Here is a 55,352-nt window from a genome sequence, read left to right as displayed (position 1 = left end):
AGGAAACCCGCCTGCGCTACCGCTTCCTCGACCTGCGCCGCGAGCGGCTGCACAGGAACATCATGACGCGCGTGAAGGTCATCGAATCGATGCGGGCGCGCATGCGGGATGCGGGGTTCAACGAATTCTCGACCCCGATCCTCACCGCCTCGTCGCCGGAAGGCGCGCGCGATTTCCTGGTGCCGAGCCGCATCCATGCGGGCAAGTTCTACGCGCTGCCGCAGGCGCCGCAGCAATACAAGCAGCTCCTGATGATGGCCGGCTTCGACCGCTATTTTCAGATCGCGCCGTGCTTCCGGGATGAAGATCCGCGCGCAGACCGGCTGCCCGGCGAATTCTACCAGCTCGACGTGGAAATGAGCTTCGTCGAGCAGGAAGATGTTTTCGCCGTGATGGAGCCGGTGATCCGCGGCGTGTTCGAGGAATTCAGCGCGGGCAAGCCGGTGACGCCCTCGCCCTGGCCGCGCATTCCTTATGCCGAGGCGATGGCGAAATACGGCTCGGACAAGCCGGATTTGCGCAACCCGATCGTGATGCAGGATGTTTCCGAGCATTTCCGGGGCTCGGGCTTCAAGGTGTTCGCGCGCATTCTCGAGGAGGCGCGGAACCGCGTCTGGGCGATTCCGGCCGCCGGCGGCGGTTCCCGCGCGTTCTGCGACCGGATGAATTCCTGGGCGCAGGGCGAAGGCCAGCCGGGTTTGGGCTATCTGATGTTCAAGGCCGATGGCGAGGCGGTGGTCGGGCAGGGCCCCATCGCCAACAATATCGGCCCGGAGCGCGTGGAGGCAATCCGCGCGCAACTCGGCCTCAGGGATGGCGATGCCGCTTTCTTCGTCGCGGGCGATCCGGAGAAATTCGTGAAATTCGCCGGCCTCGCCCGGCTCAAGATCGGCGAGGAGCTGAACCTCACCGACAAGGAGCGGTTCGAATTCGCCTGGATCGTCGATTTCCCGATGTTCGAATGGAACGAGGACGAGAAGAAGATCGATTTCTCGCACAACCCGTTCTCGATGCCGCAGGGCGGGCTCGAAGCGCTTGCCTCGCAGGATCCGCTGACCATCAAGGCGTTCCAGTACGATATCGCCTGCAACGGCTATGAACTGGCGTCGGGCGGCATCCGCAACCACAGGCCCGAAGCCATGGTCAAGGCGTTCGAGATCGCCGGTTATGGCGAGGAGAGCGTGGTGGAGCGCTTCGGCGGCATGTATCGCGCCTTCCAGTATGGCGCCCCGCCGCATGGCGGCATGGCGGCGGGCGTCGATCGCATCGTGATGCTGCTCTGCGGCGAGGCGAATCTGCGCGAGGTGGCGTTGTTCCCGATGAGCCAGCGCGCGGAGGACATTCTCATGGGCGCCCCGTCCGAGGCCACGCCGAAGCAGCTCCGGGAGCTGCATCTGCGCGTGAACCTGCCGGAGAAATGAGCCCTTGAGCGCCCCCGCGTCCGCCGCGCCGGATCAGGGCCGGCGCGATCTCGTCCGGCTTCTTGTCGAGACCGGCAGGCCGCATCTCTGGCGCTACGCGGCGGCCTTCGCGCTGCTGGCCGTGGTTTCGGCGACGACCGCCGCCACCGCCTGGCTGATGAAGGACATCATCAACGAGGTGTTCATCGCCAAGAGCCGCTCGGCGCTGGTCTTCGTCGCGGTTGCGGTGCTGGTGATCTATGTCGCGCGCGGGCTCGCCTCCTACGGCCAGGGGGTGATCCTCAACCGCATCGGCGCCGCCATCGTCTCGGATGGGCAGGAACGGCTCGTGCGCAGGCTGCTCGCCGAGGATGTCGGGGTGGTTCTCGCCGGCACCTCGAGCGAGACGGTGCAGAAGATCGCGATGTCGGCGGATGCCCAGCGGCAGGTGCTCCAGGTGATCGTGACGGGGCTCGGCCGCGATATCCTGTCGCTTGTCGGGCTTGTCGGGGTGATGCTGGTGCAGGACCCTTGGCTGTCGATCGGGGTTCTGGTGGTGCTGCCGGTGGCGGCGGTGCTGCTCGGCGGGCTGGGCAAGCGCATCCGGCTCGCGATGAAGCGGCATTACGGGCTGACGATCGGCATCGCCGACCAGCTTCGCCAGGTGGTGCAGGGATTCCGGGTCGTCAAGGCGTTCGGGCTCGAGGCGGCGATGGAGCGCCGGCTCGTCGGCATCATCGACGATCAGCGCCGCAACATGAACAAGGTCGCGATCCTCGCTGCGCGGGCGCAGCCGATCGTCGAGACGCTGGCCGGCATCGCAATGGCGCTCGTCATCCTCTATGGCGGCTGGCGGGTGATCGGCCATGGCGCGACGCCGGGCGAGTTCTTCTCCTTCATCACCGCGATGCTGCTTGCCTATGATCCGGCCCGCCGCATCGCCGGCGCCAAGCTCCAGATCGAGCAGGGGCTTGTCGGCGTGCGGCTCTTCTACGAGATGATGGATCGCGGCGGGGCTGGCGGCGCATCCGGCGGCGGCGATCTCGCCGATCCGCGCGGCGCCATCCGGTTCGAGGGGGTGGACTTCGCCTATCCCGATGGCACGCGCGTGCTGAGGGGGCTGACGCTCGATTTTATCCCCGGCGAGACGACGGCGCTGGTCGGCGGTTCCGGCTCCGGCAAATCGACGATCCTGGCGCTGATCCTGCGCTTCTTCACCCCGCAGGCCGGGCGCATCACCATCGGCGGGCAGGATATCGCCAGCCTCGATGCCGGGCGGCTGCGCGCTGCGATCGCCTATGTCGGCCAGGATGCCTTCCTGTTCGACGGCACCATCCGCGAGAACATCGCCGCCGGGCGCGAGGGCGCCGATGACGCGGCGATCGAGGCGGCGGCGCGGGCCGCGCAGGCGCATGATTTCATCCTCGCACTGCCGCAGGGCTACGAGACGCCGGTGGGGGAACTCGCGAGCCGGCTCTCCGGCGGCCAGCGCAGCCGCATCGCCATCGCCCGCGCCTTCCTCCGCGATGCGCCGATCCTGCTGCTCGACGAGCCGACCGCGGCGCTCGACGCCGAGACCGAGGAGGCGATCCGCGCGACGCTTGCCGATCTCGCGCGCGGGCGGACGACGATCCTCGTCGCGCATCGCCTCGCGAGCGTGCGCAAGGCGGAGCGGATCATCGTCATCGAGAACGGGCAGGTGGCCGAGCAGGGCGAGCATGATGCGCTCGTCGCAGCCGGCGGCGCCTATGCGCGGCTCGTCGCGATGCAGCACGGCGCCGGCTGAGACTCAGCGTCGCTGCCACAATTCCCAGACGAAGGGATAGCGCCAGACGGGCGCGTGCGTCGCGCCGAGCCCGGCAGCGATCGCCGCATAGGCAGCCTCGGAGCCGGAATCGATCCGGTGGAACTGGATCAGCAGCGCGGCGAACCGCGTGATCAGCCTGGTCTCGATCAGGCGCGGCAGGATCGCGTATTCCCCGCCCTCGATATTGATCTTGGCGAGCGCGATCTCCGGCAGGTCAAGCGCGGCGAGGATGCCGGCAATGTCGCGGAACTCCGCCTCGATCGTCGCGCCATGGTTGCGATAGCTGCTGGAGGCGAGGCCGTCGCGCGTCATCCGCGTCCGGAAATCGCGGTCCGCGAGGCCGTACTCGTGGACGCGGATCGCGGGGTGCCGCGCCGCGCGCGCCCGGCAGGCGGCAGCGTAATCCGGCACCGGCTCGAAGGCTTCGATGCGCCCGACGCCGCGCGCTGCCAGCGCCTCGGCGTATTCGCCGGTATAGGCGCCGATATCGAGCACCGCGCCGCCCGGCGGGATCGCGACCGAGAAGCGCAGCGTCTCGTCGCCCTTTGCCCATTTCCAGCGCTTGACGGCGCGGTATTGCGGATCGGTCGCGAAGCGGATCAGGTTGAGGCCCATCGGCACCCTCAGGCGCTGGCGCGCCGCGCGAGGCGGCGCATGCGGGAAAGCAAGCCGAAGGCCGCGTTCGGCCGCAGCGTGAACAGAGCGGCCGCTTCCGGCGCCCCGGCGAGATCGCGCGCGATCCGCGGCAGCAATGCGAACAGATTGTGCTCGGCGATCAGGCGCCGGCGCGCCTCGGCGATGGCATCGCGGCGCAGGGCCTGCTGCCCGGTTTCCAGCGCCGCTGCCATCGCGTCGATCGCCGCTTCGGGGCGCGCGATGTCGATCCGGACGAAGCTTCCGGCCGGGAAATAGGCGTCGAGATTGGCGCAGCCGGAAAAAAGCGGCAGCGCCCAGCCGAGATAGGCATCGGCGGTCTTCTCGGTCCAGAAATGGTCGAGATCGTTGTTTTCGAGGACGAGATGGCAGGCGAAGGGCGCGATCGCCTCGGCCTTGTCGGCGATCTCGCGAAAGCCGCGCCCGAAGATGCGCAGCCGCGCCCCGAGCCGCTTCTCCGCCATCTCGACGAAGGCGAGCCGGGCGCGGTGCTTGGGCAGGCGCGACTTGCGCGACAGGACCACCGAGATCGCGGCTTCCTTCTTCGGCGGCGGCAGGGCGGCGAGCGAATCGGCATCGTGATGCGCGACATTGCCGCCTGCGCCGAGCGCGACGCCGTAGAACCAGGGCAGGCCCGGCTGGCCGATGATGGATCGGCCGCGATGGCCGGGCGTCGGCACCGGGCCCATCACGATGCCGAACTGGTCGAGATAGCCGGGGGCATAGGTCTTGATGCCGGGCGGCTCGGTCAGGATCACCAGGCGCCGCTCCCGCGGCAGGGGAACCGCGATCTCGCGACCGGGATCGTCGGAGACCGCGGCCAGCACGCAATCGGGCGCGATTGTTCCGAAGGTGAAACGGAATCCGTCGCATGCCGCGCCGCCGCCGGGGATCTGGCGTGACCAGGGAAAGCGGTCATGGGCGGTAAGAAGCGCGATCGAGGCCATTGCGGAAGGGGGATGGAGGAGGTTGGCTGAGAGGTTCGGGGAGCGGCCGGGCAGACGCGCCGCCGGCCGGGGCGCGAACCGGCTTGTCGGCGCCCGGAGGGCTGGCTATTTAGCGCCATGGTTTCCGCGCGTCCAACCTTTGTTGTCCAGCTCCATGGCGGGCTGGGGAACCAGATGTTCCAGGCCGCGGCCGGCCTGGCCCTGCATCTGCGGCAAGGGGGGCGTCTCGTCTTCGATCTCTCGCGGTTCCGGGCCGGTGCCGCGCGCGGCTATGCGCTCGCGCCGTTCGCGCTGCCGGCCGAGATCCGCCCTGCCGAACGCGGCCTTGTTGCTGCCCTGCGCCGGCAGGTGGCGAAGCGCCGGGCGCCGGGCCGGCCGCCGGTTCCGCGCTGGTGGCGCGGCCCGGTCCATGTCGAACGCGGCTTCGGGCATGATCCCGCCATCGCGGCGCTGGCGGGGGATGCGCTGATCGCCGGCTATTTCCAGTCGCCGCGCTATTTCGAGGACCGGGCGGAGGCGATCGCCGCGCTGCTCGATCCCGCGCGGCTTGCCGGGCCGGGCGCGGCGGGGCGCGCGGTGCGGCTCGAAGGCGAGACGAGCGTGGCGGTCCATGTCCGGCGCGGCGATTACGCGAGCGGGACGGCCGGGGCGGTGCATCCGGTGCTGCCGGAGGCGTATTACATCGCCGCGGCGCAGGCGGTCCGGGCGCGGGTGGCGGGGGCGCGGTTCTTCGTCTTCTCCGACGATGCCGCCGCCGCCGCCGTGCTCGCGGCGCGGCTCGGGGATGCCGAGCCGATGGCCGGCGCCGATGCGGGCGAGGATCTCTACCTGATGAGCCGCGCCCGCCACCATGTGATCGCGAATTCCTCCTTCTCATGGTGGAGCGCCTGGCTCGACCGCCGGCCGGGCGGGATGCGGATCGCGCCGCGGCTCTGGTTCACGCCGGCCGCCGCCGCGACCCGCCCGACGGACGACCTCTTCCCGGCGGATTGGATGCGTCTGTGACGAGCCTGCCGGATCTTCCCGTCCTGCTGATCAATCTCGACCGGGATCCCGGGCGGCTCGCGCATATGCGCGCCGAACTCGGCCGGATCGGGCTCGGCTTCACCCGCGTGCCGGCGGTGCTCGGTCTCGCGATGCCGGACTGGGCCAGGCCCTATTTCCTCGACGAGGCCGGCCGGATCGCCTCGACACTCCGGCCCGGCGAGGTCGGATGCTATGCGAGCCATCTCGTCGCGGCGCAGCGGATCGTCGCGGCGGGGCTGCCGCATGCGCTGGTGCTGGAGGATGATCTCGACCTGCCGGCCGATCTCGGCCCGCTCCTCGGCGCGGCGCTCGCGGCGCTGCCGGCGGGCTGGGACATTCTCCGCCTCTCCAACCCGCCCAAGGCGCCGTATCGCGGGCTCGCGGCGCTGCCGGGTGGGCGCGAACTCGTGCTCTATTCGCGCGTGCCGAACAATACCGGCGCCCAGCTCCTGAGCCTTTCCGGGGCGCGGAAGCTGCTGCGCCCCGGCCTTCGCACCCTGCCGATCGACGAGCATCTGCGCCGGCCCTGGGATCTCGGGCTCGAAACCTACGGCATCGCGCCGGCGCCGATCCGCTCCAACATCTTCGACGCCTCGACGATCGACGCGATCGGCGATCGCGGGCTGGGCCGCGAGAGCCCGCTCGCCAAGCTCGCGCGGCGGCGCATCGGCGGCCCGGCGGACTGGCTGCGGCAATGGCGCTGGCAGCGGGCGCGGCTCGGCCTCGCCGGGCTCCTCCTGGCCCGGCTCCGCGCGGCCTTGCGCTCCGCCGGCTGGCGCGGCCTGGCGCTGCGGCTGCCCGGCGGAGGCGCCGGGCGATGAGGATCACGATCGGCATTCCCACCCGCGAGCGGGCCGGGACGCTCGGCGCGACGCTGGCGACGCTGTGCGCGATCGACGATCCCGGGCTCGAGATCCTCGTTTCGGACAATGCCAGCACCGACGGGACGCCCGGCCTCGTCGCCGCGCTCGACGATTCCCGCATCCGCTATCTCCGCACCCCGGTGCGGGTGAGCCAGCGCCAGAATTTCGAGCATGCGCTTGCCGCCGCGACCGGCGATTACGTGATGCTGATCGGCGATGACGATGCGGTCCTGCCGGCGCAATGGCCGCGCCTGCGCGCGCTTCTCGCCGGCCGGCGGCCGGCGGCGCTCGCCTGGTCGCCGCTCTTCTATCAATGGCCGGCGGCGCACAAGCGTGGCGGCGGCGGGCTTCTTCGGCTCAGGCGCGGCCTTGTCCACGGCGTGCCGGAGCGCCGGACCGCCGCCCGGCACCGGCAGGCGATCGTCGAGCTGGAACGCACGCGCGAGGATTTCGCCCCGAAGCTCTATCACGGCCTCGTCGCCCGTCCGGTGCTCGAGCGGCTCCGGGCGCGGACCGGCGAGGCGGTGATGAGCGGGCAGGTCGATGCCTATTTCTCGGCGGCCTTGCCCGCCATGCTCGACGATTATCTCTATATCCGCCATCCGTTCACGATCCTGGCGATGGGGCCGCAGAGCGGCGGATCGAGCGTGCTCGAGCAATTCGTCGGCACAGCGAACCGTGCGCTCGACGCGGTGGCGCGCGAGGCGGCGGCCGACCCCGTACGCGAGGCGCTGGCCGGGCCGTTTCCCTGCCTCGGCTTCTATCTCCTTGCGGGGATCGAGCAGGCGCGCCGGCATGTCTATGCCGGGGATCCCTGCCTGGGCGGCGATCGGCCGCTGCAATACGGGCGCTATTACGCGATGATCCTCGACCAGCTCGCCCATGTGCCCGGCGCGGCGCGGGATCGCGGCATCGCCATTCTCGAAACGCTTGCGGCGGAAACCGGATCGGCCGATGCGCTGGCGGCGGCGATCGCCGCCTGCCCGACGCGCCCGGCGCATCCTGCTATCGCGAGGAGATCGGTCGGCGGGCCGTTCGCGGCCCTGATCCGGCGGTTCGAGAGCCTGTCGCATGTGGCGCCGGGCCGGGTTGTGCTCGATCTCAAGCGGCGACGAGATGCGCCCGCGCGTCCCGGCGCGGTCGATCATGCCGCCGCGCTGGCGGATCGGCTGCTCGGACCGGCTGCAGATGCGCAGGAGGGCGCGGAGGAGGGTGCGGCGGACCCGGCGCGAGCCTGGCGCGGCGTGCATGCCCGCGCCCTCGCCGTGATCCTCAGGGGTTAGCGGGGAAGGCCGGCCAGGCGAGATCCGCCGGGCCGATCAGGGCCGGCGGCGCCGGCCAGGCGATCGCGAAGGCCGGATCGTCGTAGCGATAGCCCCGCGCCTGGCCGGGAACATGGGCGCGGCCCATCTGGTAGAGCACGTCGGTCTCCGGCTCCAGGGTCAGGAAGCCATGTGCGAAGCCCTCGGGGACGAACAGCGCCTCGGCACCCTCGGCATCGAGCCGGAAGGCGGCGTGGCGCAGCCGGGTGGGCGAACCGGGCCGCAGATCGACGATCACGTCGTGGATCGCGCCGCGGGTGACGCGCACGATCTTGGCTTCCGCATGCGGCGCCGCCTGGAAATGCAGGCCCCGCAGCGTGTGGCGGACCGGGTTGCGCGAGAGATTGATCTGGACATTGGTGAAATCGAGCCCGGCGGCGGCGCATTCCTCCGGGCAGAACAGGCGCGCGAAGAAGCCGCGCGCGTCGCGGTGCGGCTCGGGGCGGATCAGAAACGCGCCGGGCAGGGCGGTCGGTTCGAAGATCATGCCGGTTCCATAGCCGATTCCCGCTCATTCCCGCCGGAGAATCACCCGGTCGAGAAGGTCGGCAAGCCGGCCGGCGCGATGGGCGCGCGCGATGGCGGCGGGATCGTAATCCGCGCGCACCCAATCGAGAAACGGCGTCGCCTCGTCCGGATGCGCGGCGAGATAGGCATCGAACACCGCGTCGAGCACGCCGGTGCGGGACTGGCGGATATGGAGGAAGCGCAGGCCGAGCTGACGACGCGCCAGGCGGACGGGCACGCCTTCCGCCACGATCAGGTAGAGCGCCGCCAGCAGCCCGGCGCGGTCGGCGCCGGACTTGCAATGGAACAGCGCCGGATACGCAAGCCCGGCGAAGAAATCCGGCGCCGCGAGCAGGCTCTCCCGGCTCGGCGCGGCGCGCGAGAACAGCGGGAAGGTGACATAGGCGAGGTCGTGGCGCCGGCAGGCCTCGGCGACGAGCGCGTTGCCGCCATGGTGCGGGTCGTGCCGCGCGGTGACGATCGTGCGGATGCCCCGCCGCCGGGCCCAGGCGATATCCGAGGGAAAGGGCTGGTTCATCCGCCAGGCGCGCGGGGAAAGCCGGGCGCGGTTCTTCCAGAACAGCCTGAGCAGCGCGAAATCGACGAACAGGAAATCGATCCAGGCGGCGCGGCGCGCCCGCGCATCCGCCGGCGGCCGGGCGAACTGCGCGCGGTCGGGCAGGAAGCGGTTGCGCAATGCGCGCCGCAGGCGCCGGAACATATCTCCTCACGCCTTCTTGAGGAATTCCGTGCGCAGGACGAGGCCCTTGATCTTCTCGACCCGGCACTCGATCAGGTCCGGATCGTCGGTGAGGTGGATGCCCTTGATCAGGGTGCCGCGCTTGAGCACCGAGGACGTGCCCTTGACCTTGAGATCCTTGATCACCTGCACATTGTCGCCCTCGGCGAGCAGGGTTCCGTTGCAATCCCGCACATCCATATCGGTCTCCTTGCACCTGTCCGGCCGTCCGTCCGGGCTTCGTCGCGCTTACGACGAAAGCGCGCGGAACGCAAAGCGGCCGGCCGGGCGCGAACGGCCTTTCCGAGGGCAGGCGGATTTTCCTATAAGGTGCCGGGGTCGCGCGAATCCGAGGGGGAAATCATGGCGGTCGAGATGTCGAAGGATCTGCGCTCGGGGGCGCTCGTCTATCACCGCCAGCCGAAGCCGGGCAAGCTCGAGGTCGTGGCGACCAAGCCGCTCGGCAACCAGCGCGATCTTGCGCTCGCCTATTCGCCCGGCGTCGCGGCCGCCTGCGAGGCGATCGTCGACAATCCGGCCGAGGCGGCGGAGCTGACGGCGCGGCAGAACCTCGTCGCGGTGATCTCGAACGGCACCGCCGTGCTCGGGCTCGGCGATATCGGGCCGCTCGCCGCCAAGCCGGTGATGGAGGGCAAGGCAGTCCTGTTCAAGAAATTCGCCGGCATCGACGTGTTCGACATCGAGGTCGCGCAGAAGGATGTCGCCAAGCTCGTCGATGTGATCGCGGCGCTGGAGCCGACCTTCGGCGGCATCAATCTCGAGGACATCAAGGCGCCGGAATGCTTCGAGGTCGAGGCGATGTGCCGGGAGCGGATGGCGATCCCCGTCTTCCATGATGATCAGCACGGCACCGCCATCATCGTCGCGGCGGCGATCCTCAACGCGGTGGCGCTGGCCGGCAAGGACCTCGCGACGGTGAAGCTCGTCACCTCCGGCGCCGGCGCGGCGGCGCTTGCCTGCCTCAACCTGCTCGTCTCGCTCGGCATCCGGCGCGAGAACATCTTCGTCACCGATATCGAGGGCGTCGTCTACAAGGGGCGCGAGACGCTGATGGATCGCTGGAAGGCGGTCTATGCCCAGGAGACGCCGGCGCGGACGCTGGCGGAGGTGATCACGGGGGCGGATATCTTCCTCGGCCTCTCGGCGGCCGGGGTGCTCAAGCCCGAGCTGCTCAAGCGCATGGCGGACAAGCCGCTGGTGATGGCGCTCGCCAACCCCAATCCGGAGATCATGCCTGAACTGGCGCTGGAGGCGCGGCCGGATGCGATGATCTGCACCGGCCGCTCCGATTATCCCAACCAGGTCAACAATGTCCTGTGCTTCCCCTATATCTTCCGCGGCGCGCTCGACGTGCAGGCGACAACGATCAACGAGGCGATGAAGCTCGCCGCCGTGCGCGCGATCGCCGATCTCGCCCGCGAGGCGCCGTCGGATGTGGTCGCGCGCGCCTATGGCGGGGAAGCGCGCAATTTCGGGCCGGAATCGCTCATTCCCTCGCCCTTCGATCCGCGGCTGATCCTGCGCATCGCCCCCGCAGTGGCGCGCGCGGCGATGGAGACCGGGGTGGCGCGGGCGCCGATCGCCGATTTCCCGGCCTATGAGGAGCGGCTGGGCCGCTTCGTCTTTCGCTCCGGCTTCATCATGCGGCCGATCTTCCGCGCCGCGCGCGAGAATCCGAAGCGGGTGATCTATGCCGAGGGCGAGGACGAGCGCTGCCTGCGCGCGGCGCAGACCGCGATCGAGGAGGGGATCGCAGTGCCGATCCTGGTCGGGCGGCCGAATGTCGTGGAGACGCGGCTCAAGCGCTTCGGGCTCTCGATCCGGCCGGGGCGGGATTTCGAACTCGTCAACCCCGAAGACGATCCGCGCTACCGCGATTACGTCCAGACTTATCTCGAAATCGCCGGGCGCAAGGGCGTGACGCCGGACGGCGCCCGGACGCTGGTGCGCACCAATACCACGACGATCGCCGCGATCGCGGTGCGGCGGGGCGATGCCGATGCGATGATCTGCGGCCTCGAAGGGCGCTTCCAGTCGCGCCTGCGCATGATCCGCGACGTGATCGGCCTCGAACCGGGGGTCAAGGAACTCGCCGCGATGAGCCTGATGATCACCTCGAAGGGCGCGTTCTTCCTCGCCGATACCCATGTCCATGAGGATCCGGACGCCGCGCAGCTCGTCGAGATCGCGATGCGGGCGGCGCGCGCGGTCCGGCGCTTCGGCATCGAGCCGCGCATCGCGCTGGTCTCGCATTCGGATTTCGGCAGCCATGACGGCGCAAGCGCGCGCAAGATGCGCGAGGCGGCGCGGCGCCTTGCCGAGGCGGCGCCGGAATTCGAGGTCGACGGCGAGATGCAGGCCGATACCGCGCTCTCCGAGATCATCCGCCAGCGCGTGCTGCCGCATTCGCGGCTGACCGGCGAGGCCAATGTGCTGCTGATGCCCAATCTCGACGCGGCGAATATCGCCTACCAGCTCACCAAGGTGCTGGCCGATGCGCTGCCCGTCGGGCCGATCCTGCTCGGCACCGCCTTCCCGGCGCATATTCTGCCGCCCTCGACCACCGCGCGCGGCGTCGTCAACATGACCGCGCTCGCCGTGGTGGAAGCGCAGGGGCGGGGCTGAACGGGCGCAAGAAACGATAAAGGGCGGGAGACCCCGCCCTTTTCGTCGTCTGTCCCGCCGATGGCCCCGGCGGAACCGGTTCAGCGTGCGCTGACGTCGAAGCGGATCTTCGACAGGATCGCCGCCGGGTTGCCGGAGGCGGTGGCGAAATCCGTGAAGGTGAGCCCGTCGCCATTGGCGGCGCGGGCAGTGAGGTTCAGCGCCCCGAGCGTCTTGAGGAAGGTGCCGAGCGCCTCGGCGAGCTTGGCGGCATCGGGATGGTTGGAGAGGAAGGCGCCGATGATCGCCGGGCCCATGGTCTGCATCTCGACGCGGAGCTGATCCGGCGTCTTCTTCTGGTCCTTCGCGGTCTTGGCGACGAGCTTGTCGAGGCCGCCGCCGTTCTCGAGCGCGACATTCGCCGAACGGATGGTGCCGCTCATCATCGCCAGCGCCCAATTGGCCTGCGGGTCCTCGAACAGCTTGCGCTCGATATTGCCGAGTTCGGCCTTGAGCGCGAGCTTGGCGAGCTGGGCGATGTTGACCGAGACATCGTTGATCGCCAGGGTTTTCTTGCTCTCGTCCCAGCGCGCGTCGATCCCGGTCGTGAGGTCGAGCGTATCGAGCCCGATCTCGCGCAGCGTCCGGATGCCGTCATCCTTGCTGTTGGCCGGCACCGGCATCCTGAAATTCGCGAGCTTGAGGCCGATTGCGGTCGGGATCGCGCCGACGAAGCTGCCGGCGCGCATTTCGAAGCCGGCCAGCGTGAACTTCACGCGCTCGGATTTGGCCTTTGTGTCGGGAAGATCCGCCTCGATGCCGCCGATCGCGAACACGAGATCGCGCAGGACGAGATCCTTCAACGCCGTCTCCAGGCGGGTCCGCTCGTCGAGCGAGGCCTTCTGCCCCTGCTCGCCGGCAAGCGCCGCCTTGGCGAGGCCGGCGAAAAGCGCGGCATAGCCATCGCCCTCGAAGCGGCTCGACTTGATCTTGAAGAAGCCGTCCGCAGCGCGGATGTCGATCGCCTCGGTGCCGCCGCCGGCCTTGGCGCCACCGGCGAAGGTGACAGGCCCGATCGTGGCCGCGAAGGCATTGCCCTTCTCATCCTTGCCGCCGAAGGCGATGCCCTCGATCCGGCCCTCGCCCATCTCGAACGAGGTCCAGACATCGATGATCTCGGCCAAAGCCGCGATGCTGAGCTGGGGCTTCTCCTTGCCTTCCTGCTTGGCGAGTTCGCCGAGCACGTTGATCATGTCGACGATCGGCTTGCGCGGCAGCCGCGCCTTGATGCCCGAAACCGTGGTGCGGTTGGCGCGCATGGTGATCTCCGGGCCGGTGATCTCCATCGATTCGATCGAATAGGGGCCGTGCAGCGCCTTCATCGGCGCCTTGCCCGTCGGATCGGCATCGGTGATCCAGCGCGCCACGGCGGTGAGGTCGAAGGCGTCGATCGCCATCCTGCCCAGGGTGACGCGGGTCGGCTTGTCCTTCTGCTTGCCGAGCTTCATCACCGAATTGCCCTTGGCGCCGGCGATCTCGAGCCGGCCGATTGCGCCGGCGCGGATGCCGCGTGCCTCGACATTCTCGTAAACCGTCTCGCCGGAGAAGGATTCGTTGTCCTGAAGCCAGCGGATCGTGCCGATGCGCAGCGATTCTGCGTCGAATTTCGCAAGACGATCACCAAGATCGCGCGCGCTCGCGGCGCGGAAGATCGCCTCGATCTCCCCGCGCGCGAGGCTCGATCCGGTGACGCGGAGATCGCCCAGCACGACCTTTCCGGCCTTGGTGTCGATCTCGATCTTGTCGATGGAGACATTCTCGCGCGCGGCGGCGACCAGCGGCGCGAGGGCGATCCCGCCGGAAAGGTCGATCCGGAAGGGCAGGGCGCTCGCGCCGAGGGCGAGCGCGACCGCGAGCGCGAGCCGCGGGAGCGGGGCACGGGCGGCCGGAAGGGGGCGGGCAGGGACGGTCATGGCTTCTGTACTCGATCGACGGGCGGGAAGTCTGCTGACGAGACCATGGTAGCATAGACGGGAGCGTGCCGAAACGACCTGTGCGCCAGCACACAGCGCGCCGCCGCTTCACGCCTCGGCGCGATGGTCATCCATGCTCCCGGAGAGCCGGCTCAGAGGGTGAAGCTCGTGCCGCAGCCGCAACTCGAGGTGGCGTTCGGGTTGCGGATCTGGAAGGATTGCCCGATCAGCTCGGTGACGAAATCGAGTTCCGATCCGGCCAGAAACGGCGCCGAGACCGGATCGACCAGCACGGTCGCCGCGCCGGCCGGGATGCGGATGTCGTCCGCTGCAGCCGTCTCGGCGATGGCGAAGCGATACTGGAACCCGGAGCAGCCGCCGCCCTCGACCGCGACGCGCAGCATGGCGCCGGGCGTCTCGCCGGCGAGGATTTCGGCAATGCGCCGTGCCGCAGCGGCGCTGACCCGCAGGGGTTCAGCCGGCGGTGGCGGCGGCATCTGGGGTGCGGGCGCGGGCGTGAGGGCGAATTTCAGGGTCATCGCAACCGTCGGCCGGGGTTCAAGGCCCGGGCCGCCTTTCGTTTGTCGTGATGCGAATGTAAGGACGGAGCCTCGACTCGGCAACATCCTCCAGCAGCGCGAGGCATGGCTTGCTCTTCCATCGCGAACGTCCGCTCTCGCCCTTCGCCGTTGATCATCGCCGGAGCCGGGGCCGGCTCATCCCTGAGCCGCCCTCGCCGACGCGCACCGTCTTCCAGCGCGACCGCGACCGGATCCTCCACTCCAACGCCTTCCGGCGACTCAAGCACAAGACCCAGGTCTTCGTGGAGCACGAGGGCGATCATTACCGCACCCGGCTCACGCATACGCTGGAAGTGGCGCAGATCGCGCGCTCCATCTCGCGCATCCTCGGCCTCGATGAGGACCTCGCCGAGGCGCTGGCACTGGCGCATGATCTCGGCCATCCGCCCTTCGGCCATGCTGGCGAGGACGCGCTCGACCGGCTGATGGCGGCGGAGGGCGGGTTCGACCACAATGCCCAGGCGCTGCGCATCGTGACGCGGCTCGAACGGCGCTACGCCGCCTATGACGGGCTGAACCTGACCTGGGAGACACTCGAAGGGCTCGTCAAGCATAACGGCCCGCTTCTCGATGCGGCGGGCGCACCGGCCGGCCGCTATCGCAAATCCGGCGTTCCTTCCTCGATCATCGATTTCGATCAGAAGTATCCGCTCGATATTTCAAGTTTTGCTTCAGCCGAGGCGCAGGTGGCCGCGCTGGCGGATGACATCGCCTACAACGCCCATGACATCGATGACGGGCTGCGCGCGGGGCTGTTTCCCGCCAAGGACCTGCGCGACGTGCCTTTCCTCGCGGCGATCCTCTACGAGATCGATCGCCTGCATCCCGATCTCGACGAGGGGCGGCGCGGCCACGAGATCATGCGGCGCGTCATCACGCGGCTTGTCGAGGACGTGGCGAGCGAGAGCGAGCGGCGGCTTGTCGCGCTCGCGCCGCTGAGTGCCGAGGATATCCGCGCCGCCGGGGCGCCGGTCATCGCCTTTTCCGCCTCCATGGCCGAGGGCGAGGCGGCGCTGAAGGATTTCCTGTTCACGCGGATGTATCGCCATCCGCGCGTGAACCGGTTGCGCGAGGCCGCGGCGCGGATCATCGAGGATCTGTTCCGGCGCTTCCTCGCCGAGCCGGCCGAGATGGGGGAGGATCATCCGGATGCCGGCCACAACGATCCCGCGCGCCTGCCGCGCCGGGTCGCGGATCACATCGCCGGCATGACGGACCGCTTCGCTATCCAGGAACATGGCCGGCTGTTTGACCAAACGCCCGCGCTTCGCTAGCGAGACGCCTTCCATGCCCGCCCGCGCGGGCGGCACCATCGGTCCGTTTCGATGAATCTGTTCCATCTCTTTGCCGCCGAACTCCAGGCCGTGCTCGCCACCCTGCCCGAAACCGCCGCGCTTCCGGCCGAGATCCGGGCGCGCGCGACCGTGGAGCCGCCGCGCGACCCTTCCCATGGCGATCTTTCGACCAATGCCGCGATGGTTCTGGCCAGGGAGGCGCGGATCAACCCGCGCGATCTCGGCATGCGGATTGCGGATGCGCTGCATGCGCGCGGGCTCTATGCGCGTGTCGCGGTGGCGGGGCCGGGCTTCATCAATGTCACGCTCAGGCCCGACGCCTACGAGGCCGTGGTGAAGGCGGCGCTCGCCGCCGGGGCCGATTATGGCCGCGCGACACTGGGGCAGGGGCGGAAGGTCAATGTCGAATATGTCTCCGCGAACCCGACCGGGCCGATGCATGTCGGGCACGGGCGCGGCGCGGTCTATGGCGATGCGCTCGCCAATCTCCTCGCGTTTGCCGGCTGGGCGGTGACGCGGGAATATTACATCAATGATGCCGGCGCACAGGTCGACGTGCTCGCCCGCTCCGCCTTCCACCGCTATCGCGAGGCGCTGGGGCGTGAGGTGGGGCCGGTGGGCGAGGGGCTCTATCCCGGCGATTATCTCGTGCCGGTTGGCCGGGCGCTGGCCGAGACGCATGGCGAGGCCCTGGAAAGCCTGCCCGAGGCCGAATGGCTGCCGCTCGTCCGCCGCGCGGCGATCGATGCGATGATGGCGATGATCCGCGACGATCTCGCCGCCCTCGACATCCGCCACGACGTGTTCTTCTCGGAAGCCTCGCTGCAGGCGCCGGAGGACAGGGTGGCCGCCACCATCGCCGAATTCCGGGCGCGGGGCCTCATCTACGAGGGGCGCCTGCCGCCGCCCAAGGGCCAGACGGACGAGGATTGGGAGGACAGGACGCAGACCCTGTTCCGCGCCACCGATTTCGGCGACGATGTCGACCGGCCGCTGCTCAAGAGCGATGGCGGCTATACCTATTTCGCTTCGGACATCGCCTATCACAAATCCAAGTTCGATCGCGGCTTCGCCGAGATGATCGATGTCTGGGGCGCGGATCACGGCGGTTACGTCAAGCGCATGCAGGCGGCGGTGAAGGCCGCGACCGGCGGCGCCGGCGCGCTCGAGGTGCGGCTCTGCCAGCTCGTCAAGCTGATGCGCAACGGCGAGCCGGTGAAGATGTCGAAGCGCGCGGGCGATTTCGTCACACTGCGCGACGTGATCGACGAGGTCGGACGCGACGCGATCCGCTTCATGATGCTCGACCGCAAGAACGACGCCGAACTCGAATTCGACCTCGCGAAGGTGATCGAGCAATCGAAGGACAACCCGGTCTTCTACGTGCAATACGCACATGCGCGCATCTGCTCGGTGTTCCGGCAGGCCGAGGCGGCGTTCGGCGCGATCCCGATCATGGACGAGGAGATCGCCGCCGCCGATCTCTCCATTCTCACCGATGAGGGGGAGCGGGCGCTGATGCGTCAGGTGGCGCAATTCCCCCGGCTCATCGAGCAGGCGGCCGCCACGCGCGAGCCGCACCGGATCGTTTTCGCGCTCTATGATCTCGCAAGTGGCTTCCACGGCTTGTGGAACCGGGGCAAGGATTTGCCTGATTTGAGATTTATTAATAACGATGACCGAAAAGGAACATCGGCGAGGCTTGCGCTCGTCAAGGCCGTCCGGACGGTGATCGCGAACGGGCTCGCGCTGCTCGGCGTTTCCGCGCCGCAGGAAATGCGCTAGCGTCCCGGTTCCGCCGATCGCGCCGGTCAGCCCGTATGTCCGCGTATCGAGGAGGATGAGCGGTCATGGCTCGAAACGACCAGACCCGCCGGGAGCCCACCCTCGCGGATCTCGAGGCCTTCGAAAAACTGCTGCGGGAGAGCCTGCACGGGGAGCGTGTCGCAGCGCCGGCCCCGCCTGCGGACCAGCCGGCGACCCCGCCCGCTCACGCGGCGCCGGCGCGGGGCGCGGATGCGGCGGCCATGGCCGAGCTGGCGCGGCTGGTTGAAACGCCCGTCGATTTCCAGGTGCCGGCGCCGCTCGCCTCGCGGCGGACCGCGCCGGCCGAGCCCGCGCCGGTGACGATGCACGGTGCCGCGCGGGCCGAACTCACGCCGGGCTGGACACCGGAGCCGCAGGTCGCGGCGCATTTCCACGACAGCTCCGCCCCGACGGCCGCCCCCGCCGCGGCCCTGGAGGCGGTTGACCCGCTCGCCGCCTTCGAGGAGGAATTGCGGCGCTTTGACGCCATGCGTGCCAGCGAGGATGCCGCCCGGCGCGGCGCGCCGGCCGATGCCGCTCCCATGCCCCGAAATGGTAATCCCGCGCATTCCGGGGCGGCCTATGCGGACAGCACCCATGCCGATGGGGCGCATCCGGCTCCGGAGGATGCGCAGGCGGCCTATGCCGTGCCGGGGTCCGGCCAGGCAGCGCCCTCGCCGCTGACGCTCGCCGAGGAGCGGATCGCGGCCGAGGCAGCCGCCGCCGCTGCTGCCGCAGGCGGGCGTGGCGGGGTCCGGCGTTCGCGCGGGATCTTCCTCGCGCTCGGCGGGCTTGCGGTCGCGGGGCTTGCGGTGATCGGCGGGTCGATGGTGTTCGGGTCCAAGCGGGCCCCGACCGGCCCCGGCGGCGTTCCGGTGATCGCCGCGCGGCCCGAGCCGACCAAGGAGCGCCCGGCCGAACCCGGCGGGCTCGAGATTCCGGACCAGAACAAGCAGGTGCTCGCGCCGCGTGGCACTACGAGCGAAACCCGACCGTCGCAGGTTGTCACGACCACCGAGCAGCCGCTCGACCTCAATCAGGTGACCCGGCGGGAATCGGTGCGCATCGTCGCGCCGAGCCCGTATCAGAATGCCGGCGCCGCCGCACCGAGTTCCGCCGCCGCGCAGGCCGAGGGCGCCTCGGCCGCGGCCTCGGTCGAGGCGCGCCGCGTCAGTTCCGTGCGCATTCCGGTCGGCGGCGGCGAGCCCGCGCCGGCGCCCGGCCCGGCCGCTGGGGGCGAAACATCCCGCAGCGCCGTGCCGTCCTTCGCGGCCGGCGCCGAGACGCCGGCGCAGGCCCCGGCCTCCGCGCCGTCGGCACCGGTTCCGCCCGTTCCGCCCGCGAAGGTCGAATCGCGTCCGACCACGGCCAGCGGGCCGTCGCGCGAGAGCCCGGTGCCTCGCACCGAGACGCCACGCGCGACGCCCCCGGCCCGCGTCGCTGCCGCGCCGGCTCCGGCCCGCCCGGCGCGTGAGCCCCTGCCGCTGACGCCGCCGCGTGCGGCCGAGGAGGGCGAGACGCCCGCCGCCAATGCCGGCGCAGCCACGGGCAATTTCGCGATCCAGCTCGCCTCACGCCCCAGCGAGGCCGATGCGCGCACCGCCGGGAACCAGCTTCGCGGCCGCTACGCCGCGATTCTCGGCGGCAGGAACCCGAATGTCGTCACCGGCGAGGCGAATGGCCAGACGGTCTACCGCGTCCGTGTCGGCGGCTATTCGCAGGCGGCCGCCAACGAGGCCTGCCGCAGGATCAAGGCGGCCGGCGGCGGCTGTTTCGTGACGCGCCAGTAACCGCCGAAGCCGCGCATGACACCCCTGATCCTCGGCGCCGCCGGACCGCGCCTCTCCGACCGCGAGGCGGATTTCTTCGCCGAGCACCGGCCCTGCGGGTTCATCCTGTTCAAGCGCAACATCGAGGAGCCCGCGCAGGTCCGGGCGCTGGTTGCGGCGCTGCGGCGCGCGGCCGACAACCCCGACGCGCTGATCCTGATCGACCAGGAGGGCGGGCGCGTGGCGCGGCTGCGGCCGCCGCATTGGCGGGAATATCCGCGCGGTGCGGAATATGGCCGGCTCTGGCCGATCGATCCCGACCTCGCCGGCGAGGCGGCCTATCTCGGCGCCCGGCTGATCGCCGACGACCTCGCCGCGCTCGGCATCAATGTCGATTGCCTGCCGGTGCTCGACGTGCCGGTGCCGGGGGCCGACAACATCATCGGCGACCGCGCCTATGGACAGGCGCCGGAACCGGTGATGGCGCTGGGCCGCGCGGCGGCGCAGGGGCTGCTCGATGGCGGGGTGCTGCCGATCATCAAGCATATCCCGGGACATGGCCGCGCCATGGCCGATTCGCACCTGGCCTTGCCGGTGGTCGAGGCGCGCCGGGCGGCGCTCGAGGCCCATGATTTCCCGCCCTTCCGCGCGCTCGGCGACCTGCCGCTCGCGATGACGGCGCATGTGATCTTCACCGCCTATGACCGCGACAACCCCGCCACGACCTCGCCGGGCGTGATCGCGGACGTGATCCGCGGGCTCATGGGGTTCGACGGGCTGCTGATGAGCGACGATCTCTCGATGAAGGCGCTGAGCGGCGCCTTCGCGGCGCGGCGCGCGGCGGTGCTCGCCGCCGGCTGCGATGTCGTGCTCCATTGCAACGGCGAGATGGCGGAGATGCGCGAGATCGCTGCAGGCTGCCCGGCGCTTGATGCCGCCGCCGGACGCCGGCTCGCGGCGGCGACGGCGCTGCTCCGGCGGCCCGCACGGCCATTTGACCGGGGACAAGCCGAGGCGCGGCTCGCGGAACTGCTTGCCTTGGCGGGCTGAAACCCCGATTCTCGCGCGGATGAGCGCCACAAATCCGGAAACCGGCGATTTCACCTTCGAGGCCACCGAACTCGCCGAGAGCGAGGGCGCGCTGCGGCTTGTGGTCGATCTCGACGGTTTCGAGGGCCCGCTCGACCTGATGCTCGATCTCGCGCGGCGCGACAGGCTCGATCTTCGCGCGATCCCGATTGTCGCGCTCGCCGACCAGTATCTCGCCTTCATCCGCGCGGCATCACGGCTGAAGCTCGAGATCGCCGGCGATTATCTGGTGATGGCGGCCTGGCTCACCTATCTCAAATCGCGGCTGCTGCTGCCGGCGAAGCGCGAGGATGGCGCGCCGGAGACCGAGGATCTCGTCGCCGATCTCGCCGAACGGCTGCGCCGGCTCGAAACGATCCGCCGCGCCGGCGAGATGCTCGGCGAGCGGCTCGGCGCGGCGCGCGCAACCTTCCCGCGCGGCATCGCCTCGGCCTCCGTGGTCGAGACCGCGCGGGCCTGGGACCTCAGCCTCGTCGATCTCCTCGCGGCCTATGCCGCGCGGCGGCTGTCGCGGGTCCGCGCGGAATACCATATCGAGGCGCGGCGGACGCTCTCGATTCCCGAGGCGCGCGCCATCCTCGAACGGCTGATCGGCGCCCATGCCGATTGGTGCCCGATCGACCTGCTGCTGGCGGCGATCGGTCCGGGCGAGGCGGAGCCGCGCTCGGCGCGCGCCTCCGCCTTCGTGGCGGCGCTGGAACTGGCGCGGGAGGGGCTCGTCGAATTGCGACAGGAGGCGGCCTTCGCGCCGCTCTATCTGCGCGGCTGCCCGGCGCGGCTTGCCTCGTGAGGGAGGAGCGGATGACCCCGCCGGCGATGCGCGCGGTGACCGAGGAGACCAACGAGGCGGAACGCCGCTTCGCGCATGGCGTGCGCGTGGCCGAGGCGCTGCTGTTCGCCTCCGCCGAGCCGCTCGCCAGCGAGGCGATCGCGCGGATGATGCCGCAGGGCGTCACCGCCGAGGCGGTGCTCGGCGAACTGGAGCGGCTCTACCGGCCGCGCGGGGTCAATCTGGTGCGGGTGGCGGGGAAATGGATGTTCCGCACCGCGCCCGATCTCGGCTACCTGCTGAAGCCGGAGGCCGAAGAACCGCGCCGGCTCGGCCGCGCCGCGCTCGAGACGCTGGCGATCATCGCCTATCACCAGCCCGTCACCCGCGCCGAGATCGAGGCGCTGCGCGGGGTGTCGCTGTCGCGCGGGACGCTCGATGTGCTGCTGGAGGCCGGGTTCATCCGGCCGCGCGGCCGGCGGCGCACGCCGGGGCGGCCGGTGACCTACGGCACCACCGAGACCTTCCTCATCCAGTTCGGGCTCGACCGGGTGGGCGACCTGCCGGGGCTCGAGGAGATCGCCGCGGCGGGGCTGGTCGAGGGCCAGGTCCCGGCCGGGCTCGGCGTGCCGCTGCCGAGCGACGACCCCGCCCTGCGCGCCGACGAGGACCCGATCGAACCCGACCTGTTCGATCTGATGGCCGAGGAGCGGCTCGCCGAGGCGGCGGCCGAGGCACCGCTCGATCCCGACCATCCCGACGGTGGAGCGCAGGCCGCCGGGCCGCAGCGCGATCCGGAGCCGCGCGGCCGTGACTGAGCGTTTCGCGGGCCGGCTCCGCGCCTCGGCCGTCATCCCCGCCTCGCTCGCCTTCGAGGCGATCACCCGCCGCTTCGCGGGCGAGGCGGCGCTGTCAGGTGTCAGCTTCACCGTCGGCGAAGGCGAGGTGATCGGGCTTCTCGGCCCGTCGGGATGCGGAAAATCGACGCTGCTGCGGCTGGCGGCGGGGATCGACGTGCCGGATTCCGGGCGCATCCTGCTCGATGGCCGCGAGATCGCCGGGCCGGGGCGCTTCGTCGAGCCGGAGGAGCGGGGGATCGGCCTCGTCTTCCAGGATTACGCGCTGTTCCCGCATCTCGACGCGCTCGGCAACGCGGCCTTCGGCCTCGGCGGGCTGCCCCGGCGCGAGGCGCTGGCGATCGCCGATGCGGCGCTCCAGCGCGTGGGGCTCGGTCACCGGCTGCGGGCGATGCCGCAGGAGCTTTCGGGCGGCGAGCAGCAGCGCGTGGCGCTGGCGCGCGCCATCGTCGCACGGCCGCGCGTGCTGCTGATGGATGAGCCCTTCTCCAATCTCGACCGGCGGATGCGCGATCAGGTCCGCGACCAGACGATCGCCATCCTGCGCGAGACCGGTGCCACCGCGCTTGTCGTGACCCACGACCCCGAGGAGGCGATGATGATCTCGGACCGGATCGCGCTGATGCGCGCCGGCCGCCTCGTCCAGATCGCGCCGCCGCGCGAGATCTATGCCCGCCCGGCCGATCTCGACGTGGCGCGTTTCTTCTGCGATCTCAACGAGGTCGAGGCGGAGGTCCGGGGCGGGCGGCTTGTCTCGCCGCTCGGTGTCTTTCCCGCCGGCGGCCGGGCCGAGGGCGCGCGCGCGGTGCTCGCGCTGCGGCCGCAGGCGATCCGGCTGGCGCCGGCCGGGCAGGGCCTGCCGGGGCGTGTGCTCGACCGGCGCTTCATCGGCGAGGCCGAACTCGTCGATCTCGTGGTGGAGGGGCTCGACCAGCCGTTGCGCGCCCGCATCCAGGGCGGGGGGGCGGGCGGCGGTGGCGGGCCCGGCGCCGAGATCGGGGTCGAGATCGGGGCGGACGAGGTGCTGATCTTCTGAGCCGGCGCGGTCCTTGTTTTTGGCGCAAAGAAACCCTAGGTTCGCCCCCGGTTCGGGCGGGGCCCGGAGTTCACGTGTGGGAGACGTCTATGGGCAGCATGAGCATCTGGCACTGGCTCGTCGTGGCGGTCATCGTGCTGCTGCTGTTCGGGCGCGGCAAGATCCCGGAGCTGATGGGCGATGTCGCCAAGGGGATCAAATCCTTCAAGGCCGGCATGAAGGATGAGGAGGCGGCCCAGAGCGATGCCGCCAAGAAGGAAATCGAAGCCAAGGCCGGCGAAGCCGCCAAGGCCGCCGAGGCGCCGAAGACCGAACAGAAGATCGGCTGATGCGTCGCGCCCTCCGCGCCCAGCCGCCCGCGCGTGCGGCATCGCCCGGCGCGGCGGCGCCGGCCAGACCAGGCGGAGCCCGCGATGCTTGACATCGGCTGGAGCGAACTCGTCGTCATCGGGATCGTGGCGCTGATCGTGATCGGCCCGAAGGAATTGCCGGGCGTGATCCGCTCGGTGGGGCGCGGCGTCGCGAAGCTCCGGACGATGGCGGGCGAGTTCCGCATGCAATTCGACGATGCGATGCGCGAGGCCGAGCTTCACGACGTCAAGAAAAGCTTCGACGACATGAAATCCGCTGCCGACAGCGCCGCCGCCGGCTTCGCCGATCCCGCCGCGATGATCCGCGACGAGGTCCGCGGCGCGGTCGAGGGCGCCGCTGCCTCGGCGGAGCAGGCCGGCGGCGGAGAGGCGGGCTCGACCCTGCAGCGGATCGAGGCCGATATCCGCGCGCTCGAGAGCGAGGCGGCCGCGCCCGAGGCCCCGAAGGCCGGAGGTGCGGCATGAACGCGCTTGATCCCAACCCGGCGAAGACCGATCCGCCGCCGCGCCCCGGGCATGACGAGATCGAGGCCTCGCGGGCGCCGCTGATCGAGCATCTCATCGAGCTGCGCACCCGGCTGATCCGGGCGCTCATCGCCTTCGTGGCGATGACGATCGTCTCCTTCGCCTTCTCAAAGCAGATCTACAACATCCTGACCTGGCCCTATGTCTGGGCGGCGGGCGGGCCGGACAAGGCCCCGCTGATCTTCACGCATCCGCTCGAATACTTCTTCGTGCAATTGAAGCTCGCGCTGTTCGGCGGGGCCTTCCTCGCCTTTCCGGTGATCGCGACCCAGATCTACAAATTCGTCGCGCCCGGCCTCTACAAGGATGAGCGGGAAGCTTTCCGCCCCTATCTTGTCGCGACGCCGCTCTTCTTCCTGCTCGGCGCGGCGGTGGTGATGCTCGGCGCCATGCCGATGCTGATGCGCTTTGCGCTCTCGATGCAGCAATCGGGCGATCCGTCGCTCTCCAGCATCACCTATCTCGGCAAGGTCGATGATTATCTCAGCCTGATCATGACGCTGGTCTTCGCCTTCGGCATCACGTTCCAGCTCCCCGTGATCCTGACGCTGCTGGCGCGGATCGGCCTGATCGACGCTGCCTTCCTGCGCGACAAGCGCCGCTACGCGATCGTGCTGGTCTTCGTCGTGGCGGCGATCCTGACCCCACCCGACATCCAGAGCCAGTTCATGCTCGCGATTCCCACGCTCGCGCTCTACGAGCTCTCGATCCTCGCGGTGGCGATGGTCGAGAAGAAGACCAAGGCCCGGCGGGACGAGCGGGAATACGGTTGATCGTCTTGGTGCGCGGTTCTTGGATGCGCGCCTCCTGCGCGGCTCATCCGGGCTGACCGCCCGGCGCCTGTTCGGGCTTTGAAAGAACCAGCTGGACTGCGCCCTGTTCGGCACTCTCGGGAATATCCGAGCGGATGGCGCGTTGCGCCGCCATGCCGGGCTTGGCCCGGGCCGCTGCGCCTTGCTATAGCCGATCCCGCCACAAAACCGTTTCTCGCCGGCCGCAAACCGGCCATGAGGGAAACGTCGTCTCTCAGCGATTCGCGAGCCTCGCCATGCACGATATCCGCGCCATCCGCGAGAACCCGGAGGTTCTCAAGCACGCTCTGACGCGTCGGGGACAGGCGGCCTCGGAGGTCGAGGCGCTGGTGGCCTCGATCATCGAGACGGATGCAGCCTATCGCGCGGCGCTGACCGAGAAGGAGGCGCTCAACGCGCGGCGCAACGCGGCCTCGAAGGAGATCGGCGCCGCGATGGCCGCGAAGGACGTGGCGCGCGCCGAGGCCCTCAAGGCCGAGGTTGCGGCGGGCAAGGAAAGGCTCGCCGCGCTCGAAGGCGAGGCCGGAATGCTTGAAGGCAAGCTCCGGGATACCCTCGCGGCGATCCCCAACCTGCCGCTTGCCGAGGTGCCGGACGGTGCCGACGAGCACGGCAATGTCGAATATCACGCGGCCCCCCGCAGCGACATTCCGGGCTCCGCGGTGCCGCGCCCGGCGAAGCGGATCGAGACCGGCCGGGATCATGTCGCTCTCGGCGAGGCGCTCGGGATGATGGATTTCGAGACGGCGGCGAAGCTCGCGGGCAGTCGCTTCGTCGTCACCAGCCGGCAGATCGCGCGGCTCGAACGCGCGCTCGGCCAGTTCATGCTCGACCTGCACACGGGTGAGCACGGCTATGTCGAGGTCAACCCGCCGATCCTCGTGAAGGACGAGGCGATGTTCGGCACCGCGCAATTGCCGAAATTTCGCGAGGACCAGTTCATGGTCATGAGCGAGGGCACGCGCACCGAATTGCTGAGCGATGCGCTCGCGCATGTCTCGCCGGGCGATGCGCAGGTCTTCCGGGAGGGGCTGATGTCGCTCCAGAAGCTGGTCGCCCGCACGCTTGAACGGGCGCCGGCGCGGGAGGATCGCTGGCTCATCCCCACCGCCGAAGTGCCGCTCACCAATCTCGTGCGCGAGAGAATTCTCGCGGAGGAAGAGCTGCCTCTCCGCTTCACCGCGCTGACGCCGTGTTTCCGCGCCGAGGCGGGCTCGGCGGGGCGGGATACGCGCGGCATGCTGCGCCAGCACCAGTTCAACAAGGTCGAACTCGTCTCGATCACCACGCCGGAGACGAGCAGGGACGAGCATGAGCGCATGCTCGCCTCAGCCGAGACCGTGCTCAAGCGCCTCGGCCTGCATTACCGCGTCATGATGCTCTGCACCGGCGATATGGGCTTCGCGAGCCAGAAGACCTACGATATCGAGGTCTGGCTGCCGGGTCAGAACACCTATCGCGAGATTTCCTCCTGCTCGGTCTGCGGGGATTTCCAGGCCCGGCGGATGGAGGCGCGCTACCGGCCGGCGGGAGAGAAGAGCACCCGCTTTGTCCACACGCTCAACGGTTCGGGCGTTGCGGTCGGGCGCTGTCTCATCGCGGTCATGGAGAACTACCAGAACGAGGACGGCTCGATCACCGTGCCCGACGCGCTGGTCGGTTATATGGGCGGCATGAAGCGGATCGAGAGAGCGTGAGCCTTCGCGGGCCATGCCGCCGGAACCGTGGATCGCCGGCCAAGCTTGGCCATGACATTGGACTAGCGGCAAGGATGTCCGCCACGATGACGAACCGAACGCTGATCCTTTCGAAGGCCGAAGGCCGCCCGAGCTTATGCGAGGGAACCCGCGCCGGAGGCGCGCCCAACCCATGAAAATCCTCGTCACCAACGATGACGGCATTCACGCCCCCGGCCTCCGGGTGCTGGAGGCGATCGCGCGGCAGCTGTCCGACGACGTGCATATCGTCGCGCCGGAGACGGACCAGTCCGGCGTCTCGCATTCGCTTTCGCTCAACGATCCGCTGCGGCTGCGGCAGGTGGGCGAGGGGCATTACGCGGTGAAGGGCACGCCGACCGATTGCGTCATCATGGGCGTGCGCCACCTGCTGCGCGACAATCCGCCCGATCTCGTGCTCTCGGGCGTCAATCGCGGCCAGAATGTCGCGGAGGACGTCACCTATTCCGGCACGATCGCGGCGGCGATGGAGGGCACGATCCTCGGCATTCCGTCGATCGCGCTCAGCCAAGCCTATCAGTTCGGCAGCCATGAGGGGGTCGATTGGTCCTGCGCCGAGGCGCATGGCGCGCCGACCATCCGCCGCATTCTCGAGATCGGCGTGCCGCGCGGCATCGTCATGAATGTCAATTTTCCGGCCCGGAAGCCGGAGGAGGTCAAGGGCTACGCGGTTTCGGTCCAGGGGCAGCGCAACCAGGCGCTGCTCAATGTCGACAAGCGGCAGGACGGGCGCGGCAATCCCTATTACTGGATCGCCTTCGCGCGCGGCCGCGAGACCCCGCCGGAGGGAACCGATCTGCACGCGCTCGTCGAGGGCAGGATCGCGGTGACGCCGCTGCGCCTCGATCTCACCGATTTCCCCAATCTCACCCGCTTCGCGGAGGCGCTTGGCGGATGATGCCGGGCGGGAGCGCGCCGGGCGGCCTTGCGGACGGCCTTTCCGCCGATACCGCGCTCGCGCGCTTCATCCTCGACCTGCGCTCGAAGGGCCTGACCGATCCGGCCCTGCTGACGGCGTTCGAGCGCGTGCCGCGCGCGCGTTTCCTGCCGGGAATCGCGCCGGGGCGGCTCTATTCGCCGCTTGCGCTGCCGCTGCCCTGCGGCGAGGAGGCGACGGATCCCTTCAGCCTCGCGCGCCATCTGGTGCTGCTCGATCTGCGGCCGGGCCTGCGCGTTCTGGAGATCGGCACCGGTTCCGGTTTTCTCGCGGCGCTGATGGCCCGGCTCGGGGCCAGCGTGACGAGCTACGAGCGCTATCGCACGCTGATCCGGCAGGCGGAGGCGGCGCTGCGCGCGAGCGGGGCGGAGGATGTCCGGCTCGCGCTCGGCGACGGGCTGGCGCGGATCGAGGGGCTTGGCGGCTTCGACCGCGTGATCCTCAACGGCGCGCTCGAACAGGTGCCGGCCTTCCTGCTCGAACGGATCGGCCCCGGCGGCATCATGCTCGGCCATCGCCGGCGCGGCCGCGAGACGCGGCTCGTCATCTGGCGCAAGGACCTGACCGGCCATGCCAAGCCGCAGGATCTCGGCCCCTCGCGCGCGGGAATCCTGCGGGCGGGCCTGCCGGCCGCGCTCTGAACCGGCGCTGCCGGCCGGGATTTACGGTTTCGTAACCGTGCCGCTCAACCCGCCCTTAAGCTGAATCCGGCTTTACTCCGGCCCGATGTCTTTGAATCATCCGCGTGGGTCGAGTAATGCGTAACGTTCTCCGGGATGCGGTGAGGGGTCAGGCCCGCAGGGGCCGGCTGCTGGCCTCGGTCATGGTCGCCGGTCTTGGCGCCGCGTGTTCCTCCGATGTCGCGCGGTTCGGCAACGATCCCTTCGCCAACCCGTTCCGCTCGCGCGCGGCCTATGATCCGGTCACGACCGGCTCGACGAACCGTCAGGGCGTGCCGCCGGCGGCCCAGCCCGCGGGTTCCCAGCCTCTGCCGGCGCCGACGACCGGCACGGTCGCCACCACCGCGCTGCCCCCGCCGGGCGTCGCGCGCGCGCCGGCCGCGACCGGCTCCGTCGCCTCGGCGAATTACCCGGCCCTGACGCCGGTTCCGAAGGCCCCGGCCACCGCGCTCGGTGCGCCCTCGGGCTGGACGGCCGCCGGCGGCACGCCGGTGACGCTTCAGCCGGGCGAGACCATCTCGACGCTGTCGAACCGCTACGGCGTGCCGGCGAGCGCGATCCTTGCTGTCAACGGGCTCTCGAACGCGACGCAGGCACGGCCGGGACAGCAGGTGGTCATCCCCGCCTACAACCCCGTGACGGGCAATCGCCCGCCGGCGCAGCTCGCCCAGGCTGCGGCCGCGATCGACCGGCCGAAACCCGAGCCGGTCAAGGTGCAGCCGCGGCCGGTTGCCCAGCCGCTCCCCAGGGCGGGGGTCCCGCAGGCCGCATCGGTGAAGGTCGAGCCGCCCAAGGCCGCGCCGACCCGCCAGGTGCTCCAGAAGGCCGAGAGCGAGGCCGAGAAGCGCGCCGCCGCCAGGCTTCGCGCCGAGAAGGCCACCCCGGTCAAGGTCGAGCCGCCGAAGCCGCGGACCAAGCCAAACCCGGACGATGTCGAGACCACGGCCTCGATCCCGTCTCCGAAATTGCCGCCGAAATCGGCGCCCATGGTCGCCCGCAACGAGCCGCCGAAGGCCGAGGAGAAGCCCGCCGAAACCGGTGGCGGAGCCGACACTCCCGAATTCCGCTGGCCGGCCAAGGGCCGCGTGATTTCCGGCTTCGGTGCGCGCGGCACCGGCGGGGCCAATGACGGCATCAACATCGCTCTGCCCGAGGGCACCCCGGTGCGCGCGGCCGAGGGCGGCACGGTCGTCCATGCCGATGATGCGCTCAAGGGGTATGGGAAGCTTGTGCTGATCCGCCACCCGAACGGCTATGTCTCGGTCTATGCCCACAATTCCGAACTGAAGGTGAAGCGCGGCGAGAGCGTGCGGCGCGGCCAGGTGATCGCGAGTTCCGGCCAGAGCGGCAATGTCACCGCGCCGCAGCTCCATTTCGAGATCCGCAAGGGCGCAACGCCGGTCGATCCGAGCAAATATCTCGGGGAGTAAGGGGCAACCTCCTTCGGGGATCGTCCCGGTCTCGCGAGACCTTGGCCGGGATGCCTGACCCCGCCGCCTCCAAGGAAAGGGGCGGCGGGGTTTTTCTTTCCGGCCTCCGCCTTCGCTGCCTCCAAGGAAAGGGGCGGCGGGGTTTTTTGCTTTGCGGCCTCCGCCTTCGCCGCCGCCAAGGAAAGGGGCGGCGGGGAGGAGTGCGGGGTTGTTCCGGTTCAAGCGACTGTCTTGCCCAGCCGTCCGGCGAGATCGTTGATGAACTGCCAGGCGACGCGCCCGGCGCGCGAGCCGCGCGTCGTCGCCCATTCGAGCGCCTCGTGGTGGAGGTCGGCTGCGGGATAATCGAGCCCGAAATGGGCGGCATAACCGTCGATCATCGCGAGATAATCGTCCTGCGAGCATTTGTGCAGGCCGAGCCAGAGGCCGAAGCGATCGGAGAGCGAGACCTTCTCCTCCACCGCCTCATGCGGGTTGATGGCGGTGGAACGCTCGTTCTCCACCATGTCGCGCGGCAGCAGGTGGCGACGGTTCGAGGTGGCGTAGAACAGCACGTTCTCCGGTCGGCCCTCGATGCCGCCATCGAGCACCGCTTTCAGGGATTTGTAGGCGTTCTCGCCGGCATCGAACGAGAGATCGTCGCAGAACAGGATGAAGCGGAACGGTGCCGGCCGCAGCAGGTTCATCAGCGCCGGAAGGCTTTCGATATCCTCGCGGGAAATCTCGATCAGCTTCAGCGGGTGGCCTTCCGCGCGCATCTCGGCATGGGCGGCCTTGACGAGCGAGGATTTGCCCATGCCGCGCGCGCCCCAGAGCAGCACGTTGTTGGCCGGAAGCCCGCGTGCGAAGCGCCGCGTATTGGCGACGAGGATGTCGCGGACATGGTCGATGCCCCTGAGCAGCGCGATCGGCACCCGCGCAATCGCCGGCACCGGCCGGAGGCGTCTTTCCGAAGCAAGCCAGAGGAACCCGTCGGCGGCGGTGAAATCGGGTGCGGGCGGCGGCGGTGGGGCGATGCGCTCCAGTGCCTCGGCAAGACGGGTCAGGATCGGCAGCAGGGCGGGGTCGGAGACGGGCATGGCGGGCGGCGGCGGGAACCGGATGGCGCGGGGCGGGGCTTACATCCTATATGCACGCCATCCGCGATCCTGGCCAGCCGGATCGGCGCCGCCGCGCGCGCCGGTGCCCCCTGTCAAGGAACGTTTGCGTTTTGCCGCCCCGTCACTATATTCCGCGCCGGATTCACCGGGGCGCGCAGGCGGCCCCACGGTTCTGGAGCATTCCCCACGTGATCACACCCGCTTTCGCCCAAGCCGCCGGTGCGCCCGGCGCGAACGACATGTTCATGCAGCTCCTGCCGTTCGTGTTCGTGCTGATCATCATGTATTTCCTGCTGATCCGGCCGCAGCAGAAGCGCGCCAAGGCGCATCAGGAAATGGTCAAGAATCTCCGGCGCGGCGATACGGTGGTCATGAATTCCGGCATGATCGGCAAAATCACCAAGGTGATCGACGATGCCGAGATCGAGGTCGAGATCGCCGACAATGTCCGCGCCCGCTTCGTGCGCGGCATGGTCGCGGAAGTGCGCAACAAGTCCGAGCCGGTGCAATCGTAAGGCGCGGCGCCGCCGGCGCCGGAGAGAAAGGGAAGCGCGCCGGCTCCGGTGCGTGAGGGCATGTTCAGGCAATCGACCTTCAAGACCGTCCTGATCGCGCTGACGCTGTTCCTCGGCGTCTACGCGATCCTGCCGACGCTGCTGGGCCTGGAGCGGATTCGGCAGGCGACGGCGTTCCTGCCCGCCTTCCTCGTGCCGAAGGGGGCGATCAAGCTCGGTCTCGATCTCCAGGGCGGCGTCCATGTCATGCTGGAGGTCGACCGCGCCGGCCTTGCGCGCGATCTCGTCCGGCAATTGCAGGAGGATGTGCGCCGGGTGCTGCGCGCGGAGCGCGTCGCCCCCACCGGCGGCATCGTCGCGCAGGCGCGCGGCGTCTCGCTGCGCATCGCCGACGCCGCGGGGCGCGCCCGGATCCTGCCGAAGCTTCAGGAGCTTGCGGTGCCCGTCACCAGCGCGGTGCTCGGCAATACCGGCCAGCGTAGCCTCGAGGTCGTCGACATGGGCGACGGGCTGATCCAGCTCGCGATCACCGATGCCGAACTCAACGAGCGCATCCGTCGTGCGGTGGACCAGTCGATCGAGATCTTCCGCAAGCGCATCGATCCCGAAGGCGTCAAGGAGCCGGCGATCCAGCGCCAGGGGCTCGATCGCATCGTCGTTCAGGTGCCGGGCGCGCGCGATTCCAAGGAGATCACCGACGTTCTCCAGCCCGGCAAGCTCGAATTCCGCATGGTCGCGGAGCCGGGCGCCAACCCCGCCGAGATCGAGACGCTCCAGAATGTCGACGAGGGCGGCGGTACGGTGGCGGTCGAGCGCCGGGTGCTCGTCCATGGCGAGGACCTGACCTCGGCGGAGCCGGGCTTCGACCAGCGATCCGGCGAGCCGATCGTCAATTTCCGTTTCAATGTCCGCGGCGCGCAGGCCTTCGCCAAGGCGACGACCGAGAATGTCGGCAAACCCTTCGCCATCATTCTCGACAACAAGGTGATCTCGGCACCGCGCATCATCACGCCGATCACGCAGGGGCAGGGGCAGATTTCCGGCCGCTTCACGGTCGAGCGCGCGAACCAGCTCGCAGTGCTGCTGCGCTCGGGGGCGCTGCCGGCCTCGTTCACGCTTGTCGAGGAGCGGACGGTCGGCGCCGGGCTCGGCGCGGATTCGATCGCGGCGGCCTCGCTTGCCTCCGGCGTCTCGGCGGTGGTGATTGCCGCCTTCACCGTTGCGACCTATGGAGTGCTCGGGCTGATCGCGCTCGCCGCGCTGCTCGCCAACCTGATCCTGATCTTCGCCGCCATGGCGCTGATCGGCTCGACGCTGACGCTGCCGGGCATCGCCGGAATCGTGCTGACCATGGCGATGGCGGTCGATTCCAACGTGCTGATCTACGAGCGAATCCGCGAGGAGCAGGCGGCCGGCCGCTCCGCGATCTCGGCGCTCGATACCGGCTTCACCCGCGCGCTGGCGACGATCCTCGATGCGAACATCACCACCTTCCTCGCCGGCGCCATCCTTTATCTCGTCGGCACGGGGCCGGTGCGCGGCTTCGCGGTCACGCTGTGCATCGGCATCATCACCACGATCTTCACCGCCTTCACGCTGACGCGGATCATCGTCGCGGCCTGGTATCGCTGGTTCCGCCCCAAGGTCGTGCCGATCTAAGGCCGAGAAAGCGCTGCACCCCATGAAACTGCTCCGAATCGTCCCGGACAACACCAAATTCGGCTTCATGCGGTTCCGCCGCGTGAGCTTCCCGTTCTCGGCGCTCGCCTCGATCGTCGCGGTCGTGGCCTTTCTCGCGCTCGGCATGAATGTCGGCATCGATTTCAAGGGCGGCACCGTCGTCGAGTTGCAGTCCAAGGCCGAGCGGGCGGATATCGCCAGGATCCGCGCGACGGCCGGCACGCTCGATCTCGGCGATGTCGAGGTGCAGGAATTCGGCGGCCCGCGGGACGTTCTGTTGCGGATCGGCCTTCAGCCGGGCGGGGACCGGGCGCAGGCCGAGGTCGTGGCCCGGCTCCGGCAGGTCTTCGCGGCGGATTACGAGTTCCGCAAGGTCGAGGTCGTGGGGCCGCGCGTCTCGCAGGAACTGGTGCAGAACGGCACGATCGGCGTGCTCCTCGCGATCCTCGTCATCCTCGTCTATCTGTGGTTCCGCTACGAATGGCAATTCGCCGTCGGGGCGGTGATCGCGACCATGCACGATCTGGTTCTGACAGTCGGGTTCTACGCGCTCACGCAATTGCAGTTCGACCAGACATCGATCGCCGCGATTCTCACCATCATCGGCTATTCGCTCAACGATACCGTCGTCGTCTATGACCGCGTCCGCGAATTGCTGCGCAAATACAAGAAGCTGCCGATGTCTGACCTGCTCGATCTCGCGATGAACTCGACGCTGACCCGCACGGTGATCACGGCCGTGACGACGATCCTGGCGCTGATCGTGCTCGCGATCTTCGGTGGCGAGGTCATCCGCGGCTTCTGCCTCGCGATGCTGTTCGGCGTGCTGATCGGCACGTATTCGTCGATCTTCATCGCCGCGCCGATCCTGATCTATCTCGGGGTCAAGGTTGGCGATGGTGTCGGCGTGGCGCAACCGGCGAAGGCGTGAGTGGCGCAAGGCGGGGAGAGGCGGATGGCACAGGGTTTCGTTCCGGGCGGGCACATGATCGATTCCTACGGCAATGGCGGGTTCCGCTTTGCCGGCATGTCGCATCAGGGCTCCGTCATCGCCATGCCGACCGGCATCCAGGTCTGGGCCGTGCGCGATCCGGCGCGGATCGATGTCGCCTCGCTGACGCCGGTGATCGTCGAGATGGGACGGGTCGACCTCCTGATCGTCGGCACGGGCGACAAGGCGCTGCCGGCGGATGCGCCCTTCGCGCGGGCGCTGCGCGAACTCGGCCTTCAGGTCGACGTGATGGATACGCCCTCCGCCGCACGCACCTACAACGTGCTGTTCTCGGAGGGGCGGCGCGTCGCCGCGGCGTTGATCGCGGTCGGCTGAGGCCGCGGCGCTTTTCTTCAGCCCTGAACGCTCCATATCCGCGACAGGGGGAAGCGCGCGATGACGGCCCGGCCAACCGGATGCGAGAAGGGTTCCGTGACCGATCCGCGCGATGCGGGGGCCGGCCTCGACACTGCCTTCGCGGCCTGCGCGGCGGCGTTGCGCGCCGGCGATCCCGACCGTTACGTGGCCTGCCTCTTCGCGCCGGCGGCGGCGCGCGGGCCGCTCTTTGCGCTCTATGCCTTCTCGCTGGAAATCGCCTCGATCCGTGATCGCATCTCGGAGCCGATGCCGGGCGAGATCCGCCATCAATGGTGGCGCGAGGTGCTCTCCTGCGGCGCGGCGCGCGATCCCGGCGATCATCCGGTCGCGCGGGCGCTGCGTCATCTGCTCAGGCGCTACCGGCTGCCGCCGGAGCCGTTCCTGGCGCTGATCGAGGCGCGCGGCTTCGATCTCTACGACGATCCGATGCCGACCTGGCTCGATCTCGAAGGCTATTGCGGCGAGACCTCCTCGGCGCTGATCCGCCTCGCCACCCTGATCCTCGCCGGAGGCGAGGAGCCGGGCTCGGCCGATCTCTGCGGCCATGCCGGCGTGGCCTATGCGATCACCGGCCTGTTGCGCGCCTTTCCGATCCATGCCCGGCGCGGCCAGTGCTATGTGCCGCACGAGGCGCTGATCGCCTGCGGTGTCTCGCTGGAGGAGATCCATGCCGGCCGCGATTCGGAGGGGCTGCGCGCGGCGCTGGCCGCCATGCGCGGGCGGGCGCGCGATCACCTCGCGGAGCTGCGCCGGCGCGAGCATGAACTCGCGCCGGCGGTCCGCCCGGCCTTCCTGCCGCTCAGCCTGGTCGAGCCCTATCTCGCCCGGATGGAGGCACCGGATTACCGGCCCTTCGAGACCAGCATCGCGATCAGCCCGCTGGCGCGGCTTTTCCATATCGGGCGCAACGCCATCCGCGCCCGACGCTGAACCTATTCCGCCGCCGTGTTCCCGACCGTCACGGCGCAGCCATGTTCCGCCATCCAGCCCGCCAGGGCCGCCTTGGCGCGGGCGGTGATCATCCGCTTCTTCGCGACGGCCTTCTCCTTGCCGCGCAGGCGCTTGCCGTTCTCGTCGCGCGGGGCGGCGTCGAGCGGCGGGAACAGGCCGAAATTGACGTTCATCGGCTGGTAGGAACGCGGCCCGTTATCGATCGTCGCGATATGCCCGCCGGTGATGTGGTTGACGAGCGCGCCGAGCGCGGTCTCGGGCGGGGGCGGGGCGAGCGGATGGCCGAGCCGCTCGGCGGCGGCGAGCCGGCCGGCGACAAGACCCGTCGCCGCGCTTTCCACATAGCCCTCGCAGCCGGTGATCTGGCCCGCGAAGCGCAGGCGCGGCATCGCCTTCAGTCGCAGCTGCGCATCCAGCAATTCGGGCGCATTGAGATAGGTGTTGCGGTGGATGCCGCCGAGTCGGGCGAATTCCGCCTGTTCAAGGCCGGGGATCATGCGGAAGATCGCCGCCTGCGCGCCGTATTTGAGCTTCGTCTGGAAGCCGACCATGTTGAACAGCGTGCCGAGCCTGTTGTCCTGCCGGAGCTGGACGATGGCATAGGGCTTCACATCCGGCGCATGCGGATTGGTGAGGCCGACCGGCTTCATCGGCCCGTGGCGCAGGGTTTCGGGGCCGCGTTCGGCCATGATCTCGATCGGCAGGCAGCCATCGAAATAGGGCGTGCCCTCCCATTCGCGGAACTCGGTCTTCTCCCCGGCGAGGATCGCCGCGACAAAGGCCTCGTATTGCGCCCTGTCGAGCGGGCAATTGATGTAATCGGCGCCGGTGCCGCCGGGGCCGGCCTTGTCGTAGCGCGACTGGAACCAGGCCTTGCTCATGTCGATCGTCTCGAAATGGACGATCGGCGCGATGGCATCGAAGAAGGCGAGGCTGTCGGCGCCCGTCAGGTTCCGGATCGCCTCGGCCAGCGCCGGCGAGGTGAGGGGACCGGTGGCGATGATGACGCTGTCCCATTCGGCCGGCGGGATCGCCGTCACCTCGCCGCGGGCGATCGTCACCAGCGGATGCGCGGCGAGCCGCGCCGTGATCTCGGCGGAGAAGGCATCGCGATCGACCGCGAGTGCCGAGCCGGCCGGAACCTGGTTGCCATCGGCCGCCGCCATCACCAGCGAACCGAGCGTGCGCATCTCGTGATGGATCAGCCCGACGGCGTTGAGGTCCGAATCGTCGGAGCGGAAGGAATTCGAACAGACCAGTTCGGCGAGGCCCTCGGTGCGGTGGGCATCGGTCATGCGCAGCGGGCGCATCTCGTGCAGCACCACCGGCACGCCGGCGCCGGCGATCTGCCATGCGGCTTCGGAGCCGGCGAGCCCGCCGCCGATGACATGGATGGGGGAAGGATCTGCTGTCGTCATAACCGGGATGTAGCGCAGAGCCGGCGAAAGACGAAGCCCTCCCTCGCCCGGGTAGCGGGCCGGGTTCTTTCACTAAAAAAAAAGGGCCCGCCGAAGCGGGCCCATGCGCACGTAAAGGCCGGGAGAGAGCCGTTACGCGTTGGCGACGCGGCGCGCGGCCTCGCCGATCGAGCCCCGGTTGAGGCCGATATCGGCGAGTTCACGGTCGGTCAGCCGGGAGAGAATCTCGACATTGCGGCGATAGCGAAGCCAGGCCTGCAGGCGGGCGAGGAGCTGGGTGAGGATCATGGGTCGTCTCCGAATGGAAATCCGATGCCCGGGAACGGCATCAGCCCGATGGCGATGCTGTCTGTTCCCTGAGCGATGCTGTTTATGTGCAGTGCAAAAAAGGCAAAGTTTGGGCAGGGCTTGTGTGCTAAAAGTCATCTGCCATGCGCTAAGCGCATACCCATTTCATAAAATTTTAGCATTCGAACCTGACCTGCGCCGCTGCGCTCGGCGGCGGCATGTTCCGACGATGCCGGCGATGCGCCGCTCAGCCGGCCGGGAAGGGGCGGCGCGCCAGGATTTCGGCGAGGAAGCGCCCGGTATGGCTCTCGGGGGTTGCCGCGATTGTCTCCGGCGTGCCTGAAGCGACGATCCGGCCGCCGCCATCGCCGCCCTCGGGGCCGAGATCGATCACCCAGTCGGCGGTCTTGATCACTTCGAGATTGTGCTCGATCACCACCACCGTATTGCCCTGCTCGACCAGTTCGTGCAGCACTTCCAGCAGCTTGGCGACATCGTGGAAATGGAGCCCCGTCGTCGGCTCGTCGAGGATGTAGAGCGTGCGGCCGGTGGCGCGGCGCGAGAGTTCCTTGGAGAGCTTGACGCGCTGCGCCTCGCCGCCGGACAGCGTCGTGGCCTGCTGGCCGACCTTGACATAGCCGAGCCCGACGCGGGCCAGCGTCTCCATCTTGTCGCGGATCGCGGGCACGGCCTTGAACAATTCGGCCGCCTCCTCGACCGACATGTCGAGCACATCGGCGATCGAATGATCGCGGAATTTCACCTCCAGCGTCTCGCGGTCATAGCGCTTGCCCTTGCAGACATCGCAGGTGACATAGACATCGGGCAGGAAATGCATCTCGATCTTGACGACGCCGTCGCCCTGGCAGGCCTCGCAGCGCCCGCCCTTGACGTTGAAGGAGAAGCGCCCCGGCTGGTAGCCGCGTGCCTTGGCCTCGGGCAGGTTCGCGAACCAGTCGCGGATCGGGGTGAAGGCGCCGGTATAGGTCGCCGGGTTCGAGCGCGGCGTGCGGCCGATCGGCGATTGGTCGATGTCGATCACCTTGTCGAGCATCTCCAGCCCCTCGATGCGCGCGAAGGGCGCGGGATGCTCCATCGCGCCGTTGAGGCGGCGCGCGGCGGCCTTGAACAGCGTCTCGATGACGAGGGTCGACTTGCCGCCGCCGGAAACGCCGGTGACGCAGGTGAAGAGCCCGAGCGGGATCTCGCAGGTGATGTCCTTGAGGTTGTTGCCGCGCGCGCCGATCACCCGCAGCATCCTGGCCTTCTGCGGCTGGCGGCGCTTGCGCGGCACCGCAACCATCCGCCGGCCGGTGAGGTAATCCCCGGTCAGCGAGTTCGGGTCGGCCATCACCTCGTCCGGCGTGCCCTGGGCGACGATCTCGCCGCCATGGATGCCGGCGCCGGGGCCGATATCGACGACGTAATCCGCCTCGCGGATCGCATCCTCGTCATGCTCGACGACGATGACCGAATTGCCGAGATCGCGCAGCCGCTTCAGCGTGCCGAGCAGGCGGGCATTGTCGCGCTGGTGCAGGCCGATCGAAGGCTCGTCGAGCACATAGAGCACGCCGGTCAGCCCGGAGCCGATCTGCGAGGCGAGGCGGATGCGCTGGCTCTCGCCGCCCGAGAGCGAGCCCGAGCCGCGCGACAGCGTCAGATAGTCGAGCCCGACATCGTTGAGAAAGCGCAGCCGGTCGCGGATTTCCTTCAGGATCCGCCCGGCGATCTCGTTCTGCTTCGGCGTCAGCCGGTCGGGCAGCGCCTCATACCAGGCGGCGGCCTCCTTCACCGAGAGCGCGGCGATCTCGCCGATATGCCGGCCGGCGATCCGGACCGCCAGCGCCTCGGGCTTGAGGCGATGGCCGCCGCAATCCGAGCACGGCGTTTCGGCCATGTAGCGGCCGATTTCCTCGCGTGACCAGTCGCTTTCCGTCTCCTTGTAGCGCCGTTCGAGATTGGTGATGATGCCTTCGAACGGCTTGCGGACCTCGTAGGCGCGCAGACCGTCATTATAGGCGAAGCGCACCGGCTCCTGGCCGGAGCCGTAGAGCATCACCAGTTTGGCGCTGTCCGGCAGGTCCTTCCAGGGCGTCGTCATCGCGAAGCCGTAATGCGCGGCGAGCGCCTCGAGCGTCTGGCCGTAATAGGGCGAGGAGGATTTCGCCCAGGGCGCGATGGCGCCCTTCTTCAGCGACAGGGACGGATCCGGCACGATGAGATCGGCATCGATCCGCATTTCGTGGCCGATGCCGCCGCAGGTCGGGCAGGCGCCGAACGGGTTGTTGAAGGAGAACAGGCGCGGCTCGATCTCGGGAATCGTGAAACCCGAGACCGGGCAGGCAAATTTCGACGAGAAGGTGATGCGCTTCGGCTGGCCGGCCTCGTCCCGCTCGTCGGCGAGTTCGAGGATCGCGATGCCGTCCGCGAGGTCGAGCGCGGCCTCGAAGCCTTCCGCCAGCCGTGCGCTGGCATCGGCGCGCACCGCGATCCGGTCGATTACCAGATCGATATCGTGCTTGAGCTTCTTGTCGAGAACGGGCGTCTCGGCGAGTTCGTAAAACTGCCCGTCGATCTTGGCGCGCTGGTAGCCCTTCTTGAGGAATTCGGCGAGTTCCTTGCGATATTCGCCCTTGCGGCCGCGGATCACCGGCGCCAGCAGGTAGGCGCGGGTCTTCTCCGGCAGCGCCAGCACGCGGTCGACCATCTGGGACACGGTCTGGCTCTCGATCGGCAGGCCGGTCGCCGGTGAATAGGGCACGCCGACCCGCGCCCAGAGCAGGCGCATGTAATCGTAGATCTCGGTGACGGTGCCGACCGTGGAGCGCGGATTGCGCGAGGTGGTTTTCTGCTCGATCGAGATCGCCGGCGAGAGCCCGTCGATCTGGTCGACATCGGGCTTCTGCATCATTTCGAGGAATTGCCGCGCATAGGCCGAAAGGCTCTCGACATAGCGGCGCTGGCCCTCGGCGTAGATCGTGTCGAAGGCGAGGCTCGACTTGCCGGAACCGGAAAGCCCCGTGAATACGACCAGCCGGTCGCGCGGGATCGTCAGATCGACATTCTTGAGGTTGTGCTCGCGCGCGCCGCGGATCGCGATCACCCTCTGGCCGGAGAAACGCAGCGCGGCCGCGTCGAACAGGCTTTCGACCGAGGCAGCCTCGGCAAGCGCCGCCTTGCGGGCCGCGCCGGACGAACGGGCCGATTTCATCGTGGACATGGCCTACCGGAAGCGCAAGATTTTCTGCTCTCCATGTAGGGCGCGCGCGCAACGGCTTCAATCGCATCCAGACCGGCCCCCACCGCCTCCTGTCAGGTTCCGTCAGGAGCCGGGCGCGTCACGAGGAGCCCATCGGTGCCCAGAAGCAGGCCGGCTTCTTGTGCAGCCGGATCAGGGGACCGGTGCCGTCCTGCCGGCGGCAGACATGGAAATTTCCGTCCGGCGAGGCGCGCGCCTCGCCATGGGCGACGATCGTGCCGTCCGGAAGGCTCCAGCCGCCGGGAATGGCACGGACATCCTGCACCGAGACAGGAAAGCAATCGCGATCGGAACAGCATTCATACGGATACCAGGAATGCGCGAGCGCGGCGCCGGGCAGGGCGAAGACGAGGACGGCGAAGTGTTTCATGGCACTCCTCCATGGAGTGGATCTCGGAAGCGGAACAAAACTTCACGCGCAGCGCGGAAAGACGCGCCGTGGGAGACGGTGTTCGTGCAATTCGGAAGGTCGTGGCGGCCGGGCCGGGCCTGGTCCTCGGACAGGGCACACCGCCATTGCAGCATGGTGCGTGATTATGGGTTAACAAAGGGTAACGGGGATAAGCCGGTTTTTCCGGCGATTGTGGACAAGCCGGGAGGTGGCTGTCGTCCGGGCGCGCGGCGGCCTAAGGTGTGTGCCCAGACAGGAAAGCGGAAGCGGAAGCGGAAGGGTGCGTGCGATGGCGGGGAGCGTCAACAAGGTCATTCTGGTCGGCAATCTCGGGCGCGACCCCGAGACGCGGCGGCTTTCGAATGGCGACCCGGTCGTCAATCTCCGGATCGCGACCTCGGAAAGCTGGCGCGACAAGAGCAGCGGCGAGCGGCGCGAGAAGACGGAATGGCATTCGGTCGTGATCTTCAACGAGAACCTCGCCAAGGTTGCCGAGCAATATCTGCGCAAAGGCTCCAAGGTCTATGTCGAGGGGCAGCTCCAGACCCGCGAATGGCAGGACAAGGACGGCCAGAAGCGCTATTCGACCGAGATCGTTCTCCAGCGCTTCCGGGGTGAGCTGACCATCCTCGACAGCCGCGATGGCGGCGGGGGCGGCCGCGAGATCGAGGACCAGGGCGGGGGCTTCGGCGGCGGTGCCCCGCGCGGCGGCGGTGAGCGCGGCTATGGCGGCGACCGGGGCGGAAGCGATCATCGCGGCGCGGGCGGCGGGCGCGCGGCCGATCTCGACGACGATATCCCGTTCTGAGCGCCGGATGCGCTATTCCGGCTCTCCGGAACAGGCGAAGGATATGCGGATGGCGGGGCCGGGCGATCCGCTCAGGAGCCGCTGCCGGGGCGGCGTCCGGTGACCGGAGCCTGGTTCTCGAGCGTGTATTCGAGCATCGAGCCGTCATAGAGACGGATATTGTCGCGGCCGAGCACTTCCGAGAGCACGAACCAATCCGTCGCCGCCCAATGGCCGGTATTGCAATAGGCGATCGTCGGGCCATCGGCGGCGGCGAAATTGCGCGCAAGGCTCGCGGCGTCGAGCAGCTTGTTGTCCGGCCCCAGCGCGCGCGTATGCGGGATCGAGACCGCGCCGGGGATATGGCCGAACCCCTTGACGGCACGATGCTTCTCGAGCCCGGTATAGAAGCTCTCCGGGCGGCTGTCGACGAGCGTCACGCCCTGGTTCCCCGCCGCCAGCACGTCCTGGAGCGAGGCGCGCAAAGCCGGCACCGGCTTCGCCTCGTAGAGGCTCGGCTGCGGGCTGACGGGATCCGAAGAAAGCGGCTGCCCGGCAAGCCGCCAGGCGCGATGTCCGCCGTCCAGGATGGCGATCGAGGCATGCCCCATCGCCTTGAAGGTCCAGTAGACGCGGGCCGCCGCGCCGAAGCTCGACGCATCCTCGCCCTCATGCACGACGACGACGTCGCTGTCGTTGCCGATGCCGAGTTCGCCGGCCAATGCCTCGAATTGCGTCGGTTCGGGCAGATAGACCGAGATCTTCTCGCGCGGCAGGCGCCAGCTCGCATGCGCGTAATCGGCATGGACGGCGCCGGGCACATGACCGGCGCGGTAGAGCGCCGCGCCCTTCTCGCGCGTCTCGCCCGAGCGGATATCGAGCACGACGAGGTTCCCGGCGCCGAGCCGTGCGGCGAGTTCGGGCACGCCGATCACGCCGCGCAGGGGCGAGGCGCCGGCGGCACCGGTCGCCAGCAGGCCGGCCGCGATGATCGCGGCGGCGAAGACGGCATGGAACGGGATGAGGGCGGGCATCGACGCCTCCAAGATGTGGATATCGTGAAAATAGAAAATTCTTCTTCCAAAGACAAACGTTCGGGATTAAAAGGAAATAATATTCTGCAATTTCATGAGCCCTCGGAACCGTAGCCCATCAACCCGCCGCAGGCCCAAATGGATTCCTTCGACCGTGCCATCCTCTCGCTGATCCAGGCCGATGTCTCGCTGCCGCTGAACGAGATCGCCGGCCGGGTCGGGCTTTCGCCGACGCCGTGCTGGAACCGCATCCGCAAGATGGAGGAGGCGGGGATCATCGCGCAGCGCGTCGCGGTGCTCGACGCCGCGCGGCTCGGGCTCGGCGTGACGATTTTCGTCTCGATCGAGACGGCGGACCATTCCGAGGAATGGCTCGCCCGCTTCGCCGATACGGTGCGGGCGATGCCGGAGGTCGTCGATGTCTACCGCATGTCCGGCGATGTCGATTACATGATGCGCGTCGTCGTGCCCGGCATCGATGCCTATGACGATTTCTACCGCCGCCTCATCAAGGCGGTGCCGCTCAAGAACGTGACCTCGCGCTTCGCCATGGAGAAGATCAAGGCGACGACGGCGCTGCCGCTCGAGAATTCGCCCGTGTTCAAGGCGCGCAAGAAGACCCTGAAAACCTGACCGGTGCCGAGGCTCCGCCGCGCCGCTCAGAGCATGGCGCGGACGCCGTCGATGACGAATTGCACCGCCAGGGCCGCGAGGATCACCCCGAGTAGCCGCGTCAGCACGAGGTTTCCGGTGATCCCGAGCAGTTTGGAGAGCCGCTCGGCGGCCAGGAACACCAGCAGGCAGGCGAGCGAGACCAGCGCGATGACGCCGACCAGCGCGGCGAGCCGCACCGGCTCGCCGCGCGCCGAGCCGGCGATCAGCATCGTCGCGGTGATGGTTCCCGGCCCCGCCATCAGCGGGATCGCGAGCGGGAAGGCGGCGACATTGCGGATGTGATCCTCGTCGATCGCCGTGCGCGCGACCCCGGATTTGCGCCGGTTGCGCAATTCGAACACCATCTCGAACGCGATCCAGAACAGCAGCAGCCCGCCGGCGATGCGGAAGGCCGGCAGGCCGATGCCGAGCGCGCCGAGTACCGGCTGGCCGAAAAACGCGAAGCCGAGCATGATGCCTCCGGCGATGAGCGTGGCCCGGAACGCCACCGAGCGCCGCGCTTCCGGCGCCATGCCGAGCGTGAGGCTGAGGAAGATCGGCGCGAGGCCGGGCGGATCCACCGTCACCATCAGCGTGGTGAGGGCGGCGAGGAAGAAATCGAGGAGTGGCGCGGCGATCATGGCGGCATCCTAGCAGGCTCCGCCGCCCGCGCATCGCAAATTCCCGAAAGCTGCAATTGCTCGAAAACGCAATCTGTAATTTTAGCAAGATTTCATGAGTCTCGCGCAAAGATTACCGGACACTGCGCTTTTGGGGCTCCCGCATTTGAGTGCCGGTTCCGGAATCCTGCTCGTTCATGACGGCGCCACGCCGCGTGCCGATATTCTCGGCGCGCTGCTGGCGCGCTACACGGTGCTGGCGCGACGGCTGAAGGATGTGGTGGAAGTCAAGGGGCACGAGCATCCGCTCGCCGTCGTTGATGTCCGGATCCGGCGCGAGGCCGATTCCGTGCAATTGCGCGAGGCGATGGGCCGGCTCGCCAACCGCGCCGTGCGCCGCCTGTTCATCACCGAGCAATCGAACCGCGGCGCCACCGCCGAGGCCGAGGCCTTCGGTGCCGAGGCCGTGGTCTCGCGCCCGTTCAGCGCCGAGACGCTCTATCCTTCGGTCGATCGGCTGATCCGCGCCGCGATCGAGGAGCGATCCGCGGGCGGCGCGGCGCAGCGTGAGGGGCTCAACGCGGGGATCGACGCGATCGAGCGGATCCTGCAATTCGCCGCGACCGGCCATCAGCTCACGCAGGAGGAGCTCTACGGCCAGGGCGACAAGGTGGTCGGGACGCTGGCCGAGACCGGACTTGCGGATTGGATCGCGGCCGTGAAGCGGCATCATTCCCAGACCTTCCGCCACAGCCTGCTGGTGACGGGCGTGGCGGTGGGGTTCGGCCAGATGCTCGGCTTCGGCCATGCCGACCAGCGGCGGCTGGCGCTCGGCGGGTTGCTGCACGATATCGGCAAGGCGCGGATCCCGCTCGACATCCTCGAGAAGCCCGGCGCGCTCGACGAAAACGAGCTCGCGATCATGCGCAGCCATGCCGCCCATGGCCGCGACATCATGCGCGAGAAGGGCGGGTTCAGCCCCGAGATGATCGATGTCGTCGCCCAGCACCACGAATTGCTCGACGGATCCGGCTATCCGGACGGGCTTTGCGGCGACAGGATCAGCGATCTCGTCCGCACGATCACGGTCGCGGATATCTTCTCGGCGCTGATCGAGGAGCGGGCCTACAAGACGCGGCTGTCATCCGCCCATGCCTATGACATCATGGTGGGGATGAAGGGCAAGCTCGACCCGACCCTGCTCGGCGCCTTCGCCCATATCGCGCTCAGGACCTCGCTCGCCGCCTGACTTATCCCCATGGCCGGTTCGCGCTTCGCCGCGGAATCGCCTAGAAGGTCCGGCAGGCTGCCGCCCGCACGAGAGGTGCGCGACGCGCCAAGCATAGCGCCAGGTATCTCGCAGACATCATAGGGTTCTCCTTGTCCGACGATCAGAACGACGAAAAACCCGCCGGCCCCGCGGACGACGGCTCGGATATCCGTCCGATCTCGATCACCGACGAGATGAAGCGGAGCTATCTCGATTACGCGATGAGCGTGATCGTCAGCCGCGCGCTGCCGGATGTCCGCGACGGGTTCAAGCCGGTGCATCGGCGCATCCTCTGGGCGATGCACGAGAACAATTACACGCCGGACCGGAAATATGTGAAATCCGCCAATATCGTCGGCGCGGTGATGGGTCAGTATCACCCCCATGGCGACCAGGCGATCTATGACGCGCTGGTGCGCATGGCCCAGCCCTTTTCGATGGGGCTGATGCTGGTCGACGGCCAAGGCAATTTCGGTTCGGTCGATGGCGATCCGCCGGCGGCGATGCGCTACACCGAGAGCCGGCTCGCGAAGGCGGCGATCCCGCTTCTCGACGATATCGACGAGGACACGGTCGATTTCCAGTCGAATTACGACGATTCGCGCGAGGAGCCGGTGGTGCTTCCGGCGCGCTACCCGAATGTGCTCGTCAACGGCGCCGGCGGCATCGCCGTCGGCATGGCGACCAATATCCCGCCGCATAATCTCGGCGAGGTCGTCGATGCCTGCACCGCCTATCTCGACAATCCGGCGATCGAGATCGACGAACTCATGCAGATCGTGCCGGGGCCGGATTTCCCGACCGGGGCGATGATCCTCGGCCGGGGCGGCATCCGCTCGGCCTATCACACCGGGCGCGGCTCCATCATCCTGCGCTCGAAGGCGGTGATCGAGGAGATCCGCAAGGATCGCGAGGCGATCATCATCACCGAAATCCCCTATCAGGTGAACAAGGCGTCGCTGATCGAGCGCATCGCCGAACTCGTGCGCGAGAAGAAGATCGAGGGCATCGCCGATCTGCGCGACGAGAGCGACCGCCACGGCATGCGGATCGTGATCGAGCTCAAGCGCGACGCGGTCGGCGACATCGTTCTCAACCAGCTCTATCGCCACACGGCGCTGCAATCCTCGTTCGGCGCCAACATGGTGGCGCTCAATGGCGGGCGGCCGGAGACGCTGAACCTCCGGGATTTCATCGCCGCCTTCGTCGATTTCCGCGAGGAGGTGGTGTCGCGGCGGACGAAGTTCCGCCTCAACAAGGCGCGCGACCGGGCGCATGTCCTCGTGGGCCTCGGCATTGCCGTCGCCAATATCGACGAGGTGATCCATCTGATCCGCACCGCGCCGGACCCCAATTCCGCCCGCGAGGCGCTGATGGCGCGCGACTGGCCGGCCCGCGACATGGCGCCGCTGCTGCTGCTCATCGACGATCCGCGCCACCGCATGGGCGAGGGCGAGACCTACCGGCTCTCCGAGGAGCAGGCGCGGGCGATCCTCGATCTGCGCCTCCAGCGGCTCACCGCGCTCGGCCGCGACGAGATCGGCGACGAACTCAAGACCATCGCCGACGAGATCCGCGATTATCTCGACATTCTCGCCTCGCGCGCCCGTGTGCAGGCGATCGTCAAGGAGGAACTCGCGGCGGTGAAGGCGGCCTTCGCCATGCCGCGCCGCACCGAGATCGTCGAGGCGGATTCGGATTTCGAGGACGAAGACCTCATCGCCCGCGAGGACATGGTCGTCACCTGCTCGCATGCCGGCTACATCAAGCGCGTGCCGCTCTCGACCTACCGGGCGCAGAAGCGCGGCGGCAAGGGCCGCTCCGGCATGCAGACGCGCGACGAGGATTTCGTCTCGCGCCTGTTCGTCGCCTCCACGCATACGCCCATCCTGTTCTTCTCCTCCAAGGGCAAGGTCTACAAGGAGAAGGTCTGGCGGCTGCCGATCGCGGCGCCTAACGCGCGCGGCAAGGCGCTTGTCAACATGCTGCCGCTCGAAGCCGACGAGCGCATCACCACCATCATGCCGCTGCCAGAGGACGAGGCCGCCTGGGATGCGCTCGACGTGATGTTCGCGACCGAGACCGGCAATGTGCGCCGGAACAAGCTCTCCGATTTCGTGCAGGTGAACCGCAACGGCAAGATCGCGATGAAGCTCGACGAGGGCGACCATATCGTCGATGTCGCGACCTGCTCCGAGGCCGACGACGTGCTGCTGACCACCGCGCTCGGGCAATGCATCCGCTTCGCGGTCGACGAGGTGCGCGTGTTCAAGGGCCGCGATTCGACCGGCGTGCGCGGCATCAATCTCGCAAGCGGCGACAAGGTGATCGGCATGTCGATCCTGCGGCATGTCGCCGCCAGCGCCGACGAGCGGGCCGCCTATCTCAAGATGCGGCGGGCCATGAACGGTGATCTGGCCGGCGGCGAGGCCGGGCCGGAGGAGGGCGCCGAGCCGGAGGAGGGCGTCGAGGGCGCCTCGATTTCCCCGGAGCGCTATATCGAGATGAGCGCCGCCGAGCAGTTCGTGCTCACCATCTCGCAGAACGGCTACGGCAAGCGGACCTCATCCTACGAATACCGCATTACCGGGCGCGGCGGCAAAGGCATCGTCGCCATGGCGGTGAATGCGCGCAACGGCAACCTGATCTCCTCCTTCCCTGTGGAGGAGAGCGACCAGATCATGCTCGTGACCGATGGCGGGCAATTGATCCGCTGCCCGGTCGACGGCATCCGCATCGCCGGGCGCGGCACGCAGGGTGTGATCGTGATGAATCTCTCGGATGGGGAGCGCGTCGTCTCGGTGGAGCGCGTGACCGAGCCGGAGGGGGAGGATGGCGGGGAGGGGGGCGCCTCGTAAACAATCAGGGGCTGTGGCCTCCCGTTGTTTCGTGCTCCTCTTCCGGAGAGACAAGGAGGGGCATCATGGACGCGAGCACCCTTCTGTCGCGCGCCCGCTCCGCGCTCGGAAAGAGGACACGCTATCAAAGCCCCGGGGTCACGCCGCCCCTGCAGGCGGCGACCTGGCCGGAGAGCGGCGCGCGATGCGATTGCTCGGGCTTCTTGGCCTGGTGCCTCAGGATTTCGCGCAGGGTCGATCATCCGAAATATGTGGCCGTCAATGGCGGCTGGTTCGAGACCACGGGCATCCACGCCGATGTCAACAACAGCTGGGGCTTCTTCGAGAAGCTGGCCCAGCCGCAGCCCGGCAGTTTCCTCGTCTATCCGGATCAGAACGGGCATGACGGGCATATCGGCCTCGTCTCCGAGGTGAAGCCCGGCAGCGGCATCGACGGCGTCGCCAAGGTCATCCATTGCTCGCTGGGTGGCTGGAATCAGCATGGCGATGCCATCCGCGAGACCGATGCCGCCATCTGGCGCGCCCGCCCGGATTCCCTGATCGGGTGGTATGCCGGAATCCTCTGATCCACCGGTTGCATCGCAGGCGCCTTGCCGCTAGCCTCTTGCAATCCGAGGGGCGCCCGGTGAGGGCTGAGATCGGGGAGACCCCCGAGCACCCTTTGAACCTGATCCGGGTCATGCCGGCGAAGGGACGGGTCGGGCGTATAGTTCGCCGCTTTTCCTTTCCGGTTTGGCTCAACTTCGGCTTGGGGATTCGCGCGCGCGAAAACCGGCTGCTGATGTTGTCGAAGGCCGAATGGCCGCCGGGTGGCCAGCCCGGAACCGCCGCGCAAGCGGCAAGGAAGAAGAAATGAACAAGCCCGTCCCGCCGAAGAATGTCCAGCCAGCGCCGGAAACCGTGACGACCGGGCCGATCATCGGCTCGCGCAAGGTCTATGCGAGCCCGGCATCGCATCCCGAGATGCGGGTGCCGTTCCGCGAGGTGGCGCTGACCGACCCGCTCGAGCCGCCGGTGCGCATCTATGATCCCTCCGGCCCCTATACCGAGACCGATGCCCGCATCGATCTCGCCGCCGGTCTCTCGCCGGTCCGCGAGGCCTGGATCGTCGCGCGCGGGTTCGAGGCGGTCGAAGGGCGCCCGGTCAGGCCCGAGGATAACGGCAATGTTTCCGCCGATAGGCTGGTGCCGGCATGCCCGGCGAACCGCGTAATCCGCGCCGGCAGGTCGGGGCAGATGGTGACGCAGCTCGAATTCGCCCGCGCCGGCCTCATCACCGAGGAGATGGTCTATGTCGCGCATCGCGAGAACCTCGCGCGCGAGGCGGCGCTCGCGGGTGCGCGCGAGCGGATGGCGGATGGCGAGAGCTTCGGCGCCTCGGTGCCCGAATTCGTGACGCCGGAATTCGTGCGCGCGGAGATCGCGCGCGGTCGGGCGATCATCCCCGCCAATATCAACCATACCGAACTCGAGCCGATGGCGATCGGCCGCAATTTCCTCGTCAAGATCAACGCCAATATCGGCAATTCGGCGGTGACATCCGGCGCCGCGGAGGAGGTGGAGAAGCTCGTCTGGGCGATCCGCTGGGGCGCGGATACGGTGATGGACCTCTCGACCGGGCGCAACATCCACAATATCCGCTCCTGGATCATGCGCAATTCGCCGGTGCCCATCGGCACGGTGCCGATCTACCAGGCGCTCGAAAAGGTCGATGGCGACCCCACGAAGCTCGATTGGGCGGTGTTCAAGGATACCCTGATCGAGCAGGCGGAGCAGGGGGTCGATTATTTCACCATCCATGCCGGCGTGCGCCTGGCTTATGTGCCGCTGACGGCGGAGCGCGTCACCGGCATCGTTTCCCGTGGCGGCTCGATCATGGCGCGCTGGTGCCTCGCGCATCACAAGGAGAGCTTCCTCTACGAGCGCTTCGACGAGATCTGCGACATCATGCGCCGCTATGATGTCTCGTTCTCGCTCGGCGACGGGCTGCGCCCCGGCTCGATCGCCGATGCCAATGACCGCGCGCAATTCGCCGAACTCGAAACGCTCGGCGAACTCACCAAGATCGCCTGGGACAAGGGCTGCCAGGTGATGATCGAGGGGCCCGGCCATGTGCCGATGCACAAGATCAAGGAGAACATGGACAAGCAGCTGCGCGCATGCGGCGAGGCGCCGTTCTACACGCTCGGGCCGCTGACGACCGATATCGCGCCGGGCTATGACCACATCACCTCCGGGATCGGCGCGGCGATGATCGGCTGGTTCGGCTGTGCGATGCTCTGCTACGTGACGCCCAAGGAGCATCTCGGCCTGCCGAACCGCGATGACGTGAAGCAGGGCGTCATCACCTACAAGATCGCCGCGCATGCGGCGGATCTCGCCAAGGGCCATCCGGCGGCGAAGATCCGCGACGATGCGCTTTCCCGGGCCCGCTTCTCCTTCCGCTGGGAGGACCAGTTCAATCTTGCGCTCGATCCCGATACCGCGCGCGCCTATCACGACGAGACGCTGCCGAAGGAGGCGCACAAGGTCGCGCATTTCTGCTCGATGTGCGGGCCGAAATTCTGCTCGATGAAGATCACGCAGGATCTGCGCGAGGAGGCCAGGAGGCTCAATTCCGGCATCGAGGGCATGGAGGCGGCGGCGGGCGTGCGGGAATCCGGCATGGCGGAGAAGGCCGAGGAATTCCGCAAGCTCGGCAGCCAGCTCTACGTGCAGCAGGGCTGAGCGCGGGCCGCCGACAGGGATGAGACAAAAGCGGGTGGATTGTCCGAACGCATACTGGCACTGTGCCGCGCGATCGGGCAAGGAGAGCAGAGGCGGGGAGGAGGCCAGCGGCCATGACTGATGCGGCGCCGGAGCCGGTTGTTCTCGAAACGGTCGCCGCGCTGCGCGCATGGCGGGCGGCGCGGCGGGCGGCGGGGCATCGCGTCGGGCTGGTGCCGACCATGGGGGCGCTGCATGCCGGCCATCTCAGCCTTGTCACGGGGCTCGCACCCGAGACCGAGGCGGTGGTGGTTTCGATCTTCGTCAATCCGACTCAATTCGCGCCGCATGAGGATTTTACAAAATATCCCAGAACTTTCGATCGCGATCTTGAATTGTTGCGTGAGGTCGGCGCGGCGGCGGTGTTCGCGCCCACGGTCGCGGAGATGTATCCGGACGGGTTCGCGACCAGCATCACCCTCGACGGGCCGGCCAGGGTCGGGCTGGAGGATGCCTTCCGGCCGACGCATTTCGCCGGGGTCGCGACCGTGGTGGCGAAGCTGCTGCTGCAATGCCTGCCGGAGCGGGCGATCTTCGGCGAGAAGGATTACCAGCAGCTCGCCGTGATCCGGCGCATGGCGCGCGATCTCGATATTCCCGTCACGATCCTCGGCGGGCCGACGATCCGCGAGGCGGACGGGCTCGCGATGTCGAGCCGCAATGTCTATCTTTCGCCCTCCGAACGCGAGACGGCGCCGGTTCTCCACCAGGTTCTCCAGGCCGCGGCAGCGGCGGTGCGGACCGGCACCAGCATCGCGCTGGCCGAGGGCGCGGCCCTGCGTGAACTCTCCGATCACGGTTTCCTCGTCGATTATGTCGCGATACGCGACGCGGCGAGCCTCGCCGTTCCCGCGCCCGATGCGCGTCCGGAAACGCTGCGCGTGCTTGTCGCCGCGCGGCTCGGCCAAACGCGGCTGATCGACAACATCGCCGTGGTCGGCTGAGCGTCGAGCGGTTGCGCGCCGCCCGTCCCCGGCATGTCCGGGCCGGGCGGGTCGGACATGGCGCGGCTTGCCCTCGGTGTCCGGCATTTCGAGATGATTGCTGGCGGATCGCCGGAGCCGATCGCCCGCCTGACGACCGGGGCGGGGCCGGCGCCGCCCCCGAGATCGACCTGGATCGCGCCATGACAGCCCCGGACAGCACCGAACCGCTCTGCATCGCGCCCGGCCCGCCGCCCCATTTCCACGAGGCGGCGGCGCGGCTCTATGTCGCGGCCTTCCTGCCGATGGTCACGCCGATCTACGGGTCGGAGGCGCGCGCGATCGCCTTTCTGGCCGAGGGGCTCTGCGACGATCGTGCCTTCATCGCGACGCGCGGGGGGCGGCTGCTCGGCATCGCCGGGTTCAAGCTCGAGGGAAGGGGGGTCTTTCACCGTCCGCTCGGTGATTTCCTCGCCAGCTATGGCTGGACATCGCCGTTCCGGCTGGCGCTGGCCATGCTCCTCGATCGCCCCGAGACTCCAGGGGAATTGCTGATGGACGGCATCGCGGTCGCGCCGGAGGCTCGCGGGCAGGGGATCGGCACGCGGCTGCTGGCGGCGATCTGCGATCATGCCCGCATGCTCGGGCGGGAGGCGGTGCGACTCGACGTGATCGACACCAATCCCGAGGCCCGCCGGCTCTATCTGCGCGAGGGGTTCGTTCCCGGAGAGACGATCGATCTCGGTCCCTTGCGCTGGATCCTGCCGTTCCGTCAGGTGACCACGATGCGCAAGCGGGTTTGAGGCTCAGCTCGCGAGCAATGTCGTGCGGGCTTCGCCAAGCCGCGCCACGGCATCGGCGGAAAGCTTCGGGAATTCGAGCGCCAGCGCTTCCATCTCTGCGAGGATCGCCTGCATCACCGCAAGGCGCATGAACCATTTCCGATCGGCAGGAATGACATACCAGGGCGCGTGGGGCGCGGCGGTGGCACGGATCGCGTCTTCGTAGGCGGCCATATAGGCATCCCAATGCGCGCGCTCCTCGACATCGCGGGCATTGAACTTCCAGTTTTTCTTCGGATCGTCGATCCGTTCGAGCTGGCGCTTCTTCTGCTCCTCCTTCGAGACATGGAGGAAGAATTTCAGCACCGCGGTGCCGGAGCGGGCGAGATGGCGCTCGTGATCGGCGATCGATTCGAGCCGCTCGGCCCAGAATTTCGCGCTGCCGGGCTTCCGTCCGACCCCGTTGCCGGGCAGGCGCTGGCCGGCGAGAAAGTCCGGATGCACGCGCACGACCAGCACCTCCTCATAATAGGAGCGGTTGTGGATGCCGATCCGCCCGCGCTCGGGTAGGGCCTTGACCGAGCGCCAGAGAAAATCGTGGTCGAGTTCTTCCGCCGAGGGCGCCTTGAAGGAATGGACCTGGCAACCCTGCGGATTGACCCCGGACATCACGTGCTCGATGGTCGAATCCTTGCCCGCGGCATCCATCGCCTGAAGGATCAGCAGGACCGACCAGGAATCGGCGGCGTAGAGCCGCTCCTGCATCGCCTTGAGCCGCACCTTGCCTTCCTCCAGCAGCGCCTTGCCCTCGTCCTTGGACAGATCATGGCCGCCGAGCGAATCCGGGGCGTGATCGGCGAGGCGGAAATGCCGGCCATCCGTGATCCGGAACGGCGCGACGAAGGCGGCGGGGCTGGCGATGGGCATGGGGACTCCCGGTTTCTCGCGATGATGCCGATGAGGATGCCTGCAGGCGGGGGACTCGCGCAAGCGGGGCGCCACGCTTCCCGTCCGGGTTCCGGAGGCTTGCGCGGGGCGCCGGCGGCGGCCATAGAGCGGGGATGGAGCACGCCCTGATCTATGATTGCGACGGTACGCTCGTCGATTCCGAGCACATCGCCGGTTCGGTCTGCGCCGAGGCGCTGACGGCGATCGGCCATCCGATAAGCCTTGAGGTCTTCAACGCCCGCTTCACCGGCGTGCCGGCGGCCCGCACCTGGGAGATCCTCGCCGGCGAAATCGGCCGGCCGCTGCCGGACGGGTTCAATGCCGCGATCGATGCCGAGATCCATCGCCGCTTCGATGCCGAATTGCAGGCGATTCCCGGCGCGGCCGAGGCGGTGCGGGCGATCGGCGGGCCGCGCGCCGTCGCCTCCTCGACCAGGCTCGAACGGCTGCGCGTCAACCTCGCGCGCACCGGCCTCGCGGATCTCTTCGATCCGCATATCTATTCGGCGAGCCAGGTGGCGCGCGGCAAGCCGGCGCCGGATGTGTTCCTCTACGCGGCGAGCCAGATCGGCGTCGATCCAGGCCGGGCGATCGTCGTCGAGGATTCCGCCAACGGTGTCGTTGCGGCGCGGCGGGCGGGCATGGCGGTGATCGGCTTCACCGGCGCCTCGAACGGCATCCGCGATCTTGGCGAGCGGCTGACGGCGGCCGGCGCGGAAATGGTCATCGATCGCATGGCGGACTTGCCCGCGGCGGTGGAACGCCTCCGCCGAGGCCTGTAAGGTACAGCCATGACGACACGAACCATCGCGATCCTGGGCCTTCTCATCGCATCGGCGGCGGGTGCCTGCGCGCAGCAGCCGCGCTCGATCGTGGGCATCTGGACCCAGGCCGGCGCAGCCTGTACCGGCGCGGCCGGGGCTTTGACCATCGGCCCGATGAGCCTTTCGGGCGAGGATGTTGCCTGCCGGTTCTCCTCGGTGAAGCGCGAGGGCAACCGCGTGACCTGGCAAGGCGTGTGCGATGATGCCGAGGGCAGCGCGCGGCAGACCGTGATCGCCACCGAGACCGAGGGGCGGCTCACGATCCGCTACGTGCCGGGCGGAAACGTGATCGACAGGCTGGTGCGCTGCCGATAGGGGCGCAAGCAAGGCGCTTGAGTTATCCGGGCTTTGCCGTTAGCTCGCCAGACCCGTTCCTTGAGCTTCCCGCGTTATCGCCATGCCGCATGTCGCCTTCTATGCCGGCTCCTTCGACCCGCCGACCAACGGCCATCTCGACGTGATCCGGCGCGCCTATGCGATCGCCGACGAGATGGTGATCGCGCTCGGCACCCATCCCGGCAAGGCGCCGCTCTTCTCGGTCGAGGAGCGGATCGCGATGCTCGAGGAGGTGGCGCGGCCGATCGCCATGGGCAAGCCGCTGCTGGTTGTCACCTTCGCCGATCTGACGGTCGATGCCGCGCGCCGGCACGGCGCCACGATCCTGATCCGCGGCCTGCGCGACGGCACCGACCTCGATTACGAGATGCAGCTTGCGGGCATGAATGCCAGCCTCGCGCCCGATATCCAGACCGTGTTCCTGCCGGCCTCCCCCAATGTCCGCCCGATTACCGCCACGCTCGTCCGCCAGATCGCCTCGATGGGCGGGGATGTGACGAGCTTCGTGCCGGCGCCGGTCGGCGCGGCTCTCAAGCGCAAATTCGCCTGAACCCCGAACCTCTTCCGGAGAGATCATGCTTCGCCGTTCCTTCCTCGCCGTGCTTTCCGCCGCCCTTGCCGCGCCGCTTCAGGCCCAGAACGCGGCACGGCCCGACCCGGAGAACACGCTCCAGATCGACCTCAAGGACGGCAAGGTGCTGATCGCGCTGCGGCCGGACCTCGCACCGAAGCATGTCGCCCAGATCAAGACGCTGGTGAAACGCGGCTTCTATGACGGCATCGTCTTCCATCGCGTCATCGAGGGGTTCATGGCCCAGACCGGCGACCCGCGCGGCAACGGCACCGGCGGTTCCGACCTGCCGAACATCCCCGCCGAATTCTCGCGCGAGCCGTTTGCCCGCGGCACCGTCGGCATGGCGCGCGCGCAGGACCCGAACTCCGCCAACAGCCAGTTCTTCATCTGCTTCGGCGATGCGAGCTTCCTGAACGGCCAGTATACGGTGGTCGGCAAGGTGATCGACG

Annotated in this window: 53 protein-coding genes and 1 riboswitch (2 of these 54 cut by a window edge); of the genes, 38 read left to right on the top strand and 15 right to left on the bottom strand. The window is 68.6% G+C overall.

Features of this window, described 5'->3' with window-relative positions:
- Together aspS and FWJ24_RS07730 are read left to right on the top strand one after the other, a co-directional pair.
- Window positions 1–1,421, top strand: partial view of an aspartate--tRNA ligase gene (gene aspS / locus FWJ24_RS07735; RefSeq protein WP_150287224.1) — the 3' portion only. The gene continues 364 nt to the left of window position 1, outside the view; the window shows 1,421 of its 1,785 coding nt (coding positions 365–1,785); its start codon lies off the left edge, out of view; its stop codon occupies window positions 1,419–1,421.
- 4 nt (window positions 1,422–1,425) lie between these two features.
- Window positions 1,426–3,186, top strand: a complete 1,761-nt coding sequence (locus tag FWJ24_RS07730) for an ABC transporter ATP-binding protein (RefSeq protein WP_150287223.1) — start codon at window positions 1,426–1,428, stop codon at window positions 3,184–3,186.
- 3 nt (window positions 3,187–3,189) lie between these two features.
- Here FWJ24_RS07730 and FWJ24_RS14605 read toward each other — a convergent pair whose 3' ends face one another.
- Both FWJ24_RS14605 and FWJ24_RS14600 read right to left on the bottom strand, forming a co-directional pair.
- Window positions 3,190–3,822: an FkbM family methyltransferase gene (locus FWJ24_RS14605; protein ID WP_166443628.1), complete on the bottom strand. Its 633-nt coding sequence runs from the start codon at window positions 3,820–3,822 to the stop codon at window positions 3,190–3,192.
- An 8-nt stretch (window positions 3,823–3,830) separates the two neighbouring features.
- Window positions 3,831–4,808, bottom strand: coding sequence for a hypothetical protein (locus FWJ24_RS14600; RefSeq protein WP_166443627.1), 978 nt, complete (start codon window positions 4,806–4,808; stop codon window positions 3,831–3,833).
- A 174-nt stretch (window positions 4,809–4,982) separates the two neighbouring features.
- Between FWJ24_RS14600 and FWJ24_RS07720 the strand changes: the two genes are divergently transcribed.
- Genes FWJ24_RS07720 through FWJ24_RS07710 form a run of 3 tightly spaced genes read left to right on the top strand, consistent with a single transcriptional unit; the run spans window position 4,983 to window position 7,980 of the window.
- Window positions 4,983–5,813, top strand: a complete 831-nt coding sequence (locus tag FWJ24_RS07720) for an alpha-1,2-fucosyltransferase (RefSeq protein WP_166443626.1) — start codon at window positions 4,983–4,985, stop codon at window positions 5,811–5,813.
- Window positions 5,810–6,655: a glycosyltransferase family 25 protein gene (locus tag FWJ24_RS07715; protein WP_166443625.1), complete on the top strand. Its 846-nt coding sequence runs from the start codon at window positions 5,810–5,812 to the stop codon at window positions 6,653–6,655. The genes FWJ24_RS07720 and FWJ24_RS07715 overlap by 4 nt, the downstream gene beginning before the upstream one ends.
- Window positions 6,652–7,980 (top strand): glycosyltransferase family 2 protein, encoded by a 1,329-nt coding sequence (locus FWJ24_RS07710; RefSeq protein ID WP_166443624.1) that lies wholly within the window; start codon window positions 6,652–6,654, stop codon window positions 7,978–7,980. Before FWJ24_RS07715 ends, FWJ24_RS07710 begins: the two co-directional genes overlap by 4 nt.
- Here FWJ24_RS07710 and FWJ24_RS07705 read toward each other — a convergent pair.
- The 3 genes from FWJ24_RS07705 to FWJ24_RS07695 are packed head-to-tail and all read right to left on the bottom strand — an operon-like array spanning window position 7,970 to window position 9,466.
- On the bottom strand, window positions 7,970–8,506 hold the full coding sequence (locus FWJ24_RS07705; RefSeq protein WP_150287219.1) for a dTDP-4-dehydrorhamnose 3,5-epimerase family protein: 537 nt from the start codon (window positions 8,504–8,506) through the stop codon (window positions 7,970–7,972). The two genes, FWJ24_RS07710 and FWJ24_RS07705, sit on opposite strands and share 11 nt — an antisense overlap.
- A 24-nt stretch (window positions 8,507–8,530) precedes the next feature.
- The gene (locus FWJ24_RS07700) at window positions 8,531–9,247 is read right to left on the bottom strand and encodes a fused DSP-PTPase phosphatase/NAD kinase-like protein (protein ID WP_246155600.1); all 717 of its coding nucleotides are present in this window, start codon (window positions 9,245–9,247) and stop codon (window positions 8,531–8,533) included.
- A gap of 6 nt (window positions 9,248–9,253) precedes the next feature.
- A complete protein-coding gene (locus FWJ24_RS07695) occupies window positions 9,254–9,466 on the bottom strand; it encodes an alkylphosphonate utilization protein (RefSeq protein ID WP_150287218.1) in 213 nt (70 codons plus the stop codon).
- Between the two features lie 162 nt (window positions 9,467–9,628).
- Here FWJ24_RS07695 and FWJ24_RS07690 point away from each other — a divergent pair, with 162 nt between their 5' ends.
- Entirely contained in the window at window positions 9,629–11,911 is a 2,283-nt protein-coding gene (locus FWJ24_RS07690; RefSeq protein WP_150287217.1) for an NADP-dependent malic enzyme, read from the top strand.
- A gap of 80 nt (window positions 11,912–11,991) precedes the next feature.
- Here FWJ24_RS07690 and FWJ24_RS07685 read toward each other — a convergent pair whose 3' ends face one another.
- Complete coding sequence (locus tag FWJ24_RS07685) at window positions 11,992–13,863, bottom strand: hypothetical protein (protein ID WP_150287216.1); 1,872 nt, start codon at window positions 13,861–13,863, stop codon at window positions 11,992–11,994.
- Window positions 13,864–14,015: 152 nt separating this feature from the next.
- Window positions 14,016–14,360, bottom strand: coding sequence for a HesB/IscA family protein (locus tag FWJ24_RS07680; RefSeq protein WP_150287324.1), 345 nt, complete (start codon window positions 14,358–14,360; stop codon window positions 14,016–14,018).
- Window positions 14,361–14,512: 152 nt separating this feature from the next.
- On the opposite strand from FWJ24_RS07680, the gene FWJ24_RS07675 reads away from it, so the two are divergent.
- From FWJ24_RS07675 to FWJ24_RS07605, 14 genes are all read left to right on the top strand, one after another.
- Entirely contained in the window at window positions 14,513–15,718 is a 1,206-nt protein-coding gene (locus FWJ24_RS07675) for a deoxyguanosinetriphosphate triphosphohydrolase (RefSeq protein WP_150287215.1), read from the top strand.
- 51 nt (window positions 15,719–15,769) lie between these two features.
- Window positions 15,770–17,524 (top strand): arginine--tRNA ligase, encoded by a 1,755-nt coding sequence (argS, locus tag FWJ24_RS07670; protein ID WP_150287214.1) that lies wholly within the window; start codon window positions 15,770–15,772, stop codon window positions 17,522–17,524.
- Between the two features lie 65 nt (window positions 17,525–17,589).
- A complete protein-coding gene (locus FWJ24_RS07660; RefSeq protein ID WP_166443623.1) occupies window positions 17,590–19,335 on the top strand; it encodes an SPOR domain-containing protein in 1,746 nt (581 codons plus the stop codon).
- Window positions 19,336–19,350: 15 nt separating this feature from the next.
- A complete protein-coding gene (gene nagZ / locus FWJ24_RS07655; RefSeq protein WP_150287211.1) occupies window positions 19,351–20,364 on the top strand; it encodes a beta-N-acetylhexosaminidase in 1,014 nt (337 codons plus the stop codon).
- Between the two features lie 19 nt (window positions 20,365–20,383).
- Window positions 20,384–21,193, top strand: coding sequence for a segregation and condensation protein A (locus FWJ24_RS07650; RefSeq protein WP_150287210.1), 810 nt, complete (start codon window positions 20,384–20,386; stop codon window positions 21,191–21,193).
- Window positions 21,194–21,204: 11 nt separating this feature from the next.
- The gene (scpB, locus tag FWJ24_RS07645) at window positions 21,205–21,990 is read left to right on the top strand and encodes an SMC-Scp complex subunit ScpB (protein WP_150287209.1); all 786 of its coding nucleotides are present in this window, start codon (window positions 21,205–21,207) and stop codon (window positions 21,988–21,990) included.
- Window positions 21,983–23,065 carry an ABC transporter ATP-binding protein gene (locus FWJ24_RS07640; RefSeq protein WP_150287208.1) on the top strand — a complete coding sequence of 361 codons (1,083 nt, stop codon included), beginning with the start codon at window positions 21,983–21,985 and terminating at the stop codon, window positions 23,063–23,065. Before scpB ends, FWJ24_RS07640 begins: the two co-directional genes overlap by 8 nt.
- A gap of 89 nt (window positions 23,066–23,154) precedes the next feature.
- Window positions 23,155–23,394, top strand: a complete 240-nt coding sequence (locus FWJ24_RS07635) for a twin-arginine translocase TatA/TatE family subunit (protein ID WP_150287207.1) — start codon at window positions 23,155–23,157, stop codon at window positions 23,392–23,394.
- 84 nt (window positions 23,395–23,478) lie between these two features.
- Window positions 23,479–23,901 carry a Sec-independent protein translocase protein TatB gene (gene tatB / locus FWJ24_RS07630; RefSeq protein ID WP_150287206.1) on the top strand — a complete coding sequence of 141 codons (423 nt, stop codon included), beginning with the start codon at window positions 23,479–23,481 and terminating at the stop codon, window positions 23,899–23,901.
- The gene (tatC, locus tag FWJ24_RS07625; protein WP_150287205.1) at window positions 23,898–24,734 is read left to right on the top strand and encodes a twin-arginine translocase subunit TatC; all 837 of its coding nucleotides are present in this window, start codon (window positions 23,898–23,900) and stop codon (window positions 24,732–24,734) included. Before tatB ends, tatC begins: the two co-directional genes overlap by 4 nt.
- A 275-nt stretch (window positions 24,735–25,009) precedes the next feature.
- The gene (serS, locus tag FWJ24_RS07620; RefSeq protein ID WP_150287204.1) at window positions 25,010–26,470 is read left to right on the top strand and encodes a serine--tRNA ligase; all 1,461 of its coding nucleotides are present in this window, start codon (window positions 25,010–25,012) and stop codon (window positions 26,468–26,470) included.
- 172 nt (window positions 26,471–26,642) lie between these two features.
- A complete protein-coding gene (surE, locus tag FWJ24_RS07615; protein WP_150287203.1) occupies window positions 26,643–27,407 on the top strand; it encodes a 5'/3'-nucleotidase SurE in 765 nt (254 codons plus the stop codon).
- On the top strand, window positions 27,404–28,087 hold the full coding sequence (locus FWJ24_RS07610; RefSeq protein WP_150287202.1) for a protein-L-isoaspartate O-methyltransferase family protein: 684 nt from the start codon (window positions 27,404–27,406) through the stop codon (window positions 28,085–28,087). Before surE ends, FWJ24_RS07610 begins: the two co-directional genes overlap by 4 nt.
- 116 nt (window positions 28,088–28,203) lie before the next feature.
- The gene (locus tag FWJ24_RS07605; protein WP_150287201.1) at window positions 28,204–29,556 is read left to right on the top strand and encodes a M23 family metallopeptidase; all 1,353 of its coding nucleotides are present in this window, start codon (window positions 28,204–28,206) and stop codon (window positions 29,554–29,556) included.
- A gap of 218 nt (window positions 29,557–29,774) precedes the next feature.
- Here FWJ24_RS07605 and FWJ24_RS07600 read toward each other — a convergent pair whose 3' ends face one another.
- Complete coding sequence (locus FWJ24_RS07600) at window positions 29,775–30,635, bottom strand: ATP-binding protein (RefSeq protein ID WP_150287200.1); 861 nt, start codon at window positions 30,633–30,635, stop codon at window positions 29,775–29,777.
- A 260-nt stretch (window positions 30,636–30,895) separates the two neighbouring features.
- Here FWJ24_RS07600 and yajC point away from each other — a divergent pair, with 260 nt between their 5' ends.
- Genes yajC through FWJ24_RS07575 form a run of 5 tightly spaced genes read left to right on the top strand, consistent with a single transcriptional unit; the run spans window position 30,896 to window position 35,150 of the window.
- On the top strand, window positions 30,896–31,171 hold the full coding sequence (yajC, locus tag FWJ24_RS07595) for a preprotein translocase subunit YajC (protein WP_150287323.1): 276 nt from the start codon (window positions 30,896–30,898) through the stop codon (window positions 31,169–31,171).
- A gap of 60 nt (window positions 31,172–31,231) precedes the next feature.
- Window positions 31,232–32,830, top strand: a complete 1,599-nt coding sequence (secD, locus tag FWJ24_RS07590) for a protein translocase subunit SecD (RefSeq protein ID WP_150287199.1) — start codon at window positions 31,232–31,234, stop codon at window positions 32,828–32,830.
- Between the two features lie 22 nt (window positions 32,831–32,852).
- Window positions 32,853–33,782, top strand: a complete 930-nt coding sequence (gene secF, locus FWJ24_RS07585) for a protein translocase subunit SecF (RefSeq protein ID WP_150287198.1) — start codon at window positions 32,853–32,855, stop codon at window positions 33,780–33,782.
- A gap of 24 nt (window positions 33,783–33,806) precedes the next feature.
- Entirely contained in the window at window positions 33,807–34,178 is a 372-nt protein-coding gene (locus FWJ24_RS07580) for an Mth938-like domain-containing protein (protein WP_150287197.1), read from the top strand.
- A 60-nt stretch (window positions 34,179–34,238) separates the two neighbouring features.
- Window positions 34,239–35,150, top strand: coding sequence for a phytoene/squalene synthase family protein (locus FWJ24_RS07575; RefSeq protein WP_150287196.1), 912 nt, complete (start codon window positions 34,239–34,241; stop codon window positions 35,148–35,150).
- Window positions 35,151–35,152: 2 nt separating this feature from the next.
- On the opposite strand, the gene trmFO is transcribed toward FWJ24_RS07575, so the two are convergent.
- The 4 genes from trmFO to FWJ24_RS07555 all read right to left on the bottom strand — a co-directional run bounded on the left by trmFO (window position 35,153) and on the right by FWJ24_RS07555 (window position 40,506).
- Window positions 35,153–36,589, bottom strand: coding sequence for a methylenetetrahydrofolate--tRNA-(uracil(54)-C(5))-methyltransferase (FADH(2)-oxidizing) TrmFO (gene trmFO / locus FWJ24_RS07570; RefSeq protein WP_150287195.1), 1,437 nt, complete (start codon window positions 36,587–36,589; stop codon window positions 35,153–35,155).
- Window positions 36,590–36,721: 132 nt separating this feature from the next.
- Window positions 36,722–36,877 (bottom strand): DUF1127 domain-containing protein, encoded by a 156-nt coding sequence (locus FWJ24_RS07565; RefSeq protein ID WP_150287194.1) that lies wholly within the window; start codon window positions 36,875–36,877, stop codon window positions 36,722–36,724.
- Window positions 36,878–37,124: 247 nt separating this feature from the next.
- Window positions 37,125–40,088 carry an excinuclease ABC subunit UvrA gene (uvrA, locus tag FWJ24_RS07560; protein WP_246155607.1) on the bottom strand — a complete coding sequence of 988 codons (2,964 nt, stop codon included), beginning with the start codon at window positions 40,086–40,088 and terminating at the stop codon, window positions 37,125–37,127.
- Window positions 40,089–40,215: 127 nt separating this feature from the next.
- Complete coding sequence (locus FWJ24_RS07555) at window positions 40,216–40,506, bottom strand: hypothetical protein (protein WP_206110810.1); 291 nt, start codon at window positions 40,504–40,506, stop codon at window positions 40,216–40,218.
- A gap of 310 nt (window positions 40,507–40,816) precedes the next feature.
- Between FWJ24_RS07555 and ssb the strand changes: the two genes are divergently transcribed.
- Window positions 40,817–41,335: a single-stranded DNA-binding protein gene (gene ssb / locus FWJ24_RS07550; protein ID WP_150287192.1), complete on the top strand. Its 519-nt coding sequence runs from the start codon at window positions 40,817–40,819 to the stop codon at window positions 41,333–41,335.
- A gap of 71 nt (window positions 41,336–41,406) precedes the next feature.
- Here ssb and FWJ24_RS07545 read toward each other — a convergent pair whose 3' ends face one another.
- Entirely contained in the window at window positions 41,407–42,348 is a 942-nt protein-coding gene (locus FWJ24_RS07545; protein ID WP_150287191.1) for a sulfurtransferase, read from the bottom strand.
- A gap of 138 nt (window positions 42,349–42,486) precedes the next feature.
- Between FWJ24_RS07545 and FWJ24_RS07540 the strand changes: the two genes are divergently transcribed.
- Window positions 42,487–42,981 (top strand): Lrp/AsnC family transcriptional regulator, encoded by a 495-nt coding sequence (locus tag FWJ24_RS07540; RefSeq protein ID WP_150287190.1) that lies wholly within the window; start codon window positions 42,487–42,489, stop codon window positions 42,979–42,981.
- 26 nt (window positions 42,982–43,007) lie between these two features.
- On the opposite strand, the gene FWJ24_RS07535 is transcribed toward FWJ24_RS07540, so the two are convergent.
- Window positions 43,008–43,643 (bottom strand): MarC family protein, encoded by a 636-nt coding sequence (locus FWJ24_RS07535; RefSeq protein WP_150287189.1) that lies wholly within the window; start codon window positions 43,641–43,643, stop codon window positions 43,008–43,010.
- A gap of 145 nt (window positions 43,644–43,788) precedes the next feature.
- Between FWJ24_RS07535 and FWJ24_RS07530 the strand changes: the two genes are divergently transcribed.
- The 7 genes from FWJ24_RS07530 to FWJ24_RS07505 all read left to right on the top strand — a co-directional run bounded on the left by FWJ24_RS07530 (window position 43,789) and on the right by FWJ24_RS07505 (window position 52,242).
- Window positions 43,789–44,871: an HD-GYP domain-containing protein gene (locus FWJ24_RS07530; RefSeq protein WP_166443622.1), complete on the top strand. Its 1,083-nt coding sequence runs from the start codon at window positions 43,789–43,791 to the stop codon at window positions 44,869–44,871.
- Between the two features lie 131 nt (window positions 44,872–45,002).
- Window positions 45,003–47,750 (top strand): DNA gyrase subunit A, encoded by a 2,748-nt coding sequence (gene gyrA, locus FWJ24_RS07525; RefSeq protein WP_150287187.1) that lies wholly within the window; start codon window positions 45,003–45,005, stop codon window positions 47,748–47,750.
- 65 nt (window positions 47,751–47,815) lie between these two features.
- Entirely contained in the window at window positions 47,816–48,316 is a 501-nt protein-coding gene (locus FWJ24_RS07520) for a CHAP domain-containing protein (protein WP_150287186.1), read from the top strand.
- 38 nt (window positions 48,317–48,354) lie between these two features.
- A riboswitch (TPP riboswitch) is annotated at window positions 48,355–48,461 on the top strand.
- Window positions 48,430–48,606 carry a hypothetical protein gene (locus tag FWJ24_RS14595; protein ID WP_166443621.1) on the top strand — a complete coding sequence of 59 codons (177 nt, stop codon included), beginning with the start codon at window positions 48,430–48,432 and terminating at the stop codon, window positions 48,604–48,606. It overlaps the preceding riboswitch by 32 nt.
- Window positions 48,603–50,477 (top strand): phosphomethylpyrimidine synthase ThiC, encoded by a 1,875-nt coding sequence (gene thiC, locus FWJ24_RS07515; protein ID WP_150287185.1) that lies wholly within the window; start codon window positions 48,603–48,605, stop codon window positions 50,475–50,477. The genes FWJ24_RS14595 and thiC overlap by 4 nt, the downstream gene beginning before the upstream one ends.
- Before the next feature lie 113 nt (window positions 50,478–50,590).
- Complete coding sequence (gene panC / locus FWJ24_RS07510) at window positions 50,591–51,460, top strand: pantoate--beta-alanine ligase (protein ID WP_150287184.1); 870 nt, start codon at window positions 50,591–50,593, stop codon at window positions 51,458–51,460.
- A 182-nt stretch (window positions 51,461–51,642) separates the two neighbouring features.
- A complete protein-coding gene (locus FWJ24_RS07505) occupies window positions 51,643–52,242 on the top strand; it encodes a GNAT family N-acetyltransferase (protein WP_150287183.1) in 600 nt (199 codons plus the stop codon).
- Window positions 52,243–52,245: 3 nt separating this feature from the next.
- On the opposite strand, the gene FWJ24_RS07500 is transcribed toward FWJ24_RS07505, so the two are convergent.
- Complete coding sequence (locus FWJ24_RS07500) at window positions 52,246–53,148, bottom strand: polyphosphate kinase 2 family protein (RefSeq protein WP_150287182.1); 903 nt, start codon at window positions 53,146–53,148, stop codon at window positions 52,246–52,248.
- 134 nt (window positions 53,149–53,282) lie between these two features.
- Between FWJ24_RS07500 and FWJ24_RS07495 the strand changes: the two genes are divergently transcribed.
- The 4 genes from FWJ24_RS07495 to FWJ24_RS07480 form a co-directional block, all read left to right on the top strand.
- Complete coding sequence (locus FWJ24_RS07495) at window positions 53,283–53,951, top strand: HAD family hydrolase (protein ID WP_150287181.1); 669 nt, start codon at window positions 53,283–53,285, stop codon at window positions 53,949–53,951.
- Between the two features lie 9 nt (window positions 53,952–53,960).
- Complete coding sequence (locus tag FWJ24_RS07490; RefSeq protein ID WP_150287180.1) at window positions 53,961–54,308, top strand: hypothetical protein; 348 nt, start codon at window positions 53,961–53,963, stop codon at window positions 54,306–54,308.
- A gap of 82 nt (window positions 54,309–54,390) precedes the next feature.
- Window positions 54,391–54,879, top strand: a complete 489-nt coding sequence (gene coaD / locus FWJ24_RS07485; protein ID WP_150287179.1) for a pantetheine-phosphate adenylyltransferase — start codon at window positions 54,391–54,393, stop codon at window positions 54,877–54,879.
- A gap of 25 nt (window positions 54,880–54,904) precedes the next feature.
- Window positions 54,905–55,352 carry the 5' portion of a peptidylprolyl isomerase gene (locus FWJ24_RS07480; RefSeq protein ID WP_150287178.1) on the top strand. 107 nt of this gene lie beyond the right edge of the window, so 448 of the gene's 555 nt are visible here — the first part of the coding sequence; it begins with the start codon at window positions 54,905–54,907; its stop codon lies off the right edge, out of view.

It is taken from the genome of Rhabdaerophilum calidifontis (assembly GCF_008641065.1).
Taxonomy (GTDB): domain Bacteria; phylum Pseudomonadota; class Alphaproteobacteria; order Rhizobiales; family Beijerinckiaceae; genus Rhabdaerophilum; species Rhabdaerophilum calidifontis.
This window is presented reverse-complemented; position numbering and strand designations above follow the sequence as displayed.

Excerpts from the sequence above, each read along its gene's own strand:
- FWJ24_RS14605 (WP_166443628.1), bottom strand. The coding sequence starts at position 3,822 with ATGGGCCTCAACCTGATCCGCTTCGCGACCGATCCGCAATACCGCGCC.
- FWJ24_RS14600 (WP_166443627.1), bottom strand. The coding sequence starts at position 4,808 with ATGGCCTCGATCGCGCTTCTTACCGCCCATGACCGCTTTCCCTGGTCA.
- FWJ24_RS07720 (WP_166443626.1), top strand. The coding sequence starts at position 4,983 with ATGTTCCAGGCCGCGGCCGGCCTGGCCCTGCATCTGCGGCAAGGGGGG.
- FWJ24_RS07710 (WP_166443624.1), top strand. The coding sequence starts at position 6,652 with ATGAGGATCACGATCGGCATTCCCACCCGCGAGCGGGCCGGGACGCTC.
- FWJ24_RS07705 (WP_150287219.1), bottom strand. The coding sequence starts at position 8,506 with ATGATCTTCGAACCGACCGCCCTGCCCGGCGCGTTTCTGATCCGCCCC.
- FWJ24_RS07700 (WP_246155600.1), bottom strand. The coding sequence starts at position 9,247 with ATGTTCCGGCGCCTGCGGCGCGCATTGCGCAACCGCTTCCTGCCCGAC.
- FWJ24_RS07695 (WP_150287218.1), bottom strand. The coding sequence starts at position 9,466 with ATGGATGTGCGGGATTGCAACGGAACCCTGCTCGCCGAGGGCGACAAT.
- FWJ24_RS07690 (WP_150287217.1), top strand. The coding sequence starts at position 9,629 with ATGGCGGTCGAGATGTCGAAGGATCTGCGCTCGGGGGCGCTCGTCTAT.
- FWJ24_RS07685 (WP_150287216.1), bottom strand. The coding sequence starts at position 13,863 with ATGACCGTCCCTGCCCGCCCCCTTCCGGCCGCCCGTGCCCCGCTCCCG.
- FWJ24_RS07680 (WP_150287324.1), bottom strand. The coding sequence starts at position 14,360 with ATGCCGCCGCCACCGCCGGCTGAACCCCTGCGGGTCAGCGCCGCTGCG.
- argS (WP_150287214.1), top strand. The coding sequence starts at position 15,770 with ATGAATCTGTTCCATCTCTTTGCCGCCGAACTCCAGGCCGTGCTCGCC.
- FWJ24_RS07660 (WP_166443623.1), top strand. The coding sequence starts at position 17,590 with ATGGCTCGAAACGACCAGACCCGCCGGGAGCCCACCCTCGCGGATCTC.
- nagZ (WP_150287211.1), top strand. The coding sequence starts at position 19,351 with ATGACACCCCTGATCCTCGGCGCCGCCGGACCGCGCCTCTCCGACCGC.
- FWJ24_RS07650 (WP_150287210.1), top strand. The coding sequence starts at position 20,384 with ATGAGCGCCACAAATCCGGAAACCGGCGATTTCACCTTCGAGGCCACC.
- scpB (WP_150287209.1), top strand. The coding sequence starts at position 21,205 with ATGACCCCGCCGGCGATGCGCGCGGTGACCGAGGAGACCAACGAGGCG.
- FWJ24_RS07635 (WP_150287207.1), top strand. The coding sequence starts at position 23,155 with ATGGGCAGCATGAGCATCTGGCACTGGCTCGTCGTGGCGGTCATCGTG.
- tatB (WP_150287206.1), top strand. The coding sequence starts at position 23,479 with ATGCTTGACATCGGCTGGAGCGAACTCGTCGTCATCGGGATCGTGGCG.
- tatC (WP_150287205.1), top strand. The coding sequence starts at position 23,898 with ATGAACGCGCTTGATCCCAACCCGGCGAAGACCGATCCGCCGCCGCGC.
- serS (WP_150287204.1), top strand. The coding sequence starts at position 25,010 with ATGCACGATATCCGCGCCATCCGCGAGAACCCGGAGGTTCTCAAGCAC.
- surE (WP_150287203.1), top strand. The coding sequence starts at position 26,643 with ATGAAAATCCTCGTCACCAACGATGACGGCATTCACGCCCCCGGCCTC.
- FWJ24_RS07610 (WP_150287202.1), top strand. The coding sequence starts at position 27,404 with ATGATGCCGGGCGGGAGCGCGCCGGGCGGCCTTGCGGACGGCCTTTCC.
- FWJ24_RS07605 (WP_150287201.1), top strand. The coding sequence starts at position 28,204 with ATGCGTAACGTTCTCCGGGATGCGGTGAGGGGTCAGGCCCGCAGGGGC.
- FWJ24_RS07600 (WP_150287200.1), bottom strand. The coding sequence starts at position 30,635 with ATGCCCGTCTCCGACCCCGCCCTGCTGCCGATCCTGACCCGTCTTGCC.
- yajC (WP_150287323.1), top strand. The coding sequence starts at position 30,896 with ATGTTCATGCAGCTCCTGCCGTTCGTGTTCGTGCTGATCATCATGTAT.
- secD (WP_150287199.1), top strand. The coding sequence starts at position 31,232 with ATGTTCAGGCAATCGACCTTCAAGACCGTCCTGATCGCGCTGACGCTG.
- secF (WP_150287198.1), top strand. The coding sequence starts at position 32,853 with ATGAAACTGCTCCGAATCGTCCCGGACAACACCAAATTCGGCTTCATG.
- FWJ24_RS07580 (WP_150287197.1), top strand. The coding sequence starts at position 33,807 with ATGGCACAGGGTTTCGTTCCGGGCGGGCACATGATCGATTCCTACGGC.
- FWJ24_RS07575 (WP_150287196.1), top strand. The coding sequence starts at position 34,239 with ATGACGGCCCGGCCAACCGGATGCGAGAAGGGTTCCGTGACCGATCCG.
- trmFO (WP_150287195.1), bottom strand. The coding sequence starts at position 36,589 with ATGACGACAGCAGATCCTTCCCCCATCCATGTCATCGGCGGCGGGCTC.
- FWJ24_RS07565 (WP_150287194.1), bottom strand. The coding sequence starts at position 36,877 with ATGATCCTCACCCAGCTCCTCGCCCGCCTGCAGGCCTGGCTTCGCTAT.
- uvrA (WP_246155607.1), bottom strand. The coding sequence starts at position 40,088 with ATGAAATCGGCCCGTTCGTCCGGCGCGGCCCGCAAGGCGGCGCTTGCC.
- FWJ24_RS07555 (WP_206110810.1), bottom strand. The coding sequence starts at position 40,506 with ATGAAACACTTCGCCGTCCTCGTCTTCGCCCTGCCCGGCGCCGCGCTC.
- ssb (WP_150287192.1), top strand. The coding sequence starts at position 40,817 with ATGGCGGGGAGCGTCAACAAGGTCATTCTGGTCGGCAATCTCGGGCGC.
- FWJ24_RS07545 (WP_150287191.1), bottom strand. The coding sequence starts at position 42,348 with ATGCCCGCCCTCATCCCGTTCCATGCCGTCTTCGCCGCCGCGATCATC.
- FWJ24_RS07540 (WP_150287190.1), top strand. The coding sequence starts at position 42,487 with ATGGATTCCTTCGACCGTGCCATCCTCTCGCTGATCCAGGCCGATGTC.
- FWJ24_RS07535 (WP_150287189.1), bottom strand. The coding sequence starts at position 43,643 with ATGATCGCCGCGCCACTCCTCGATTTCTTCCTCGCCGCCCTCACCACG.
- FWJ24_RS07520 (WP_150287186.1), top strand. The coding sequence starts at position 47,816 with ATGGACGCGAGCACCCTTCTGTCGCGCGCCCGCTCCGCGCTCGGAAAG.
- FWJ24_RS14595 (WP_166443621.1), top strand. The coding sequence starts at position 48,430 with ATGCCGGCGAAGGGACGGGTCGGGCGTATAGTTCGCCGCTTTTCCTTT.
- thiC (WP_150287185.1), top strand. The coding sequence starts at position 48,603 with ATGAACAAGCCCGTCCCGCCGAAGAATGTCCAGCCAGCGCCGGAAACC.
- panC (WP_150287184.1), top strand. The coding sequence starts at position 50,591 with ATGACTGATGCGGCGCCGGAGCCGGTTGTTCTCGAAACGGTCGCCGCG.
- FWJ24_RS07505 (WP_150287183.1), top strand. The coding sequence starts at position 51,643 with ATGACAGCCCCGGACAGCACCGAACCGCTCTGCATCGCGCCCGGCCCG.
- FWJ24_RS07500 (WP_150287182.1), bottom strand. The coding sequence starts at position 53,148 with ATGCCCATCGCCAGCCCCGCCGCCTTCGTCGCGCCGTTCCGGATCACG.
- FWJ24_RS07495 (WP_150287181.1), top strand. The coding sequence starts at position 53,283 with ATGGAGCACGCCCTGATCTATGATTGCGACGGTACGCTCGTCGATTCC.
- FWJ24_RS07490 (WP_150287180.1), top strand. The coding sequence starts at position 53,961 with ATGACGACACGAACCATCGCGATCCTGGGCCTTCTCATCGCATCGGCG.
- coaD (WP_150287179.1), top strand. The coding sequence starts at position 54,391 with ATGCCGCATGTCGCCTTCTATGCCGGCTCCTTCGACCCGCCGACCAAC.